Annotated in this window: 59 protein-coding genes (1 of these 59 running past the window's edge); 43 read left to right on the top strand and 16 right to left on the bottom strand. The window is 41.9% G+C overall.

Annotated elements, in window-relative coordinates; translation table 11 throughout:
* Positions 1-339, top strand: the 3' portion of a protein-coding gene (locus tag FTT87_RS04250; RefSeq protein ID WP_180041840.1) for a hypothetical protein. 39 nt of this gene lie to the left of the window's left edge; only the last 339 of its 378 coding nucleotides appear in the window; its start codon lies off the left edge, out of view; its stop codon occupies positions 337-339.
* 110 nt (positions 340-449) lie between these two features.
* On the opposite strand, the gene FTT87_RS04245 is transcribed toward FTT87_RS04250, so the two are convergent.
* Positions 450-1,082: an alpha/beta hydrolase gene (locus tag FTT87_RS04245; protein ID WP_180174464.1), complete on the bottom strand. Its 633-nt coding sequence runs from the start codon at positions 1,080-1,082 to the stop codon at positions 450-452.
* A 124-nt stretch (positions 1,083-1,206) separates the two neighbouring features.
* On the opposite strand from FTT87_RS04245, the gene yaaA reads away from it, so the two are divergent.
* From yaaA to FTT87_RS04220, 5 genes are all read left to right on the top strand, one after another.
* Positions 1,207-1,989, top strand: coding sequence for a peroxide stress protein YaaA (yaaA, locus tag FTT87_RS04240; protein WP_180174463.1), 783 nt, complete (start codon positions 1,207-1,209; stop codon positions 1,987-1,989).
* Between the two features lie 140 nt (positions 1,990-2,129).
* Positions 2,130-2,363, top strand: coding sequence for a hypothetical protein (locus tag FTT87_RS04235; RefSeq protein WP_180174462.1), 234 nt, complete (start codon positions 2,130-2,132; stop codon positions 2,361-2,363).
* 368 nt (positions 2,364-2,731) lie between these two features.
* The gene (locus FTT87_RS04230; protein WP_166166715.1) at positions 2,732-4,054 is read left to right on the top strand and encodes an NCS2 family permease; all 1,323 of its coding nucleotides are present in this window, start codon (positions 2,732-2,734) and stop codon (positions 4,052-4,054) included.
* A 76-nt stretch (positions 4,055-4,130) separates the two neighbouring features.
* Entirely contained in the window at positions 4,131-5,132 is a 1,002-nt protein-coding gene (locus tag FTT87_RS04225; protein WP_180174461.1) for an adenosine deaminase, read from the top strand.
* Positions 5,133-5,207: 75 nt separating this feature from the next.
* A complete protein-coding gene (locus FTT87_RS04220) occupies positions 5,208-5,567 on the top strand; it encodes a hypothetical protein (RefSeq protein ID WP_086195606.1) in 360 nt (119 codons plus the stop codon).
* Between the two features lie 78 nt (positions 5,568-5,645).
* Here FTT87_RS04220 and FTT87_RS04215 read toward each other — a convergent pair whose 3' ends face one another.
* A complete protein-coding gene (locus tag FTT87_RS04215) occupies positions 5,646-6,200 on the bottom strand; it encodes a cytochrome b (RefSeq protein ID WP_086195605.1) in 555 nt (184 codons plus the stop codon).
* 233 nt (positions 6,201-6,433) lie between these two features.
* Between FTT87_RS04215 and FTT87_RS04210 the strand changes: the two genes are divergently transcribed.
* Positions 6,434-6,826: a hypothetical protein gene (locus FTT87_RS04210; protein WP_086195604.1), complete on the top strand. Its 393-nt coding sequence runs from the start codon at positions 6,434-6,436 to the stop codon at positions 6,824-6,826.
* A 72-nt stretch (positions 6,827-6,898) separates the two neighbouring features.
* Complete coding sequence (gene rnhB, locus FTT87_RS04205) at positions 6,899-7,477, top strand: ribonuclease HII (protein ID WP_086195603.1); 579 nt, start codon at positions 6,899-6,901, stop codon at positions 7,475-7,477.
* 60 nt (positions 7,478-7,537) lie between these two features.
* On the opposite strand, the gene csrA is transcribed toward rnhB, so the two are convergent.
* The 3 genes from csrA to alaS all read right to left on the bottom strand — a co-directional run bounded on the left by csrA (position 7,538) and on the right by alaS (position 12,089).
* Positions 7,538-7,801 carry a carbon storage regulator CsrA gene (gene csrA / locus FTT87_RS04200; protein ID WP_067723263.1) on the bottom strand — a complete coding sequence of 88 codons (264 nt, stop codon included), beginning with the start codon at positions 7,799-7,801 and terminating at the stop codon, positions 7,538-7,540.
* 248 nt (positions 7,802-8,049) lie between these two features.
* Positions 8,050-9,330 (bottom strand): aspartate kinase, encoded by a 1,281-nt coding sequence (locus FTT87_RS04195; RefSeq protein WP_180041824.1) that lies wholly within the window; start codon positions 9,328-9,330, stop codon positions 8,050-8,052.
* Positions 9,331-9,395: 65 nt separating this feature from the next.
* Positions 9,396-12,089 carry an alanine--tRNA ligase gene (gene alaS, locus FTT87_RS04190; RefSeq protein WP_180041822.1) on the bottom strand — a complete coding sequence of 898 codons (2,694 nt, stop codon included), beginning with the start codon at positions 12,087-12,089 and terminating at the stop codon, positions 9,396-9,398.
* Between the two features lie 431 nt (positions 12,090-12,520).
* Between alaS and FTT87_RS04185 the strand changes: the two genes are divergently transcribed.
* From FTT87_RS04185 to FTT87_RS04160, 6 genes are all read left to right on the top strand, one after another.
* Positions 12,521-13,549, top strand: coding sequence for a type I glyceraldehyde-3-phosphate dehydrogenase (locus FTT87_RS04185; protein WP_180174460.1), 1,029 nt, complete (start codon positions 12,521-12,523; stop codon positions 13,547-13,549).
* 377 nt (positions 13,550-13,926) lie between these two features.
* A complete protein-coding gene (locus FTT87_RS04180; protein WP_180174501.1) occupies positions 13,927-14,244 on the top strand; it encodes a hypothetical protein in 318 nt (105 codons plus the stop codon).
* 403 nt (positions 14,245-14,647) lie between these two features.
* On the top strand, positions 14,648-15,814 hold the full coding sequence (locus tag FTT87_RS04175) for an ATP phosphoribosyltransferase regulatory subunit (RefSeq protein WP_180174459.1): 1,167 nt from the start codon (positions 14,648-14,650) through the stop codon (positions 15,812-15,814).
* Between the two features lie 69 nt (positions 15,815-15,883).
* Positions 15,884-17,203, top strand: a complete 1,320-nt coding sequence (locus FTT87_RS04170; protein WP_086195597.1) for an adenylosuccinate synthase — start codon at positions 15,884-15,886, stop codon at positions 17,201-17,203.
* Between the two features lie 189 nt (positions 17,204-17,392).
* Positions 17,393-17,701: a hypothetical protein gene (locus FTT87_RS04165; protein ID WP_180174500.1), complete on the top strand. Its 309-nt coding sequence runs from the start codon at positions 17,393-17,395 to the stop codon at positions 17,699-17,701.
* Positions 17,702-17,814: 113 nt separating this feature from the next.
* Positions 17,815-18,591, top strand: a complete 777-nt coding sequence (locus tag FTT87_RS04160) for a M48 family metallopeptidase (RefSeq protein WP_166166685.1) — start codon at positions 17,815-17,817, stop codon at positions 18,589-18,591.
* A gap of 191 nt (positions 18,592-18,782) precedes the next feature.
* On the opposite strand, the gene FTT87_RS04155 is transcribed toward FTT87_RS04160, so the two are convergent.
* The gene (locus FTT87_RS04155; protein WP_180174458.1) at positions 18,783-19,832 is read right to left on the bottom strand and encodes an NADP(H)-dependent aldo-keto reductase; all 1,050 of its coding nucleotides are present in this window, start codon (positions 19,830-19,832) and stop codon (positions 18,783-18,785) included.
* A 185-nt stretch (positions 19,833-20,017) separates the two neighbouring features.
* Positions 20,018-20,725 carry a cAMP-activated global transcriptional regulator CRP gene (gene crp, locus FTT87_RS04150; protein ID WP_180174457.1) on the bottom strand — a complete coding sequence of 236 codons (708 nt, stop codon included), beginning with the start codon at positions 20,723-20,725 and terminating at the stop codon, positions 20,018-20,020.
* A 147-nt stretch (positions 20,726-20,872) separates the two neighbouring features.
* Here crp and FTT87_RS04145 point away from each other — a divergent pair, with 147 nt between their 5' ends.
* From FTT87_RS04145 to FTT87_RS04135, 3 genes are all read left to right on the top strand, one after another.
* Positions 20,873-21,295 (top strand): OsmC family protein, encoded by a 423-nt coding sequence (locus FTT87_RS04145; RefSeq protein WP_166166676.1) that lies wholly within the window; start codon positions 20,873-20,875, stop codon positions 21,293-21,295.
* Positions 21,296-21,749: 454 nt separating this feature from the next.
* Positions 21,750-24,332 (top strand): ATP-dependent chaperone ClpB, encoded by a 2,583-nt coding sequence (clpB, locus tag FTT87_RS04140; protein WP_180174456.1) that lies wholly within the window; start codon positions 21,750-21,752, stop codon positions 24,330-24,332.
* 221 nt (positions 24,333-24,553) lie between these two features.
* Positions 24,554-25,843 (top strand): hypothetical protein, encoded by a 1,290-nt coding sequence (locus tag FTT87_RS04135; protein WP_180174455.1) that lies wholly within the window; start codon positions 24,554-24,556, stop codon positions 25,841-25,843.
* Positions 25,844-25,907: 64 nt separating this feature from the next.
* Here the strand turns inward: FTT87_RS04135 and rlmKL are convergent, their stop codons facing one another.
* On the bottom strand, positions 25,908-28,118 hold the full coding sequence (gene rlmKL / locus FTT87_RS04130; protein WP_180041809.1) for a bifunctional 23S rRNA (guanine(2069)-N(7))-methyltransferase RlmK/23S rRNA (guanine(2445)-N(2))-methyltransferase RlmL: 2,211 nt from the start codon (positions 28,116-28,118) through the stop codon (positions 25,908-25,910).
* A gap of 234 nt (positions 28,119-28,352) precedes the next feature.
* Between rlmKL and FTT87_RS04125 the strand changes: the two genes are divergently transcribed.
* From FTT87_RS04125 to FTT87_RS04095, 7 genes are all read left to right on the top strand, one after another.
* The gene (locus tag FTT87_RS04125; protein ID WP_180174454.1) at positions 28,353-28,673 is read left to right on the top strand and encodes a hypothetical protein; all 321 of its coding nucleotides are present in this window, start codon (positions 28,353-28,355) and stop codon (positions 28,671-28,673) included.
* 156 nt (positions 28,674-28,829) lie between these two features.
* Positions 28,830-29,168, top strand: a complete 339-nt coding sequence (locus tag FTT87_RS04120; protein ID WP_180041805.1) for a hypothetical protein — start codon at positions 28,830-28,832, stop codon at positions 29,166-29,168.
* A 223-nt stretch (positions 29,169-29,391) separates the two neighbouring features.
* Positions 29,392-30,408: an aspartate carbamoyltransferase catalytic subunit gene (locus FTT87_RS04115; protein ID WP_086195586.1), complete on the top strand. Its 1,017-nt coding sequence runs from the start codon at positions 29,392-29,394 to the stop codon at positions 30,406-30,408.
* 9 nt (positions 30,409-30,417) lie between these two features.
* A complete protein-coding gene (locus FTT87_RS04110; RefSeq protein WP_180041803.1) occupies positions 30,418-31,653 on the top strand; it encodes a dihydroorotase in 1,236 nt (411 codons plus the stop codon).
* A gap of 161 nt (positions 31,654-31,814) precedes the next feature.
* Positions 31,815-33,302 carry an OmpA family protein gene (locus tag FTT87_RS04105; RefSeq protein ID WP_180174453.1) on the top strand — a complete coding sequence of 496 codons (1,488 nt, stop codon included), beginning with the start codon at positions 31,815-31,817 and terminating at the stop codon, positions 33,300-33,302.
* 142 nt (positions 33,303-33,444) lie between these two features.
* Complete coding sequence (locus FTT87_RS04100) at positions 33,445-34,242, top strand: Rossmann-like and DUF2520 domain-containing protein (protein ID WP_180174452.1); 798 nt, start codon at positions 33,445-33,447, stop codon at positions 34,240-34,242.
* Positions 34,243-34,274: 32 nt separating this feature from the next.
* Entirely contained in the window at positions 34,275-34,949 is a 675-nt protein-coding gene (locus FTT87_RS04095) for a class I SAM-dependent methyltransferase (protein WP_180174451.1), read from the top strand.
* Positions 34,950-35,008: 59 nt separating this feature from the next.
* On the opposite strand, the gene trmB is transcribed toward FTT87_RS04095, so the two are convergent.
* Together trmB and FTT87_RS04085 are read right to left on the bottom strand one after the other, a co-directional pair.
* The gene (gene trmB / locus FTT87_RS04090; RefSeq protein WP_166166644.1) at positions 35,009-35,725 is read right to left on the bottom strand and encodes a tRNA (guanosine(46)-N7)-methyltransferase TrmB; all 717 of its coding nucleotides are present in this window, start codon (positions 35,723-35,725) and stop codon (positions 35,009-35,011) included.
* 130 nt (positions 35,726-35,855) lie between these two features.
* Positions 35,856-37,304 (bottom strand): SulP family inorganic anion transporter, encoded by a 1,449-nt coding sequence (locus FTT87_RS04085; RefSeq protein ID WP_180174499.1) that lies wholly within the window; start codon positions 37,302-37,304, stop codon positions 35,856-35,858.
* Between the two features lie 219 nt (positions 37,305-37,523).
* Here FTT87_RS04085 and FTT87_RS04080 point away from each other — a divergent pair, with 219 nt between their 5' ends.
* The 3 genes from FTT87_RS04080 (at position 37,524) to FTT87_RS04070 (ending at position 39,251) form a co-directional block, all read left to right on the top strand.
* On the top strand, positions 37,524-38,135 hold the full coding sequence (locus FTT87_RS04080) for a glutathione binding-like protein (protein ID WP_086195571.1): 612 nt from the start codon (positions 37,524-37,526) through the stop codon (positions 38,133-38,135).
* Positions 38,136-38,322: 187 nt separating this feature from the next.
* Positions 38,323-38,904 carry an NAD(P)H-dependent oxidoreductase gene (locus FTT87_RS04075; protein WP_180041795.1) on the top strand — a complete coding sequence of 194 codons (582 nt, stop codon included), beginning with the start codon at positions 38,323-38,325 and terminating at the stop codon, positions 38,902-38,904.
* 26 nt (positions 38,905-38,930) lie between these two features.
* Entirely contained in the window at positions 38,931-39,251 is a 321-nt protein-coding gene (locus FTT87_RS04070; RefSeq protein WP_180041793.1) for a putative quinol monooxygenase, read from the top strand.
* A 59-nt stretch (positions 39,252-39,310) separates the two neighbouring features.
* On the opposite strand, the gene FTT87_RS04065 is transcribed toward FTT87_RS04070, so the two are convergent.
* The 5 genes from FTT87_RS04065 to FTT87_RS04045 form a co-directional block, all read right to left on the bottom strand.
* Positions 39,311-40,096 (bottom strand): thiazole synthase, encoded by a 786-nt coding sequence (locus FTT87_RS04065; RefSeq protein ID WP_086200191.1) that lies wholly within the window; start codon positions 40,094-40,096, stop codon positions 39,311-39,313.
* Between the two features lie 11 nt (positions 40,097-40,107).
* Positions 40,108-40,305: a sulfur carrier protein ThiS gene (gene thiS, locus FTT87_RS04060; RefSeq protein ID WP_180041786.1), complete on the bottom strand. Its 198-nt coding sequence runs from the start codon at positions 40,303-40,305 to the stop codon at positions 40,108-40,110.
* A gap of 16 nt (positions 40,306-40,321) precedes the next feature.
* The gene (locus FTT87_RS04055) at positions 40,322-40,687 is read right to left on the bottom strand and encodes a DUF423 domain-containing protein (RefSeq protein ID WP_086195567.1); all 366 of its coding nucleotides are present in this window, start codon (positions 40,685-40,687) and stop codon (positions 40,322-40,324) included.
* Between the two features lie 147 nt (positions 40,688-40,834).
* Positions 40,835-41,704 (bottom strand): RNA polymerase sigma factor RpoH, encoded by an 870-nt coding sequence (rpoH, locus tag FTT87_RS04050; protein ID WP_086195566.1) that lies wholly within the window; start codon positions 41,702-41,704, stop codon positions 40,835-40,837.
* 140 nt (positions 41,705-41,844) lie between these two features.
* Positions 41,845-42,078, bottom strand: coding sequence for a sulfurtransferase TusA family protein (locus FTT87_RS04045; protein ID WP_180041784.1), 234 nt, complete (start codon positions 42,076-42,078; stop codon positions 41,845-41,847).
* A 382-nt stretch (positions 42,079-42,460) separates the two neighbouring features.
* On the opposite strand from FTT87_RS04045, the gene FTT87_RS04040 reads away from it, so the two are divergent.
* Positions 42,461-42,673, top strand: a complete 213-nt coding sequence (locus tag FTT87_RS04040) for a cold-shock protein (protein ID WP_004648643.1) — start codon at positions 42,461-42,463, stop codon at positions 42,671-42,673.
* Between the two features lie 99 nt (positions 42,674-42,772).
* Positions 42,773-43,924: an ATP-dependent RNA helicase RhlB gene (gene rhlB, locus FTT87_RS04035; RefSeq protein WP_086195564.1), complete on the top strand. Its 1,152-nt coding sequence runs from the start codon at positions 42,773-42,775 to the stop codon at positions 43,922-43,924.
* A gap of 126 nt (positions 43,925-44,050) precedes the next feature.
* Here the strand turns inward: rhlB and FTT87_RS04030 are convergent, their stop codons facing one another.
* On the bottom strand, positions 44,051-44,428 hold the full coding sequence (locus tag FTT87_RS04030; RefSeq protein ID WP_180174450.1) for a hypothetical protein: 378 nt from the start codon (positions 44,426-44,428) through the stop codon (positions 44,051-44,053).
* A 227-nt stretch (positions 44,429-44,655) separates the two neighbouring features.
* Here FTT87_RS04030 and FTT87_RS04025 point away from each other — a divergent pair, with 227 nt between their 5' ends.
* The 14 genes from FTT87_RS04025 to FTT87_RS03960 all read left to right on the top strand — a co-directional run.
* Positions 44,656-45,231, top strand: coding sequence for a nitroreductase family protein (locus FTT87_RS04025; protein ID WP_180174449.1), 576 nt, complete (start codon positions 44,656-44,658; stop codon positions 45,229-45,231).
* A 33-nt stretch (positions 45,232-45,264) separates the two neighbouring features.
* Positions 45,265-46,338 (top strand): NAD(P)H-dependent glycerol-3-phosphate dehydrogenase, encoded by a 1,074-nt coding sequence (locus tag FTT87_RS04020; RefSeq protein WP_180174448.1) that lies wholly within the window; start codon positions 45,265-45,267, stop codon positions 46,336-46,338.
* Positions 46,339-46,409: 71 nt separating this feature from the next.
* Positions 46,410-46,865 (top strand): histidine phosphatase family protein, encoded by a 456-nt coding sequence (locus FTT87_RS04015; protein ID WP_180174447.1) that lies wholly within the window; start codon positions 46,410-46,412, stop codon positions 46,863-46,865.
* A 30-nt stretch (positions 46,866-46,895) separates the two neighbouring features.
* Positions 46,896-48,035: a type II secretion system protein GspL gene (gene gspL / locus FTT87_RS04010; protein WP_180174446.1), complete on the top strand. Its 1,140-nt coding sequence runs from the start codon at positions 46,896-46,898 to the stop codon at positions 48,033-48,035.
* On the top strand, positions 48,035-48,514 hold the full coding sequence (gene gspM, locus FTT87_RS04005; protein WP_086195558.1) for a type II secretion system protein GspM: 480 nt from the start codon (positions 48,035-48,037) through the stop codon (positions 48,512-48,514). Before gspL ends, gspM begins: the two co-directional genes overlap by 1 nt.
* 90 nt (positions 48,515-48,604) lie before the next feature.
* On the top strand, positions 48,605-49,615 hold the full coding sequence (locus FTT87_RS04000) for a quinone-dependent dihydroorotate dehydrogenase (protein ID WP_180174445.1): 1,011 nt from the start codon (positions 48,605-48,607) through the stop codon (positions 49,613-49,615).
* Positions 49,612-50,196: a CvpA family protein gene (locus FTT87_RS03995; protein ID WP_180041771.1), complete on the top strand. Its 585-nt coding sequence runs from the start codon at positions 49,612-49,614 to the stop codon at positions 50,194-50,196. The genes FTT87_RS04000 and FTT87_RS03995 overlap by 4 nt, the downstream gene beginning before the upstream one ends.
* Before the next feature lie 24 nt (positions 50,197-50,220).
* A complete protein-coding gene (gene purF, locus FTT87_RS03990) occupies positions 50,221-51,759 on the top strand; it encodes an amidophosphoribosyltransferase (protein ID WP_086195555.1) in 1,539 nt (512 codons plus the stop codon).
* 129 nt (positions 51,760-51,888) lie between these two features.
* On the top strand, positions 51,889-53,739 hold the full coding sequence (locus tag FTT87_RS03985; RefSeq protein WP_373423497.1) for a M48 family metalloprotease: 1,851 nt from the start codon (positions 51,889-51,891) through the stop codon (positions 53,737-53,739).
* A 97-nt stretch (positions 53,740-53,836) separates the two neighbouring features.
* Positions 53,837-54,502: a hypothetical protein gene (locus tag FTT87_RS03980; RefSeq protein ID WP_180174444.1), complete on the top strand. Its 666-nt coding sequence runs from the start codon at positions 53,837-53,839 to the stop codon at positions 54,500-54,502.
* On the top strand, positions 54,499-55,467 hold the full coding sequence (locus tag FTT87_RS03975) for a D-glycerate dehydrogenase (RefSeq protein ID WP_180174443.1): 969 nt from the start codon (positions 54,499-54,501) through the stop codon (positions 55,465-55,467). Before FTT87_RS03980 ends, FTT87_RS03975 begins: the two co-directional genes overlap by 4 nt.
* 85 nt (positions 55,468-55,552) lie before the next feature.
* Positions 55,553-56,992, top strand: coding sequence for a M48 family metalloprotease (locus FTT87_RS03970; protein WP_180174442.1), 1,440 nt, complete (start codon positions 55,553-55,555; stop codon positions 56,990-56,992).
* 46 nt (positions 56,993-57,038) lie between these two features.
* Positions 57,039-57,407 (top strand): GFA family protein, encoded by a 369-nt coding sequence (locus FTT87_RS03965; protein WP_180174441.1) that lies wholly within the window; start codon positions 57,039-57,041, stop codon positions 57,405-57,407.
* 100 nt (positions 57,408-57,507) lie between these two features.
* The coding region (locus tag FTT87_RS03960; RefSeq protein WP_042781527.1) for a transposase at positions 57,508-57,671 on the top strand (164 nt) is incomplete at its 3' end.

Here is a 57,671-nt window from a genome sequence, read left to right as displayed (position 1 = left end):
AATCATGTGTCACAGCAAACGAATGACTGCCATGTGACTCAGGAATATGTTGCAGATTTATTGTCTAAAGAACTCGGTCAATACGGTTTCCAGACCTTGTCGCAAAGTGGTGATCAGGTTGCGGTAAGTGTAGACAATCAATCTTTGCCATTATCTGTCACCTGCCAGAGTCGTGATGCAGAAGGGCACCTGGTCTGCGAGATTACTTCTTACCCAGCTGAAGATCAGGACTGGCTAGATCGTATTACGGAACAAAGTTTATTGAATCAATTGGCCCAAGCAGTAGAAAATACCTTAAAAGAAGACGAATCTTTTAGTGGTTTTACATGGAAAGGTTAAATATTTATTTTGACCCCATGAGTAAACCAAGAGGAGGGCTTAGCCTCCTCTTTTTATTTGCAGCCATGTATAAACCATATATAAAATAGATGCTCTATACTGCTGTCAGCTTATTCGTCTACAAGAAAGCGGGAGATAGCAACGCGTAATTGCTTTAAATATCCAGTAAAGAAATGATTTGCACCGGGTAAGATGGTGAGTAAATGGCGTTGCGGTTTGGCCCATTCAATTAAGTCGGACAACAAGGTTACTTCGTCAGCTTCACCATGCAGGAACAGAATATCACCTTTAATGTGTGGTGTAACATAATGACGTACACCTGCAACTGTTGCAGTAGGTAGTCCACATAAAATTAATTGTTTGGGTTTAATTTCATCGGGTAATACATGAAAACACTTTGCCATGACATGGGCACCAAAACTAAAGCCTGCTGCATAAAAAGGCAAATTGATATGCTTACAGCGAATCTGTTGAATAATTTCTAGAATATCATCCGTTTCGCCATGGCCTTTATCATGCTCACCCTTACTCTGGCCAGAGCCTCGGAAACTTGGACGATAGACAATACAGCTGCGTTCAATAAACATCTGAGCAAGCAGAACTGGAACTTTATGCTGCGGAGTGCCGCCTTGTAGGGGGTGAGGATGACATACCAGCGCAAATCCTTTCACTTTACCCTGTGGATAATCAACAAAAACTTCCAGTTGACCTGCAGGACCTTGAATGAAAATTTGCTCGGACATGTAATAACCGACTCATGACAGAAGAGAGGGCTATTTTAGCGTTAAGACCCAGTAAAAACACACATTGGCAATAAGACAATGCTACTGTTATAGTCTGTTTAATTGTTTTTTGACCAGGTTATTCATGCTTGCCTTAATTTCTCCAGCCAAGACTTTAGATTACGAATCTGCACTTCCAACCGATGCACATACACTGCCAAGATTGCTAGAACATTCACAAGAACTTGTAAATGTGAGTCGTAAGCTTTCTGCAGCAGATATCGCCAATTTAATGAGCGTGAGTGAAAAAATTGCCAAGTTGAATGTCGAGCGTTTTAATGATTGGCAGCCAGAGCTGAGCTTTTCTAATGCGCGTCAGGCTTTATTTGCCTTTAAGGGGGATGTGTATACCGGACTGGATGCTTATACGCTGAATGATCAGCATATTGCCTATGCACAGCAGCATTTGCGTATGTTGTCTGGACTGTATGGTTTGTTGCGTCCTCTAGATTTAATGATGCCCTATCGCCTGGAAATGGGAACCAAGCTCAAAAATCCACGTGGTCATCATCTTTATGATTTTTGGGATAATATCATTACTGATTTGATTAACCATGATTTAGCCGAGGTGCACTCAGAACTATTGGTGAATCTTGCTTCGGATGAATATTATAAATCGGTCAAACCAGGCAAAATTAAAGCTGAGATCATTAAGCCGGTTTTTCTGGATCAGAAAAATGGCAAATACAAGGTCATTAGCTTCTATGCAAAAAAAGCACGCGGATTAATGGCACGTTTTATCATTGAAAATCAAGCAGAACGTGCTGAGGACTTAAAATCATTTAATCTGGATGGTTACTATTTTGATGCGGATAGTTCGCTACAAGGTGAGCTGGTCTTTAAACGCGACGAGCAGCAAGCTGCTTAAATGAGAGTAACAAGGTAAAAATCCCGATAAATTTCGGGATTTTTATTGCGAAAAAATAAACAGGATTTTGAAATATTTTATCATTATATTTTAATTCATGTTTGTTAACATCATGATGAATTGTTGAACAATAAAATTTTATGATGAAAAGATTATTAGTTCCAACCTTTATTTTTGCAGTGGTTTTACTGGGGTACGGGGTTTATCGCGACAGTCAAATGAAAAAAAGACAGGAAATGGATCAACTGATTCAGGATGCGCATCGATCTTTGAAGGCTGTAGAAGCAAATCCAAATAATAGGGTGGTAGAGCAGAGTGAAACTTCGGATCCCCATTTTGCAGTGCCCTTGCATGTGAAATCCAGCAAGTTTTAATGCCTGGGTTTTTACTATATGTTTTAAATATATTGTTAAGTTATTTAAATTTAATTAAAAATAAATTTTAGAAACAATAAAAAGCATTGTGTTATAATTTGCCAAGATCTGAATTCTTATATTTACATTGTAAGTGTTTGACTTTCTATCTCAGGAGGCTGCATAAAAGTTATGCGGCTTTTTTGTTTATGGTTTTTGTTATCCGGTTGTTTTGTCACCTACGAAACATTGTAGAAGATATTTGTTTTTAATGAAAATATTGGCATATCGATTGCTTGGACATCTATAAACTTAATGGTGATTTGAGAAACGGATCATTAATTTTATAGCGTGCTGACAGCATAAAGTTTACTTACAGGGGTAAAGTCATGACGACTCCTAATCCATCTTCAGAGAATATGCTAGAACGCTTATTTAAGCTTAGTGAAAACAAAACCAGTTTTCGCACAGAAGTTCTTGCAGGTGTAACCACTTTCTTAACCATGTGTTACATCATTATTGTCAATCCAATGATTTTATCCGAAACTGGGATGGATCATGGGGCTGTTTTTGTTGCAACCTGTCTTGCAGCTGCAATTGGCTGTCTGGTGATGGGGCTTGTTGCAAATTATCCGATTGCGCTTGCACCGGGTATGGGGCTGAATGCCTACTTTACCTATTCGGTGTGTATGGGTATGGGCATACCTTGGCAAACGGCACTGGCTGCCGTGTTTGTTTCAGGACTGGTGTTTATTGCCATCAGTATGTTTAAAATCCGTGAAGCGATTGTCAATGCCATTCCTATGTCGCTGAAATTTGCGATTGGCGGCGGCATTGGCTTGTTCCTTGCACTGATTGCATTAAAAAATTCAGGCATTATTGTCGATAATCCGGCCACCCTTGTAGGCTTGGGTGACTTGAAACAACCGACAGTATTGCTGACCTTGCTGGGTTTCCTGATGATTGTAGTAATGCATCACTTTAAAGTCCGTGGTGCCATCATTATCAGTATTCTGGTGATTACCGCGATTGCTACAGCAATGGGGCTGAACGAGTTTAAAGGTGTTGTAGGAGCCATTCCATCGATTGCTCCAACCTTCCTGCAAATGGATTTTGAAGGCCTATTCACTGCCAGTCTGGTTGGGGTCATCTTTGTATTTTTCCTGGTGGATTTATTTGATTCAACGGGTACGCTGGTAGGTGTTTCACATCGTGCAGGCTTGTTAAAAGATGGCAAATTACCACGTTTGAAAAAAGCACTTTTTGCTGACTCGACTGCGATTGTAGCGGGTGCGGCATTGGGTACTTCTTCAACAACCCCTTATATTGAATCTTCTGCGGGGGTTGCTGCAGGTGGTCGTACAGGTTTGACCGCTGTGGTTGTTGCCGTGTTGTTTGTGCTGTGCTTATTCCTGGCTCCTTTGGCGCAATCGGTTCCGGGTTTTGCTACTGCACCTGCATTATTATTTGTAGGTGTGTTAATGATTCAAGGGATCGTCAACATTGAATGGGATGATATCACTGAGGCTGTTCCTGCTTTCTTAACCATCGTATGCATGCCATTTACCTATTCAATTGCCGATGGTATTGCGATGGGCTTTATTAGCTATGCATTAATCAAACTGCTGACTGGGCAAGCGAAAACTGTACCTTATATGGTATGGATTGTTGCGGCTCTTTGGGCGTTGAAATTTGCTGTATTTGGCGGCTAATTCCCCCCATTTAGAATAGGATGTAAACTTGGTTTGCACCCTTTTTTATTTTTGAAAAATTTTATAAGGATAAGATATGAATCAACTTGAGCTTATTCAAGCCATGCCAAAGGCAGAGTTACACGTCCATATTGAAGGAACTTTTGAGCCTGAGCTGATGTTCGAGATTGCTCAACGCAATCATATTGATATTCCGTATAAATCTGTTGAGGAAGTAAAACAGGCTTATAACTTTCATAATTTACAGTCTTTTTTAGATATTTATTATGCAGGTGCGAATGTCCTGATTCATGAGCAGGACTTCTATGATCTGGCTTGGGCATATTTTGAAAAATGCGCTGCAGATAAAGTGGTTCACACCGAAATGTTCTTCGATCCGCAAACCCATACCGATCGTGGCATTGCTTTTGCAACGGTGATTAAGGGTTTAAAACGTGCCTGTGATGATGCACAAAGCAAATTAGGCATTAGCTCGCATTTAATTATGTGTTTCTTGCGTCATTTAAGTGAAGAAGCCGCATTTAAAACTTTAGAGCAAGCTTTACCTTTTAAAGAGCAAATTATTGCGGTGGGGCTGGATTCGAGTGAAGTTGGACATTCACCATCTAAATTTGAACGTGTTTTTGCCAAAGCACGTGAAGCGGGTTTCTTGGTGGTGGCACATGCCGGTGAAGAAGGTCCGGCTGAATATGTATGGGAAGCTCTGGATTTGCTGAAAGTGAACCGTATTGATCACGGTGTGCGTTCTGAAGAAGATCCGAAGCTGATGCAGCATTTAATTGCAGATAAAATGCCTTTAACCGTGTGTCCTTTAAGTAATTTAAAACTCTGTGTGGTTGATGATATGGCACAGCATAATATCCGCCGTTTATTGCAACAGGGTGTACATGTAACGGTCAATTCAGATGATCCATCTTATTTTGGTGGTTATATGAATGACAATTTCATTGCAATTACAAAAGCTTTAGACCTGTCAAATGATGAGCTAAAGCAATTAGCGAAAAATTCGTTTGAAGCTTCATTTATCTCTGATGCTGAAAAGCAAAAATGGTCACAACAGATTGATTCTTTGGTGTAATCCATTCCTTTGAAAAATGCTTTTGGATTGGGCAGATTGATATATTGATCTGTTCAATAACTATTAGGTTCTAATGTGAAAAAGTTTTTTTGCTGGGTATTTGCAGTCGTTTTATTGATTGGCTCTGTATCAGTTTTTGCGACCGATAAAAACTCTACTTTAACCCAGAAAATGTTGAAACCAGTGATTGAACAAGGCTGTAAAAGTGAATTGAATGCTTCAAAAGTGTGGCAATCCGCAGCTTTGTTCATGAGTTCAGAGCGGCAATTAACCGTACAAAAACAAATCTGTGGTTGTGTGGGTGAACATGCCTTGCAGGATATCTCGGCCAAAGAGTTAGCTATGGCATCGATGAGTGAATCTGCAAAAAATAGCCTGATTAAACAAGCGGTGGTGAACAGTGTTAAAGGTTGTGCTCAGGACGCTCTGCAATAACTTATCACTATAAATTGAATTATAAAAAAGCCGCATCAGTGTCACACTAGTGCGGCTTTTTTATGGCGACAAAATTGATTATTTTGCTTGTCGGGTCATGCTGCGCAAGATGTTATCTTTATCGATGAAATGATGTTTTAATGCCGCGGCAATATGACCAATGACAAGTAAGCCTGTAAACCAGGACAAATAAATGTGTACAGGTTTTACGATGGCTAAAAGGTCGGGATTATCCTGGACCAAACGAGGAATTTCGAATAAATACAAAACAGGTGTCGGATGTCCTGCACTCCAGCTAAATAAGCAGCCGGTAATCGGTAAAGCCAGTAACATGAGATATAAAGCTAAATGTCCCAGATGTGCCAAAACTTTCATCAAAGGTGACATACTGTCGGGTAGTGTTGGAACAGGGTGGGTATAGCGCCAAAATATACGAATCAGGACCAGAAAGATAATAGTGGTGGCGATGTTCTTATGTAGCGTAATAACTTGACCTTTAAAGCCTCCATCGACCTCATAACTTAGAAAATTTCCGCTATAAAAACCAATGCACCATGCTGCAATAAAAATAGCAGCCATGAGCCAATGCAGCATTTGTGCTGTACGCGTATAGTATTGTGAGGTACTTTTCATGTTATACCCATGTATCCATATGTCATTTTCAAGTCTGGGTATGCTAATTAAAAAGCCTATATTTAAAAATGATGGATATGGAACGAAGCGTGTGCTTCTTGCAACACTGAAAAGGATGCCGTTTTTTTAAGCAGATTATCCGGATGTGGAAAATTCAACTGAAATATAGATTTCTTCCTTGGGAAAGTTTCGGCAAAATATGCCCAACAGATTTTATAACTCAGGATAATACTGTGAAAAAATTAATCGCTGTGCTTGCACCTTTAACTTTAGCGCTTACTGCATGTGTATCAACTGGCACAACTACAGGTACAACTGGTGCAACAGGTACTCAATCGGCAACTCAACAACTCGGTATGGCTGCAATTAAAATTGCAATTAATGCCAAATGTACCACCGAGCTGAATACTATTCCAGCATGGCAAAATGCAACCAAGTTAATGACTGCAACTCAAAAGCAAAATATTCAGACTGAAATCTGTGGTTGTGTCAGTGAAAAAGCACCACAAAATGTAACTGCAGTTGATTTGGCGACAGCTGCAATTGATCCGGCTGCACGTAATACCATTGTTTCAAATGCAGTGACTAAAACCATTAATGCTTGTGTTGCTGAAGCCATGAACTAATAGAACTTTAATTCATGTTAAAATTAAAGAGGTTGATGTGATTCGGCCTCTTTTTTTGTAGGTACAGTATTAATGAAAATTGCCGGTGTAGATGAAGCGGGGCGTGGCCCCTTGGTGGGTTCGGTGGTAGCGGCAGCAGTTATTTTAGATCCCAATAATCCGATTGAAGGCTTGAATGATTCTAAAAAACTCAGCGAAAAAAAGCGTGAAAAATTATTTGTAGAAATACAAGAGAAAGCCTTGGCTTGGGCCATTGCTGAAGCTAGCCATGAAGAAATAGACCAGATCAATATTCTACAAGCCTCTTTATTGGCTATGCGCCGTGCTGTAGAAGCTTTGCATCTTCAGCCGGAACATGTGCTGGTTGATGGCAATAAAGTTCCGCAAGGCTTAACCATGAGCTGTGATGCGGTGGTCGGCGGGGATGCGCTGCATGCAGAAATTTCAGCAGCCAGTATTCTGGCAAAAGTGACCCGTGACCGGGAGATGGTGGTGCTGGATCGGCAATATCCACATTTTGGCTTTGCCAAACATAAAGGTTACCCAACCAAAGCCCATTTTGAAGCGATTGCTGAGCATGGCGTGATTGATCAACATCGCCGTAGTTATGCACCGGTTAAAAATGCATTGGCCTTGCTGGGACAAAAATAAGCAGCAGATAAATTTAAAGCGGCCATATAGCCGCTTTATATTAGAACAACCTTTAACGGTTTAACGGTTAAAGTCGTTCTGGGTATTTTGTGGGAAATTATCTTCTTCAAAAGAAGGCTGATAATCCTGATCCAGGTGTTGCAGATGTTCATGCATAGCGCGTTCATGTTGAATTCGTTGGTAGATTTCTTCACGATGAACAGATACTTCTTTTGGAGCATTTACGCCAATACGAACCTGATTACCTTTTACGCCAAGCACAGTTACACTGACTTGATCCCCAATCATTAATGTTTCACCGACACGTCGGGTTAGAATCAGCATGTTTATCTCCTTGCAAAACGCTAAACGTGCAATTGATTTTAAAATTTAAAAAGACACAACCTTAATATTATAGAAATATTATCAAAACAATCTGTCAAGAATTTGACTAAAATAATTCTGTTAATATTTTCAAAATCCTCAGTTACAAATATAACAGAGCCACTATAAAAAAAACTATAGTGGCTCTGTTCTTTTTGTAGTATTTCGCAAATTTTGTTCAACAAGGACTAAATTTGTTACTCTACATATTAAGCGCGTGCGCTTGATTCGCCAGATTCACGGTCTAAACCGAAAGCTGTGTGAAGCGTGCGCACGGCAAGCTCTAAATAATTTTCTTCAATGATCACTGAGATTTTAATTTCCGAAGTTGAGATCATTAAAATGTTAATGCCTTCTTCAGCTAGAGCAGTAAACATTTTGCTTGCTACGCCTGCATGAGAGCGCATACCCACACCTACGATAGAAACTTTTACGATGTCTGAACGGGTCGCAACTTCACGAGCACCAATTTCTTTTGCAGTTTGTTCCAGAATTGCTTTTGCTTTATTGAACTCACCACGGTTGACTGTGAACGTGAAGTCAGTGGTACCGTCTTCTTCCACATTCTGAATGATCATGTCAACTTCGATATTCGCTGCACCAATTGGCGCCAGGATTTTGGATGCAATGCCAGGCAGGTCAGGCACGCCCAAGATAGTCAATTTTGCTTCGTCACGGTTAAACGCGATACCAGAGATAATTGGCTGTTCCATGTTGTCTTCCAATTCAGTAGTAATAAGAGTTCCGACGTTGTTTTTGAAGTCTTCGTCAAATGCGCCATCATCGTCGTTATCGAAGCTTGATAATACGCGTAAAGGTACTTGGTATTTGCCAGCAAATTCAACTGAACGGATTTGCAGGACTTTCGAACCAAGTGATGCCATTTCCAGCATTTCTTCAAAAGAAATACGATCAACTTTTTTCGCTTTTGGTGCAACGCGTGGGTCAGTGGTATAAACGCCATCTACGTCTGTATAAATCTGACATTCATCTGCTTTAAGTGCAGCTGCAAGTGCCACGCCAGAGGTATCTGAACCACCACGACCTAAAGTTGTTGTATTGCCCAATTCATCAAAGCCCTGGAAACCGGCAACCACAAGTACGCGGCCTGCATCTAGGTTTTCAGTTAATACATCAGTATCAATAGATTCAATGCGGGCTTTGTTGAATGCGCTGTCGGTTTTAATGCCAACCTGGCGGCCAGTAAGTGATTTTGCTTCTACTCCAATTGAGTTGAGCGCCATCGCTAACATAGAAATCGTAACCTGTTCACCCGTAGACACCATCTGGTCTAATTCGCGTGGATCAGGGGTTTCGGTAATGGCCTTCGCTAAAGCAAGCAGGCGATTGGTTTCGCCACTCATTGCTGATACCACAACCACAACCTTGTGGCCGTGGTCATGCCAGCGCTTTACACGACGAGCAACATTTAAGATGCGCTCGGGAGTACCCATAGAGGTACCGCCATATTTTTGAACGATTAATGCCATAGTTGTTCCATATAAACCATGACCCTGATTTTCCGATCAGGATCAGTTACACAAAATGTGAAGTTTTATTTTGCTTCAAGCCAAGCAGTCAAATCTGCCATCACTGTTGCAAACTTCTCGTTAAGTGGCGCGCCACCTTGTGCCAAGTCAGGTTTACCACCACCTTTACCACCGAGCTCGGTTGCCAGGTGTTTGATGATGTCACCTGCTTTAATAGAAGCAGTAAAGTCTTTTGCTACAGAAGCGAGAAGGCTGACTTTATCACCTTCTACAGCAGCAAGTACAATCACTGCATGATCTAATTTAGATTTTACACCGTCGTGCAGGTTGCGAAGCGATTTCGCATCCATGTTTTGTACAGTAGTAATCAATGTTTGACGACCAGCCACAGTTTGAACTTGGCTTAAAAGTTCAGCTGCCTGGAAGTTCGCCAATTTCTGATTGAGTTGTTCAATCTGCTTTTGCAGACTGGATGCTGTATCTGCCAGCGCTTCAACTTTCTCGATGGTTTGTTCTTTTTGCGCTTTTAACAGACCATTGATGGTGTTGATATCACGGTCGGCTTTTTGAACCACTTCAACCGCTTTTGTGCCAGTCACCGCTTCAATACGACGTACACCTGCCGCTACACCACCTTCAGAGGTGATTTTAAACAGACCGATATCACCGGTACGTTTGACGTGAATACCGCCACACAGTTCGATCGAGAAGTTTTTCTCATCGATAATTGAACCCATGGAAAGTACACGTACTTCGTCACCATATTTTTCACCAAACAGCATCATCGCGCCTTTTTCTTTGGCAGATTCGATGTCAAGAAGTTCAGTTGAAACGGTAGTGTTGGCGATAATTTCACGGTTTACAATGCGTTCAACTTCCTGCAGCTGTTCGAATGAAACAGGTTGGTCATTGGCAAAGTCAAAACGTAAAATGTCAGATGCAACCAATGAACCTTTTTGCTGTACATGTGAACCCAACACTTGGCGAAGGGCAGCATGTAGCAGGTGGGTTGCAGAGTGGTTGCGTGATGTTGCTTCACGGATGTCTGCTTTAACAATCGCTTCAACAGATTGAGCAGCTTTTAAGCTACCCATGGTCACAATACCTTGGTGTACGAATGCACCACCAGATTTTTTGGTATCCTGAACTTCGAAAATACCGGTATCGTTTTTGAAGATACCTGTATCACCAATCTGACCGCCGCTTTCTGCATAGAAAGGGGTTTGGTTTAATACGATGAGCGCTTCGTCGCCTTCTACAACTTCATCAACCTGTTCGCCATCTTTATAGATCGCAACAATTTGGCCTTGAGCTTGAGTGGCTTCATAACCTTCGAACTGGGTTTCACCTTCAACTTTTACAATACTGTTGTAGTCGATGGCGAATTTACCTGCGTCACGCGCACGTTGACGTTGTGCAGCCATCTCTTTTTCAAAGCCGGCTTCATCAATGGTCAAGTCGCGTTCGCGTGCAATATCAGCTGTTAAATCAGTCGGGAAGCCATAAGTATCATAGAGTTTGAATACTGTTGCGCCTGGAATCACAGAACCTTTAAGTTGAGCCAATTCACCTTCAAGCAATTTCAAACCTTGCTCTAAAGTTTTCGCAAATTGTTCTTCTTCTTTCAGCAGTTGCGCTTCGATGCGTGCTTGGTTGGCTGCAAGTTCAGGATATGCAGCACCCATGACTTCGATTAATGGCTGAAGCATTTTGTGGAAGAATGAACCGGTCGCACCCAGTTTGTTACCGTGACGCACAGCACGACGGATAATACGACGCAGTACATAACCACGGCCTTCATTCGAAGGGTTTACACCGTCAGCAATAAGGAAGCAGCATGAACGTGCATGGTCAGCCACCACTTTAAGGGAAGCAGGGTAGTCAACTGGCTTACCTTCAGTTTGTGCTTTGGCTTCAAGTTCGGACGTGTCTAAACCGATAATTTCAGCCGCAGCTTTTAACAAGTGCTGGAACAGGTCGATTTCGTAGTTTGAGTTTACATGTTGTAAAACTGCGGAAATACGTTCCAGGCCCATACCTGTATCTACAGATGGTGCTGGAAGAGGATGCAGTACGCCATCAGCAGTACGGTTGAACTGCATGAATACGTTGTTCCAGATCTCGATGAAACGGTCGCCATCTTCTTCAGGTGTGCCGGGTAAGCCACCCCAGATGTGGTCGCCATGGTCAAAGAAGATTTCAGAACAAGGACCACAAGGACCTGTATCACCCATTGCCCAGAAGTTATCCGATGCGTATTGACCGCCTTTGTTATCGCCAATACGGATGATGCGAGATGCATCTAAGCCAATTTCTTTGTTCCAGATGTCGAAGGCTTCGTCATCGGTATGATAAACAGTGGCATAGAGTTTGTCTTTTGGTAAGCCTAGCCATTGCTCATTAGTCAAAAAATCCCAGGCAAATTTGATCGCATCACGTTTAAAGTAATCACCAAAAGAGAAGTTACCTAGCATTTCAAAGAAGGTGTGGTGACGTGCAGTGTAGCCCACGTTGTCCAAGTCGTTGTGTTTACCACCGGCACGGACACATTTTTGTGAAGATGTTGCGCGAACATAGTCACGTTTTTCAAGACCCAGGAAGCAGTCTTTAAACTGGTTCATCCCAGCGTTGGTGAACAATAATGTTGGGTCGTTGGCAGGAACCAGAGAACTCGACGCGACACGTGTATGCCCTTGCGATTCAAAATAGCTTAAAAAAGCTTCGCGAATTTCAGCTGATGTCATAAAACGAGTACTCACAACCAAGTCACTCCATAAATCTTGTATTTGGCTAATAGCACGTCAAGCAAGTCTTACCTTTATAAAGCTGGCTTGAGATACTGGCTTAAAATTTTAAAACGCTAAAGTATAACGGAAAAAGCGGCATGCACCAATCACTTTAAGGCGAATTAATCACAATTCTATTTAAGCGGTATTAGGTTTCATGCACTGAATTAATCAGCCAAATTCTGCTTTATGCATAAGATATCAAGTAAGTGAAAAGTGAAGTAAATATTTTAAGGCAATCTGGTCTGAATAAAATTTGCGACAAAATAAGCTTAAAAGCAGCAGGCTGAACCCTTTGTTGCGAGATATTTTATAAATACAGCAGCAGAAATGGTATCGGTATCTGGTTAAAATCCATTAACATAGAGCGGTGTTTACATCTACCCAAGAGTTAAGGATATCTGATGCAACGAGTAGCCATTAATGGTTTCGGGCGAATTGGTCGCAATGTATTACGGGCTTGGTTTGAAAATCCTAAGGATTTTCATTTTGATATCGTGGCGATTAACGATGTTGCAGATGTAGAAACACTGGTGCATTTGTTTAAATATGACACCACCCATGGTCGCTTCAAAGGCAAGGTCGAAGTGCTTTTGCAGGATGAACAGATTTTTTTGCATATTTCTGCAGGTCTGGCGCAATTAAAGGTACAGGTTTTTAGCCAGCAACAGCCTGAACGCTTGCCTTGGAATAAGTTAAATATTGATGTGGTGCTGGAATGTACCGGTTTATTCCGTTCACGTGCAGCAGCCACAGGACATGTTACTGCAGGGGCGAAGCGGGTCATTATTGGTGCTGCACCCTTTGACACGGTGGATGCCGCCATTGTGTATGGGGTAAACCATCACGAAGTCAAAGCTACGGACCGGATTATTTCCAGTGTATCCTGCACCACACAAGCCTTGGTACCTTTAGTTAAAATCATAGATGATGCTTTTGGCATTGATACAGCACTGATGACAGAAATCCATGCAGTGACGGCAGATCAGTCAGTACTGGATCATGCTCACCGCGATTTACGCCGTGCCCGTGCTTCAGGACACAATATTATTCCGACCACATCTTCGGCCCTAGGGGCCTTAAAACGGGTCATGCCGAAAATGGCAGAGCGCATAGATGGTTATTCCATACGCGTACCGACCATTAATGTGGCTGCTATTGACCTTACTTTTGTTGCGCAGTCGCATGTCACAGCACATAGAATTAATGAAATCCTGATCAAGTCGGCACGTCAGGATTATGCGGAAATTATGGATGTTACCGATGAGCCTCTGGTTTCATCAGACTTTAACCATTCGCCTTATTCACTCATCGTGGATTTGAGCCAAACCATGGTGGTGGGTCATCAAGCCAAAGTCTTTGCCTGGTATGATAATGAATGGGGCTATGCGAATCGCTTGCTGGACCTGTGTGAATCTTTTACTCATAAATAGCGAACCTTATTTAAAAGATGATGGTGAGATGAGCTATTGAATGATGCGATTTCCGCAAGTGATCGGATTTCGCAGGGCTTAGCTTATTAAGTGTGATCTGTAGCTCAATTATTATTAATTTGTTCGTGTAGTCGGTTAAATCTTGAGTAAATGCATGGTCTTCAGTAGGATGGGTAGACTGCCAGGAAATGCTCTATGGACAGTGGCAGTGGATCATCGACCCAGAAAAATGCTTATAATAAATATTCTCTAGCTAGACAGAGTTAATTTTACAATCACTTTTTAATTGTTATACGAAAATTATAAGTCTTTTTAATTTAATCACCTCGATTCATGATAATAATAAGTCAGGAATCAATAACATGAGCAGCGCACCTATGTTGATATTTATATGGGGATTTATTTTCCTTTTGGCCATAGCAGTGATCTTTTTGATTTGGGCACAATTTACCAACCAAGGTGCTGCACTCAGTGAAATTCAGTTGAATCAACAATTGGAAAAAAAAGTGGTTCATCTGGAAGATAACCTTAGGAAAACGCTGGAAATTATGCAGGACCTGGCGAAGAAAATGCACATTCAGCAAGAAGTGATTGATAAAACCACGACAAAACTGAATCAGGTGGAATCGCAAAATGCCGAATTGGTTGGACTGCTGGCAAAAACGGTTCACTCAACAGACAAGCCTTCAGCTTAATTTTAAGGTGAGCTTATAGTATTCTTAAAGAAGCTGTAGAGAGATCTTTCAGAATATTCCACTAAACCAGCTTTGGAAACGTTGCTATAAAAAGGGCCTGACTCATCGCTGGTTTTTTGGAAGAATGGCTTTATACAAATAGTTTAGATTGGCTTTTGCTATTTTAGCTGATTCCAGTATTTTTTACTTTATAACGGTTGAATTTGCGAGAGTGCTGATCAATCGTGAATGATTCAGCTGATTCAGTTTTTAAACGGCATAAATTAGTTGGTAAAAAACGAACAAATCTGCAAAAAGTCATGTGCACAGCTAAAGTGATCGTGCTAGACTAGGAGAAATCGGGTGTGCTCCCGATTTTTTTATGCGGATTACTTCCGCGCTGACAAGTATTTAGGTTTACAACATGCCCATTTCAGAGACATGGTTATTACCTGATGGTGTAGCTGATGTATTACCAGAACAAGCGCAAGTAATTGAAGCTTTGCGCCGTGAAGCATTGGATTTCCTCGCATCTCGAGGTTATCAGCTGGTGTACACGCCATTTATCGAATACATCGAATCTCTTTCTTCTCTCTCAGAATCGAATCAAGATTTAGACTTGGCCACTTTTAAAGTCATCGATCAGCTCTCTGGTCGTTTACTTGGTGTGCGTGCCGATATGACACCGCAAGTGGCCCGTATCGATGCGCATGTACATCCGGTCGAAGGCGTAGCGCGCTATTGCTACGCTGGCACGGTTTTACACACCAAACCTCAAGGTTTTAATACCACGCGTGCACCGCTGCAACTGGGTGCGGAACTTTTTGGTTCAGACAGTATTGATGCTGACGTCGAAATGATTGACGTGATGCTCAACTTATTAAAAACAGCAAGTTTTGTAGATGGCATCCATCTTGATTTAGGTCATGTCGGCTTATTCCGTAGTCTGGTTAAACACGCCGGTTTAAGCAAGGCGGAAGAAAGTCAGCTTTCAGATCTTTATCAACGTAAAGCATTGCCTGAACTTGCTGAAGTTACACAAGAATTGAAATTTGGTGCAGATTTTTATGCACTGGGTCGTTATTCCAGTGATTTAGATGCTTTAGAAGCCAACCTGAGTGCTGAAATTATTGCAGACCCGGCATTCAAACAGGCATTTGATGCAGTAAAAACCACACGGTCTGAAATTCAGGCACGTTGGCCAGATTTGAATATTGGTATTGATGTTGTAGAGCTTCGTTCATATCACTATCACACTGGTTTAATGTATGCCGTCTATGCACCAAACCGTGCAGCCCCTCTGGCTCAAGGCGGTCGTTATGACGGTATTGGTGAACACTTCGGGCGTGCGCGTCCTGCAACAGGCTTCTCTTGTGACTTATATGCACTCAGTGCAGGTCAGTTCAAGCAAGTTCAAAAAGTGGTTGCACCGAAAGGGACAGACAAAGCATTACTTGATGCAATTGCTGCTCTGCGTGCACAAGGCTTAAGTGTTATTCAGTTATTAGGCAATGACGATTTAAACTCAATTCCGTTTGCGACTCACCAATTGGTGAATGTAGCAGGGGAATGGAAAGTCGAACAGATTTAATGACCTGAATCAGTATTGAGTCACTGATTCAAGTTTTCAATTTTAACAGCATGATGCAATGAGGCTATTATGGGCAAGAATGTTGTGGTACTCGGTACCCAATGGGGCGACGAAGGTAAAGGTAAAATCGTTGACCTGCTCACAGATCAAGCGGCAGCGGTCGTTCGTTATCAAGGCGGACACAACGCAGGCCATACTCTTGTGGTTGGTGGTAAGAAAACTGTATTACACCTCATTCCATCTGGTATTTTACGTGAAAATGTACTGTGCTTAATTGGTAACGGCGTGGTTCTTTCACCCGAAGCGCTTATTAAAGAGATGGATATTCTTGAAAAAGAAGGCGTGCCAGTACGTGAGCGTTTACGTATTTCTCCAAACTGTCCGTTAATCCTTCCAAACCACATTGCACTTGACCAAGCGCGTGAGAAAAAACGTGGCAATGCAAAAATTGGTACAACTGGCCGTGGTATTGGTCCGGCTTACGAAGATAAAGTTGCACGTCGTGCAATTCGTGTTGCTGACCTGGTACGTGGTGGTGAACATCTTAAAGCTCAACTTACCGAGCTCCTTGAATACCACAACTTCCAGTTGACTCAATTCTACGGTGTAGAAGCAGTTAATCTTGAAGATGTACTTGCTCTTTGCGACCAATGGCGTGAAGTTGTTGCTCCATTAGTTGTGGATGTAACAGGTGAACTTCATAAATACCGTAAAAACGGTGATAACATCATGTTTGAAGGCGCGCAAGGTTCACTTCTTGACGTTGACCATGGTACATACCCGTATGTAACTTCTTCAAACACGACTGCTGGTGGCGTAAGTTCTGGTTCTGGTCTTGGTCCATTACACCTTGACTATGTATTGGGTATCACTAAAGCGTACACAACACGTGTAGGTGCTGGTCCATTCCCAACTGAGCTTGTTTACGATGCTGCGAACGATGTGGGTGATGCAATTGGTAAACACTTGGGTACTGTAGGTTCAGAATTTGGTGCGTCTACTGGCCGTCAACGTCGTTGTGGTTGGTTCGATGCTGAAATTCTTCGCCGTTCAGTAGAAGTAAACTCACTTTCAGGTATCTGCTTGACTAAACTTGACGTTCTTGATGGTTTAGAAGAAGTGAAAATCTGTGTCGGTTACGAAGCTGCTGATTCTGGTTGCGTAGGTTCTTCTGATGCGCTTGCATTCGAAACTTTAAAGCCAATCTATGAAACTATGCCAGGCTGGTCTGAGTCTACTTTTGGTGCTAAATCAATTGATCAGTTACCAGAAGCCGCACTTAACTACGTAAAACGTCTTGAGCAATTGATTGAATGTCCAATCGACATCATTTCAACTGGTCCAGACCGTGAAGAAACAATTATTCTTCGCCATCCATTCGAAGCTTAATCTGCCAAGAATTAAGATGTACAAAAAGCCTCGCATTTGCGAGGCTTTTTTGTCCATTTCATTTGGAAAATATATCTACGCCTTGTATGCAGACTGTTTTGCCCGACTAAAGTTGCATCAGAGAATACTGTTTAATTTATTTGCGCTTGCTAGAATGTTAAATATAAAAGAAATACAAGGTTGTGCATGATGCATAAAAATATATCAGCGACGATGTTTTATTCATTACTCTTCGCAATGGGGGGAGCTCCTACTATTGCCATGCTGGTTATTCAGGCACAAACACAAGATCCCGCAATTATTAATGCAGCACTTATTGGATTAAGCGTTATCATTGCCTGTATTCTGGTCCCCATTGTTCTGATTCAAAATGCATTTTTATTTTTTAAGCGCAAAAATGAACAACTGGAACAGAAAATTAAACCCCTTTGCCAGATATACTTGGGGCTAAATGTTTTATGTTTGCTTTATTGGCTTAGTTTTCAATTTCTTAAATGACCTTGTTTACATAAATGATATGATTGTGAAGAGAATATCAATTTAAAGATTATTCACTATTTCATATAATCTCCTGAAAAGAGATATCTAGTTTTAAGGCGGAGATTATTATAATGAACAGCAAGCTGATTTTAAGTTTGTGTGCAGCGAGTGTAATCACTATTTCAGGTTGTACCACTGTAGCGGATATGGCTGGGGCAGATTCATCCACATTAAATGTTACTGCTGCGCAGGGCTTTAATAAAACTGTTCAGGAAGCAAGTGCCAATAAAACCTTAGATACTTCATCTACCACTTATAAGCGAATTAATTCGGTATTTTTACGTCTAAAACCTTATGGTGATCAAATCAACCAGACAGGCCAAAAGTTTGACTGGCAATTGGCTGTGCTGAAATCAGACCAGATTAATGCTTATGTGGCACCAGGGGGTAAAGTGGTGTTTTACACTGGTATTGTGAATAAACTTAATCTGACCGATGCTGAAATTGCAGCTGTGATGGGGCATGAAATGGTGCATGCCCTGGAAGAACATTCCAAACAAAAAATTGGTGCACAAGCTTTAACTGACCTGGCTTTAAACATTGGTTTAGGCTATGCAGGCAATAATGTCGGTCAATTGGGTGCAGCAGCAGCTCAGTTAGGCACACAAGTGGGTGTGGGCTTGCCATATTCACGTAGTCTTGAAAGCCGTGCAGACCAAGGTGGTTTAATGCTAATGGCACGTGCCGGTTATAACCCGCAAGCCGCGATTACCCTTTGGGAAAAAATGAACAAGTTAGAAGGTGCAGGTGGTACATCATTCCTGTCGACTCACCCTTCAAATGGTCAGCGTATCGAAGCAATGCGTAAAAACTTGCCTGCAGCTCAAGCTATTTATAACAGACGCTAATTGTTGTTTTATTCATAAAAAAGGATGCCTATAGCATCCTTTTTTGCTTTTACTCCCTCTTCCTATGGGGGATGAGCATCCTCAGAATATATTCTGAGTGCGCAAGGGAAGATTGTGTCAATAATTTTGAAGTTATCGAATAAAAGCACTAACGTTTCTCATTTTATTTTAAGCACTGCTTTAAAATAAAATTAGGGCGCTGGATTCGGCTGCTTGCGGTGAATATCTTCAATGCCCTGTAAAACTTCTGCTGATAAATCAATGTCAAAAGCCTGAATATTTTCTTTCAGTTGATCCAGGTTGGTTGCGCCAATAATGGTACTGGTGACAAAGAACTGCTGCTTAATAAATGCCAATGCCAGTTGGGTTAGGGTTAAGCCATGTCGCTCTGCAAGCTGAGCATACTGTTCAGTTGCCCATTCACTTTCAGGATTGCTATAGCGGCTAAAACGGGAAAATAGGGTGACCCGTGCATTGGCTGGACGAGCACCATGACGGAATTTACCGGTCAAGTAACCAAAAGCTAAAGGTGAATAGGCAAGTAAGCCGACATTTTCATAATGGGCAATTTCAGACATGCCAATTTCATAAGTCCGGTTCAACAGGCTATACGGATTTTGCACGCTGACAAATTTTTCCAAGCCTAACTTTTCAGCCAGATGTAAAAATTTTAAAGTTCCCCATGGGGTTTCATTGGACAGCCCAATATAACGGATACGGCCTTTTTTAATTTCATCACTTAAGGCGCTTAAGGTTTCTTCTAAGGCAGTGACTTGCTGTTGATTGTGCGCTTCTGTATTGCCATAACCCAATTTTCCGAAGAAATTGGTTGGGCGTTGTGGCCAATGCAATTGATACAGGTCAATATAATCGCTTTGCAGGCGTTTTAACGAGCCATCAATTGCCGAGCTAATCTCAGCTGCAGTAAAGCGTGTTTGGCCATCACGGATATGGCTGCCGCCTTGTGAGGGACCGGCGATTTTTGAGGTAATGAACAGCTGGTCACGCTGACCACGTTGTGCAATCCAGTTGCCCAGGATGGTTTCAGTTGCTCCTTGAGTCTCAGGTTTTGGCGGGACCGGATACATTTCTGCGGTATCCCAAAAAAATAACCCCTGATCCAATGCATATTCAAGCTGTTGAAAAGCCTCTGCCTGGGTATTTTGTTCACCAAAGGTCATGGTGCCTAAACAAATTTCAGGCACAAGAATCCCTGTATTGGCTAAAGGTTTGAGTTGCATAGAGGTTGATCCCTTAATTTTTATCAGGTTTAACATTGTGCATTAGGCTAACTGATTTTTGCATCAGGGGTAAATCATGAATTGTTTTAAAGTTGTCATAAAAATTTAAAAAGAACAGGTTGCAAATTACGGACATAAAAAAAAGCAAATCTTAGGATTTGCTTTTATGGTGAATGGAAGAAAACTTATTCTTCATCATCCTCGTCTTCTAAAGCTGCATTGCTATCTTCAGCAGAAACATCATAAATCAGGATGGCTTTACCATCAGTCAGGATCATGCCTTGTTCTTCCAGTGTTTTGAGGACACGACCGACCATTTCACGGGAACAACCAACAATACGGCCAATTTCCTGACGGGTAATACGGATTTGACGTCCATTCGGTAAAATCATGGCTTCTGGTTGAGAAGACAGGTCAATCAGGCAGCGTGCAATACGGCCAGATACATCAATAAATGCCAGGTCAGTCACTTTACGAGTGGTATTTTTTAAGCGACGTACAAGCTGGGCAAATACGGCATAGCTCAGGTCTGGATACTGTTTGCTTAATTCGTGGAAGTTTTCATAGGTGATTTCGGCAATTTCACATACGTCGCGTGTACGAACTTCTGCAGTACGTTGTGGATTTGCTTCAAAAAGACCCATTTCCCCAAAAAAGTCTCCAGCATTCAAATAGGCAACCACAATTTCACGATCATCATCTTCACGTAAAATAATGGATACCGAACCTTTTAAAATCAAATAAAGCGATTTTGATTCTGAGCCTGCATCTACAATTGCAGTGCGTTTTGGATAACGATTTATATATGCACGTTTTAATAATGCTTTTACTGACTCAGGGAGTTGACCAGGAGACAGCGCATCAGTGCTAAGTTGTGAAAAGTTTGAAGTCATGCTAACGGTTCCGAATATGGATAATTAATAGATCGCACAAGACCTAAAGTGAACTTGTCACACAGAAGAGCTGAAATTCCTTATCAACTCAATTTATGTTAGTGTACAGGTACGTCGTAAATTTATAGTTTTTTTCAGGTAGTTGCAATGCAAACAAGCGTTCATTGGCTAGAGAATGTTGCTTTTGAAGCAAAATCGGAAAGTGGTCACCAAATTGTAATGGATGGGGCCGAGGCATATGGTGGTCAAAACCGTGGACCACGTCCTATGGAGTTGATATTAATGGGACTTGGTGGCTGTGCTTCCTTTGATATTGTGACTATTTTAAAGAAATCTCGCCAAGATGTGACGGATGTTGTATGTCAGCTCAAAGCTGAACGTGCGGATAGCATCCCAGCCGTGTTTACCAAAATCCATTTACATTTTGTGGTAACGGGTAAAGCAGTCAAAGAAAAACAGGTCGCTAAAGCAGTTGAACTTTCAGCTGAAAAATACTGTTCTGCAAGCAAAATGTTATCGGATGGTGGGGTGGAAATTAGCCACGATTTTGAAATTATTGAAGTTGAATAATGAAATCCAGATGGCAATCCATTTTTGGATTGCCATTTTTTATTCTGCATCACAATTAAAAAGGTATAAAGTAAAAACGCATTTCACTCTAAGAGGGATTCAACAGTAACCCATTATACTTTGGGTGAATCCTGTCCTCTAAACATGCATTTCTAGAATATTCATCAAGTTGATTGATGTATTCATAATCACAATAGTTTTTTAAAAGCTTTGATGATTCCATTCCTTATTAAAAGATACAAAATGCCTAGGGAAGAGAATTTCATACATAAATGATCACAATACGCTTGAAAAAATTAGCTTAAACACCCATATTATAACTAACATCCAAGCTTTATATTAATTTGGTTTAGTTGTTGAAAATTAAAAATATTTTTTAAAAATGTTATTGAAAAATATCAAGCCATTCCCATCTATTATCCAAGTACAAAATTTGTTGTGAGGAAAAATAAGAATGCGTTTTGAAAAATTTACAAATCGCTTGCAGCAAGCCTTATCAGATGCTCAGTCTCTGGCCATGGGTAAAGACCATACTGCCATCTCAGGTATTCACATTTTATCGGTGTTACTGGAAGAGCCTGCCAATATCAGCCTGTTTCAGCAAGCCGGAGCAAATCTGCGTGATCTGCAAACCAAAGTGCAGCAAGCGCTTCAAGATGCGCCGACCATCGCTAATCCAACTGGGGACATCAACTTAAATCCTGAAGCGGTACGGGCTTTAAATCTGGCAGACAGCTATGCCCAAAAAGCCGGGGATGAGTTTTTATCTACCGACTGGGTGCTACTCGCTTTAGCGGAAACTGGTGCAACCAAAACTTTATTAAATAATGTCGGCGTAACTACTGAAAGCTTACGCAAAGCGATTGAAAAAATTCGAGGTGACGAAAAAGTCATGAGTAATACCCATGAAGATCAACGTGATTCACTCAATAAATACACCATAGACTTAACTGAACGTGCCATGTCCGGCAAACTTGACCCTGTGATTGGTCGTGATGAAGAAATCCGACGTACCATTCAGGTCTTGTCACGCCGTACCAAAAATAATCCGGTACTGATTGGTGAGCCTGGAGTAGGTAAAACGGCAATTGTCGAAGGCTTGGCACAACGTATTGTCAACGGTGAAGTTCCGGAAGGCCTGAAAGGTAAACGGGTTTTATCTTTGGACTTGGGTTCATTGCTGGCGGGTGCAAAATATCGCGGTGAGTTTGAAGAGCGATTAAAAGCAGTTCTGAAAGATTTGGCCAAACATGAAGGCGAAATCATCCTCTTCATTGATGAATTACATACCCTGGTAGGCGCAGGTAAGGGCGAAGGTGCCATGGATGCAGGCAATATGCTTAAACCTGCATTGGCCCGTGGTGAGCTGCGCTGTGTTGGTGCAACCACATTAGATGAATATCGTCAGTTCATCGAAAAAGATGCTGCACTGGAACGCCGTTTCCAAAAAGTATTGGTCGATGAACCAAGCGTTGAAGATACCATTGCAATTCTGCGTGGCTTAAAAGAGAAATATGCGACCCATCATGGTGTACAGATTCTGGATTCAGCGATTATTGCCGCAGCGAAAATGTCGCACCGCTATATCACTGACCGTCAATTGCCCGATAAAGCCATTGACCTGATTGATGAAGCAGCTTCGCGGATTAAAATGGAAATTGACTCCAAGCCTGAGCCACTCGATCGTTTGGACCGTCGCCTAATTCAGTTGAAAATGCAGCTGGAAGCGGTGAAACAGGATGCAGATTCGGTAAGCAAGGCAGAAGTCAGCCATCTGGAAAAACAGATCGAAGAAGTACAGCGTGAATACAGCGATCTGGAAGAACAGTGGATTGCTGAAAAACGACTGGTTGAAGGCACCAGTCAGGCGCAAGTTGAACTTGATAAAGCGCGTACCGCCTTTGAAAAAGCCCAGCGTGAAGGTGACTTGGCAGAAGCCAGCCGTTTGCAATACGGGGTTATTCCTGAATTACAAAAACGTCTTGCTGCTGAAGAAGTTGCTGAAGAAAATGGTGAGGAACCGAAACTGATCCGTACCAAAGTTACAGAAAATGAAATTGCCGAAGTGGTCAGTGCTGCAACCGGTATTCCTGTAGCGAAAATGCTGCAAGGTGAACGTGAAAAATTGCTGCATATGGAAGAATTCCTGCATAACCGTGTGGTTGGGCAAGATGAAGCCGTAGTAGCAGTCTCTAATGCAGTGCGTCGTTCGCGTGCAGGATTGTCTGATCCGAACCGTCCAAGTGGTTCATTCCTGTTCCTTGGCCCAACCGGGGTGGGTAAAACCGAATTGACCAAAGCCTTGGCCAACTTCCTGTTTGACAGTGATGATGCCATGGTGCGTATCGATATGAGTGAGTTCATGGAGAAACATTCGGTCAGCCGTTTGGTGGGTGCGCCTCCGGGATATGTCGGTTATGAAGAGGGCGGTATCTTGACTGAAGCAGTACGCCGTAAACCTTATAGCGTAGTGTTGTTTGATGAAGTGGAGAAAGCACATCCAGACGTATTTAATATTTTGCTGCAAGTACTGGATGATGGCCGCTTAACTGACTCGCAAGGTCGTGTGGTGGACTTTAAAAATACGGTAATTGTGTTGACTTCAAACCTGGGTTCACAAGATGTACGCGAACTTGGTGACAGTGCAACCGATGATGAAGTTCGTGCAGTGGTGATGGCGGCTGTATCTCAACATTTCCGTCCGGAATTTATTAACCGTATTGATGAGCTGGTCGTGTTCCATTCACTGAAAAAAGCGCAAATTCGTGGTATTGCCGATATTCAGCTGGATCGTTTACGTGCACGTTTAAGCGAAAAAGACATGCGTCTTTCAGTGGATGATACTGCATTTGATCAGTTGATTGATGCCGGTTTTGACCCTGTGTATGGTGCTCGTCCATTGAAGCGTGCTATCCAGCAACAAGTAGAAAATACATTGGCTCAAAAAATCCTGAGTGGTGATTTTCTGCCAGGAGATACCATTTTCGTAAAAGGGGAAAATGGTCATCTTGAATTTGAAAAAATGAAATTAAGTTAATGTGCTGTAAATAGAAAAAACCTGGCTTCGGCTGGGTTTTTTTATGCCTGACAATTTCAGTCGAAAAAGTGAAATTTTAGGTAAAAAATTGACATAATTTTTAAAGTTTTTTTGGTTTTTTATGTGTATAAGTTATTAATTATTAAAAATAATTATCTTTTATTAAAAAAATTACTTATACTTATTATTTAATAAAAACACATAAATCTAGAGCAGATACTATGTCAAAATTAACTTGGGGTCTGGGAAGCATTGTGGTATTGGCAACAGCGGTCATAGGAGGGAATTTATATGCAGACAAAAGTTTAACTTCCTATTATCAGCAGTCTCAAAAATCAAATTTCATGTCGATTCAGTATAAAAATTTTAATATGGGCGTGATGCAGGGTTCTGCCGACTGGACGGCCGAATTCACTCTTAATCCCTGTAAGCCTAAAGATATCCTGATGATCAGCGGGCAAGATCAAATCAAGCGCAGCTGGAATGGCTATCAGATTCAATCAAAAATCTTCCTAAAGCAAGGTGATGCAACCTTCCAACGTTTACTGAAGCAACCGTTAACAGTTCAAACAAAAATTGATTGGTTGGGAAGAATGCACACTTCACTTGTCACCCCAGTGTATGAGAAAAATGAGGCAGATATACAAACCCGCATTGATCCCATGACTTTTACAATGCTTGCCAAATCAAAAGATGACCAATTCGATGTGTTGAATGTAAAATTTCAAATTCCGAATATGATGGTGAATGATAAGTTGGGCCAGATGCAGATGCAGATGCAGATGCGCGATTTAGAGTTTGAAAGCAATCAGGGTTTAAACACGGTTCTGAAGGAGGGGGAAGCTCGTTTAAATATTGCTTCAATTCAGCGTACGGATCGAAATGTACAGCAGTTTGGCAGTGGTGAATTAAAAGGCTTTGCTTTGCGGGTAAATACTCAGCTCGATAAAACCAAGGTTGCTTTTGATACTCAGGTCAAAATTGATGAAATGACCATGTATAAAACTCCTAGTTTTCATGATTTTGAAATGAATTTTAAGCTGACTGATCTTAATCGACAAAAAGTGCAGAATTTTTTTGATTTATTGGAAAAAAGTAGTGCAGCATGTATAGCAAAAGAAGAACTCAATCAGGATATGGTGAGCAGTTTCCTGGCCATTGTAAATGACGGTTTTGCTTTTGAATCGCAGAATAATCAAATTAAGGTGGGTGAGGGTTATGCCAAAGCCAGCCTGACAGGAAAGGTGATGCCGGGGCATCAATCCTCTTTTGAAAGTTTGGTTAAAATGGCACCGAATCTGGTCGAATATCAGGCCAATCTTGAATATGATAAACAGATCATGAAAACCATCATGAAAAACTATCTGCAACAGGGCGGTAAAACCTTATCTGACCAGGAACTTGAGCAAATGCTGGATGGTATGCAGCAGACGCTGCAAGCGAAACGGGAAGGTGATATCTTAAAAATCGGTATTGAATATAAATACGGTGAAAAGAAATTTTTAAATTAACATATGTAAAAACAAAGGCTGCCAGATAGGCAGCCTTTTTAGTTAGTGCAGTATCTAAAATATATTAGCCATTTTGTGGATGTTGAATTTTCCATGCACGGTGGATTTTGGTATTACGTTTAAAGTCTGGTCCAATGGTTTCATTGGTAATTTCCTGAACATCAAAGAACGCCAGAATTTCTTCATCCATCTCGAAACCACGATAGTTATTCGAAAAGTATAAAGTTCCTTCTGTAGTCAGGCGGTTCATGGCACGCTTGATGAGGGATAAATGGTCACGTTGTACATCAAAGGTACCATAAAACTTTTTCGAATTCGAGAAGGTTGGCGGATCGATAAAAATGAGGTCATATTGTTCATGACCTTCTTTTAGCCATTCAAAACAGTCACTGGCAAAGAACTGGTGTTGTTCATCGGCATGATCTACGGTTAAACCGTTCAAGACAAAGTTTTCTTTGGACCAGTTCAGGTAAGTGTTGGATAAATCGACACTGGTGGTACTGGCAGCGCCCCCTAAAGCTGCGTGTAGGCTTGCTGTAGAGGTATAACTATACAGGTTGAGGAAATGCTTTCCTTTCGCTTCTGCTGCAATACGCAAGCGCATTTGACGATGATCCAGAAACAGGCCGGTATCCAGATAATCCGTCAAGTTGACTAAAATTTTGGCTTTGCCTTCCTGTACGATAAAACGTTTAGACGCAGTACTCTGTTTAGTGTACTGGTTTTTACCTTCCTGACGTGCACGGGTTTTAATGAAAATGGCATCACGACCTAAACCGGTCACTGCACGAATGGCTTGTAAAGCAAGATTAAAACGCTTTTTAGCTTTTTCCGGATCGATGGTTTTTGGTGGTGCATATTCTTGCACATGTAAACGGTCACCATATAAATCTACCGCAACATTAAAGTCAGGCAAATCGGCATCATATAAACGCAAACAGTAAATGTTTTCTTTTACTGCCCATTTTTTTAGATTCTGCATGTTTTTTTGCAGACGGTTGGTAAAGTCCTGAGCACCTTCAATCGGCTCGAACTGCTGCGGTTGCCAGTGAGCCAAGAACGGTTCTGATACTGGTGCAGGCTTAATAATGCCGAAACGTACATAAATCGGCAGTTTACCATTCATCAAACGCAGAATTTGCGGTTCATTGAATGCCAGCACGTCGGCTTGTTCAACCTGCGCAGCAATTACCGCAGCATACTGGTTCGGGAAGTTCTTTTGTAGCAGGGCAGATAAACCTAAATATAAGGCACGGTTAGAGGCTTTGTCACCTAAACGCTCACCATAAGGCGGGTTGGTGACAATAAATGAGGTTTTGCCTTCAGCCTTGAAATCAGGCCAATCAGCCAGCGTGCGCTCTTCAATTTTGATATGGTCAAGCAGCTTTTCAAAACCGGCTGCAATGATGTTTTGCTTGGTGGCCTTGACTGCTTCCCAGTCTGCATCATAGGCATAAAACTGCGGTAAAGGCTGTTGTTGCAATGCTGTTTGATGGCGTTCTGCGGCTTCTGCCTTAATTGACATCCACAGTTCATGGTCGTGACCATTCCAGCCATTAAAGCCAAAGCGACGTACCAGGCCAGGAGCACGGTCAGTCAGCATCATCAATGATTCAATGATAAAGGTCCCTGAACCACACATCGGGTCGAGAATAATATCGGGATTACGTTTTTTTAATTGGGCTTTTTGCAGAATGGCTGCCGCAAGATTTTCTTTAATCGGCGCATCGGTCATGTAATGACGATAGCCACGTTTATGTAAGGAATCGCCAGATAAATCCAGACAATAGGTATGCGCAGTTTTACCAGCAAGTACATAGAGGGTAATTTCTGGCTGTTTGATGTCGATACTTGGGCGTTTACCCACAGCTTCCATAAAGGAATCCACCACACCATCTTTTACCCGTAAAGTTGCGAATTGTGTATTGACCTTGATTTCACGTTCTACATGTAAACGAATGGCAAATGTACTTTGTGGTGCGAAAATGAGTGACCAGTCAAAGTTGATTGCACCTTCATAGAGCTCTTCTGCAACATCACGTGCGTCATGGGTAAATTCAAGTTCATGAACATGAATAGGGGTTAAAACACGTGAAGCCAAACGAGACCACATGCAAATACGGTATGCATCTGCCAGTGTGCCTTTGAAAATCAAACGACCCGGTAACTGTTCAATATTTTGAACACCTAAACCTTCAATTTCCTCGCGGAGTAAGGTTTCAAGACCATCTGCACAGGTGACCCAGTAATTGCTTAAACGTGAAGAGGTATTCATAAAATAGAGAGACCGAAAAAATAAAATAAAAACTTGTATAAGTTTAACTTATTTTAGTGCTGAAAACTTTTTATATTTTGAAAACTTCAAGCGACTTAGGTCAGTGTATTAATTATAAAAAGCTCTAAATGTTGGAATAAAAAGCCAATTGAAAATTCAGACGATATGTAAAATTACATTGCGCTTAAAAGTAAGTTTTAAAGTTTAATGAATGGATTTTATTGAGGGAAAAATGTGAATATTACAGCAAAAAAGGATGATATTTTTTCAGTTGCGACATTATTATATGCACGCTTAAGGAAAGTGAATAGCCGGGTTATTGATGTCATGTATTTAATGCAGGATCGTTCCTATGCACATCATGTGGTCACACTTGCACTTGAGACAAAGGATCCAGAGCTTGCCAGCTATGTGGAACGTTTGCGAGTGCTTTTAGACTTACAGGATGATCGTGAACTTACAAATGGAGAAGATCAACAGATTCGTCTTTCGAAGGAAAATAATGCCAATAAAAAAGTTTTTGACGAAGGCCATGTAAGTTTTAGCCTATTCTAAAATATAATAAAAACATCATTTTAAGAGAGCTCATATGTTGAATCATGTGAGCTTTTTTTGATATTGGTACAGATATTGCTGCATAGCCCAGTGAGGCTGCTTGATCAAGAAGAGCACTTGATGCCTCACTTTCTTTTTTAGAGATGGGAATGACAAATGTCAGAAAGTGTAATCATTACAAATGAAGTTTTTTCAGTGGCAACACTTATTTATGCACGGTTAAGACGGGTATCAGGGCGTGTGATTGATGCAAGCTATCTTACAGAGAATGTCGAATATGCCGAACATGTGGTGGCAATGGCGAAACAGACACAAGACCCTGAATTACTTCGCCTAGTTGAACGTTTGACTAAAGTGCTGGGACTAAAAACTGATGAAGAGCCTGAAAATGAAATTCAGTTCACCCAACATGAAGAATTAATTTCGGTTGAACCCACTCAAGAAGATATAGAGCGTGCACAAGGGGCAAACCGCTACATTGGGGCTCTACGTTAGTTGTCTAGGGTAACTCGGAATCAGGCTGAGTTACCTGTTTTTATTTTAAAAATCAGATGGCTAAATCATTGAATGGTTAATTTATCTTATTGAAAAATTAAATGGGAATTATATTTTTTATTCCAAATACCGAGCTGCTTTTTAGACAAGTAAGATCAAGCTGAACTATTTAAATCGCTTAAACTCTGTATAATACGTTGACTTAACGTATAAGGAATCTCTCATGCACTTGGCGGCATTGCATACTCCGAGCCAGATTCAACTCAACCAAGATGGTAACTTAAAACACTTCCTCACCATCGAGGGTCTTTCTAAAGAAACACTCACAAAAATATTGGACACTGCGCAGTCCTTTTTTAATGACCAAAATCAGCTGATTACCAATAATCTTCTCGAAGGTCGTACGGTGATGAACCTGTTTTTCGAGAACTCTACCCGTACCCGTACCACTTTTGAAGCTGCAGCAAAGCGTTTGTCTGCCAATGTGCTCAACATTGATATTGCGCGTTCTAGTACCTCTAAAGGCGAAACCCTGCGTGACACCTTGTGGAATCTGGAAGCCATGGCAACCGACATTTTTGTGGTGCGTCATTCATCTTCAGGTGCGCCGCATTTTATTGCCAAAGATGTCTGCCCGAATGTTGCCATTATTAATGCCGGTGATGGCCGTCATGCACATCCGACACAAGCGATGCTGGACATGCTGACCATTCGCCGTGAAACCAAAAAGAATTTTGAAGATATCAGCATTGCCATTATTGGTGACATCAAGCATTCACGTGTAGCACGTTCAGATGTTGCGGCACTGCAAACTTTAGGCTGTAAAGATATCCGTGTGATTGCGCCAAATACCTTGCTGCCTTATGGTTTTGCTGAATATGGCGAAGGTGTCCGTTTATTTAACAACATGGAAGAAGGCATTAAAGATTGCGACGTGATCATTACCCTGCGTATTCAAAACGAACGTATTGATTCACCCGCTTTATCTTCACAAGCTGAATTTTACAAAATGTACGGTCTGAACAAAGAGCGTCTGGCTATGGCAAAACCGGATTGCATCGTGATGCATCCAGGCCCAATGAACCGTGGTGTGGAAATTGATTCCAGTATTGCCGATGGCACCCAGTCAGTGATTCTGCATCAGGTGACCAACGGTATTGCAGTACGTATGGCGGTATTGGCTCTGGCAATGCAAGGTCAGTTGCAAGAAAAAGGTTTGTTAGAAGCGGTTGCGGGATAAGGGAAAGTCATGAGTATTGTAAAAATTGAAAATGTACGTGTCTTGGACCCCATCAATAAAACCGACAGCGTACAGACTGTATATATTGAAAATGGCAAACGAGTTGCTGAAACTGCTAATGTCACTGAAACGATTAACGGGCAAGGTAAATGGCTGATGCCAACTATGGTGGATCTGTGCGCGCGTTTACGTGAACCGGGTCAGCAGCAGCATGGGACTTTAAAGTCTGAAGGCAAAGCTGCCCGTGAAAACGGTATTCTGCATGTGTTTACCCCACCAGACTCAAAACCGATCGTACAAGACAATGGTGCTTTAATTCATGGTCTGGTGGAAAAAGCCATGCTGGATGGTGGCATTTATTTGCAGGTGATTGGTGCACAAACGCAAGGTTTGAAAGGCAATCAACCTGCCAATATGGCGAGTCTGAAAAAGGGTGGCTGTACTGCAGTTTCCAATGCCAATGCACCGTTTGCCGATGATGATGTAGTGATTCGTACCCTGGAGTATGCTGCTGGGCTGAATATGACCGTCGTGTTCTATGCGGAAGAACCACAAATTGCCAAAGACGGTTGTGTGCATGAAGGCTTTATTGCTTCACGTCAGGGCTTGCCGATGATTCCAGCTTTGGCTGAAACCGTTGCGATTGCAAAATATCTGCTGATGATTGAAGCGACTAAAGTCCGTGCTCACTTCGGCTTATTGTCTTGCGGTGCTTCTGTGGAACTGATTCGTATTGCAAAAGAAAAAGGTTTGCCAGTAACTTGTGATGTGGCTATGCACCAGTTACATCTGACCGATCAGCTGATTGATGGCTTCAATTCACTTGCTCATGTACGTCCGCCTTTACGTTCCGAGCAAGACAAGAACTTGCTGCGTCAGGGTGTGAAAGATGGCATCATTGATGCGATTACGACTCACCATGAACCACTGAGCAGTTCTGCAAAAATGGCGCCATTTGCTGAAACCCAACCAGGTTTTACTGCATTTGATACATTTGTACCTTTTGGTATTCAACTCATCAATGAAGGTTTATTTGAGCCTTTGGAGTGGGTGGAAAAAGTTACCGTTGCACCGGCAAAAGTAGCAAACATGCTAGAACGCTGGACTGAAGAAGCGGGCTGGGCTTTGCTTGATCCTCAACTTGAGTGGACAGTCAGCAAAGAAAGCATCGTGTCTCAAGGTAAAAATACCCCGCTGATTAACCAGAAAGTGGTGGGTAAAGTGATTAAAACTTTTGCGGCTTAAGCGATTAGATTGAATGTAAAATTTAAGAAAGTCAGCTTCGGCTGGCTTTTTTATTATTGAAAAATAATAGTATTCAAATAATACAATTTATTACACTGACTAAAAAATGAACGAATAGACTAAAAAAGGACATGATAAAAAGACAATAAGAGGAATAAGCCATGAATCTTAATTTGATTGATTTATTAAAGCAGAAAGTATCTGCAACGGTTTTGGAGGGTGAAACCGAATACCTGAGTGAGAAAAGTCAGGCCTTAAGCAGTTTTATCCCCATTTTGTTATCTATCTTTAAATCTAAACCAGAGTTTATTATAAATTTACAGAATCAATTAAATCCAAGACTGGGCGATATCTTTATCATCAACCCCTCTTTAAAGCAGGAATTTTTGCAACAGATTTCAGGCACGGCGCCGACTAAAACAATCGAATCAACGCTCAATCGTTCTATAGCACCAACTTTGAGAGTACTGGAAGATGAGGCTGGATCTTCCGAACCTAGTGCCATTACCCATCTTATTGCAAGCCATTGGCCCGCAGTATTCAGTGCTTTGCCACATTGGGCTCCCGCACTCCTCAGCGCTTTAGGGATGGATACTGCATCGGGGCAAACTTTACATCAAGTGCCCCCCGTTGACCCTTATCAGGTCATTGAGGAAAAAAAGAAATCAGGTTTTTTAATTCCCTTGATTGTTTTCCTTATTTTAGCTGCGCTATTGGCATTTATTTTTAAGTCGTGTTCAGATAAAAAAGAAAGTACTCCAGCCAGTGGTATACCTGCTGAAACAGCGAGTAGTGAACCGGCAAAATTGCAACTCAGTACCGGTTCGACAGGAGATTTAATCACATGTCAGCTCTATTCCGGTAATGCAAATTATATTGATATTTTACAACAAGAAATTAAACAGATTTTTAATCACAATATCGGTTGTGGTGTAGAAAACAATAGCCGTTATCATTCAGAATTTATCGATCAGGATGTCATTCCAAGCGTATTGAAACTGGTCAAAGGTGTACCTAATGTCTCATTAACCTGGATGGGAGATCAGCTCTTCATTCAGACTGCTCATCCGGCGGATGCTGAACAGCTTGCAGCTCAAATTCGTCCCCTAGCAAAAAACATGACTGTGCTGACTCCGGCTGGAATGCAGAGTGCATCAGCAGTTGTAGATCCCGATACTGCCATTGCTACCGGCAATAGCAATGCAGAACAAGCATTGGCGGAAATTAATCCAGAGCAGATTCGTGCACTGGATATTGCAACCGCACTGAATATGCAGATTATCAATTTTGCTACCGCAAGTGCCGAGATTCCAGATGCCAATAAATCGATTCTGGATCAGGCTGCTGCCTTGATTAAACGCGCGCCACAGGTCCATTTAACTGTTAAAGGGCATACAGATGCCGTAGGGAGTGCCGAAAAAAATAAGGCATTGTCGCAAAAACGTGCTCAAGCCGTTGTGGATTATCTAGTCAAACAAGGCGTTGATCCGGCCCAGTTGCAGGCGATGGGTTATGGTTCGCAGCAACCTGTAGCGGATAATGCAACGCTTGAAGGACAATTCAAAAATCGCCGTATTGAGTTTGAAGTATTAAATACCGAAACAGGCGTGGTACGTGAAGTGGGTGAGCAGGGTGTAAATAAGCAGTAATAAGTGAAAGGTCAACTTTATCTCGGTTTAAAAAAAGTACACTTATCCATACATATTGAATTGCAATTAAATAAAAGGACGAATTGATTCGTCCTTTTATTATTGGCATGCTTGTACAGAATTGTAAAACGTGAACTTAGGTATGCGAATTAGTTTTATTGGTGCGGGACGCGTGGCGCATCATCTGGCTGCTGTTTTAAGCCAAAATCATCAAATTGTACAGATCTATAGCCGGACTTTAGAACATGCCCAGACTTTGGCAAGTCAGGTCACTGCACAGGCAATAGTCAATATTGCAGAACTTCAAGCAGATGTGGATTTGGTGATTATTGCAGTGAGCGATCAAGTAATTGCTGAGGTCATTCAACAGGTGCATGCACAATTAGCCGATGTCTTGATTGTGCATACCTCAGGCAGTACCGATATTCAAGTTCTGGCAGAGGTTCATGCACGTGCCGGAGTATTTTATCCTTTACAAACTTTTAGCCTGGCCCGAGAAGTAGATTGGCAGGCCACGCCATTGTTTGTGGAAGCAGTCCAGCAGAATGATCTGGCGCAATTGACCAATCTAGCAAATAGCTTAAGTTCACGAGTCTATCAATATTCATCGGCGCAACGTTTAAGCCTGCATTTGGCGGCTGTATTTGCCTGTAATTTCAGCAATTATTGTTATGACATGGCGAAGCAGGTGGTCGATGCACAGCAAGTCGATTTCTCGCTGCTTTACCCGTTAATTTTGGAAACCGCCCATAAAGCTGTACAGCATGACCCTAAGCAGATGCAGACCGGGCCTGCAATGCGGGGAGATCAAAATATCCTGAATATGCATCAACAGATGCTGGATGATGCCAAACGGGAAGATTTGAAAAATATTTACAATCTGATGAGCCAACAGATTTTGCAATCGCATCATCCTGATGAGTCACTTAAACTTAAATAAATTCAGGTCATGCATTGTAAAGGGAGGCACTTATGGCAAAGGATTTTAATAGCCAGTATGTGGTAGACGGTTATGATTTACACATCCGGAAGCTCATTCCTGGTTATGAAGTGGTACATCAGCAAATTACGGCTTTATTAAAAACTTATGTGGATGAGTATGCGCATGTGCTGATTGTCGGTTGTGGTACCGGCTATGAGCTGGGTCATCTGGTCCAGTTGTTTCCTGAATGGACTTTTACCGCAACAGAGTTGTCGCAAAACATGCTGGATAAAGCCAAACATCATATCCACGCCTTAAATGCATTGCATCGGGTGGAGTTTGTATTGGGTGATGTAGACCAGTTAAAAACTGGCCCATCCTATGATGCCGCACTTTCCATTCTGGTGACGCATTTTGTCAATTATGCGGATAAGCCCAAGTTCTTTAAAGGTATTTATTCACGTTTAAAAGCTCAGGGCATATTCATAACTTTTGACTTAACCAAAATAAACTCGGCTCATGAGCTGGAAACATTAAAACAGATTTGTGACGCAAATGGTTTGACCCCAGCACAAGCTGCGGCCATGGTAGAACGCATGGAGGATGATTTTTATCCATTATCGGAGCAGGAAACTTTTGAACAACTGAAAGCGAGTGGTTTCGATGCTGTGCAGCGGTTTACCCAGATTTTATCCTATCAAGGTTATATGGCGATAAAAGCTTAAACTTTGAGTATAAAAAATGGCTCATTGATATGAGCCATTTTTTATTCTGTCGATTAAGGTTATTTGATTTTCTTGAACAGGAAGTCGTTAATTTTATGACCTTCCTCTAAACCGCGACGTTCAAATTTGGTTTGTGGGCGCCAGTCTGGACGTGGATAGCTGTTGCCTTTGCCGGCCATATTTTCAAGGTTTGGACGGTTATCCAAAACGTCCAGCATCCATTCAGCATAAGGTTCCCAATCGGTTGCTGAGTGGAAAGTCCCGCCCATTTCCAGTTTCTGTTCCACCAGCGGCATACGGTCGTGTGATACAAAGCGACGTTTGAAATGACGTTTCTTCTGCCAAGGATCAGGAAAATACAGCTGAATGGCATTAATACTGTTGTCTGGCATTTCACGAAGCACCTGAATGGCATCGGCATCAAGTAAACGCAGGTTGGTTAAGCCTGCCATACCGGCTTCATACACACATTGTGCGATACCCGGAACATGGACTTCAATGCCGACATAGTTGCGTTCAGGATTGGCTTTTGCCATGAGTACCAGTGAACGACCCATACCAAAACCAATTTCCACCGTAAGTGGGCGTTCAGGATGTTCAAAATGCTGACGCAAATCACCCACCGGATATTCCAAAATGAGCTGACCATATTGTTCAAGCGCAGTACGTTGAGAGGTATTCAGCGGAGATGAACGGCGCATAAAAGTGACAATTTCGCGATGTTCATTCAAGTTGTCCAGCTCTACGACTTGCTGGTCTAATTGATCGTTCGACATAACTTTGGCAAATGTAAAAAATTCGAATGCGGTATTTTAAGTCCTGCACCTAACAAGTCAAACTTTTCTCGGTTTTTTCGGTCGCTAAAAGCAGCTTTAAAAATAAAAGAACATGAAAGCTGTTTATCTTTCATGAGGATTGATTGTATTGATCAATCAAGGTACTGCTGGCTTCATTCAGGCCTATCACTTCAACCTCAATATTTTGATCTTTAAATTTTTGCACCACGTTATTCAGCATATTCACTGAAGTAATATCCCAGACATGAGCATGACTCAGATCAATCACGACTTTGAAAACATTTTCTTTAAAGTCAAAAAACTGGAAAAATTTTTCGGAACTGCTAAAGAAAATCTGACCATAAATGGTGTAATGACGCATCTCATCCGTACAGCTGGATACGACTTTCACCGCACTTTCCAGCTTGTTAATAATAAACAGCGCAGACAGCAGCACACCAGTCAACACGCCTAAAGCCAGGTTATGCGTTGCCAGTACCACAATCACCACAGCAATCATCACCACATTAAATGCAGCAGGATGCTGACGGAACTGTTTCACTGAATCCCACTGGAAAGTGGTGAAGGCCACCATCAGCATAATCGCCACCAATGCTGCCATCGGCACATAAGCCAACCAGTCTTTGAAGAAAACGACCAGGCAGAGTAAAAATACCCCAGCCACAAAAGTCGACAGTCGGGTACGTGCACCTGAAGAGACGTTAATAATCGACTGGCCGATCATGGCACAACCCGCCATACCGCCCATAAAACCGCTGATAATATTGGCAATTCCTTGGCCACGACATTCTTGATGGCGGTCAGCCTCCGTTCCGGTGATTTCATTAATCACCGTGGTGGTCATCATGGTTTCAAGTAAACCGACCGTAGCAAGGGTGATGGAATAAGGAAAGATGATCTGTAGGGTTTCAAAGTTCAGCGGAATGTCTGGAATCAGGAAAATTGGCAAAGTCTCGGGGAACTGTCCTAAATCACTGACAGTACGCATGTCGGCACCCAAAAATACTGCTAAAGCACTCAGCACAACAATACAGACTAAAGGAGAGGGAATGGTTTTGCCAATTTTGGGCAGATAAGGAAACAGGTAAATAATGCCTAGTCCCAGCACCATAAATAAATAGCCTAAGCTATCCATTTTATTAATTTCCGGCAGTTGTGCGGCAAAAATCAAAATGGCGAGAGCATTTAAAAAACCATACACCACAGACTGCGAGACAAAGCGCATCAGTTTTGCGACTTTAAAATAGCCTGCAATGACTTGAATGATGCCGGTTAAAATCGTCGCTGCCAGTAAATATTGCAGTCCATAATCTTTCACCAAGGTAATCATTAGCAAGGCCAGGGCACCTGTAGCCGCAGAAATCATGGCAGGACGACCGCCAAAGAAAGCAATCGTTACCGCTATACAGAAAGAGGCATATAAGCCTACTTGCGGGTCAACACCAGCGATAGCCGAAAAAGCAATAGATTCGGGAATTAAGGCTAAACCGACCACCAATCCGGCCAACACATCGCTACGGATATTGGAAAACCATTGTTCTTTTTTAAGGCTAATCACACGAATTGATTTCATCAAATTTTAAAGGTGCGTATGGTAAAACAAGTTCAGTCAAAAAAGCATATGAATTTGACTTGAAAATATGCGAAATTTAGACAATATTCAGAAGGTAAATGATTTTTATATATTTACGCTTTTTTGCAATTTACAGGTTTGATCACTTGAAAGTTTGTTAGAAGCCATTTAAAACAGTGAATAGACATATAACAAGGATCAGGTATGAAGCTTTATTATTCTCCAGGTGCATGCTCTTTAGCGTCTCACATTATTTTGAATGAAATTAATGTAGATTTTGACTTGGAACGCGTTGATTTAAAAACACACAAGACAGAAAAAGGGGCTGATTATTACGAGATTAATCCTAAAGGTTATGTTCCAGCTCTAGAAATTAATCCAGGTTTGATCCTTACTGAAAACGTTGCCATTTTACCTTTCCTTGCTCAGCACGACCCTAAACAAGATTTGATTCCGCCATCCGGGCTAGGACGTGCCAAAGTTCTCGAATGGTTGGGATATTTAAACTCAGAATTACATGATGCTTATGCGGTTTTCTTTGGTGCTCCCTTGGAGAAAGAAGCAAAAGAAAAAGCTTATGCAGAAATCGACCGTTTATTGACTTATATCGATAAAGTGATTGGCGAGTCGGATAATGATTATCTGGTGGATGATAACTTTGGCCCGGCAGATGCGTATCTATTCGTATTAACCAACTGGTCGAATGGTATTGAACATGACTTAATGCCATACAAGAACATTGTTGCCTTGCGTAATAAAGTGGCAGAACGTCAGTCAGTACAGATTGCTATGCGGGATGAAGGTCTCATTCCTTAATTTTTTATATTGATTTAAAAAGCACCTTTAGGTGCTTTTTTCAGGTTTAAAAATTGGTTGGATGTGGGATGATCTATGGTTTTATTGTTGATTTTTTATCAATAGTATTTTGCAAATTCATGAATTTTTATCAATAAGATCTTTGAGTATATTGGCCTTATGAAAATATATGATTCAAGGCGAATAAATGAGTAATATCCTGATTGTGAATGGTGCCAAGCAGTTTGCACACTCGAGTGGCGAGTTAAATGACACCTTGACTGAATTGGCAAATGCTGTGCTTGGTGAACTGGGGCATAGCGTTAAAATTTCCCGTGCCGATAGCGACTATGAAATTCAGCAGGAAATTCAAAAATATGTCTGGGCCGATATCATTATCTATCAAATGCCGGGATGGTGGATGGGTGCGCCGTGGACAGTAAAAAAATATATGGATGATATTTTTACGGCAGGTCATGGCATTTTATATGCCAGCGATGGCCGATCACGTTCGGATGCATCGAAAAAATATGGTTCAGGTGGCCTCATCCACGATAAAAAGTATATGCTATCCTTAACTTGGAATGCACCCATCGAAGCGTTTAATGATCCTGAGCAATTTTTTCATGGTGTTGGGGTCGACGGGGTATATCTACCCTTTCATAAAGCCAATCAATTTTTGGGTATGCAAAGTTTAGAGACTTTCATTGTGAATGATGTGATTAAAATACCCAATGTTGCTCAGTACGAACATGACTATCGTCAACATCTGATGGATATTTTTGCTTAATTGATCGGTTGTTTAAGGAGCAGGTTATGTTGATTGTGATTGCCTATATTCAGATTCGCCCAGGTGACCAGCATCGTGAAAATGTATTAAATGCATTTAGAAAAATAACACCTGTTGTTTTGCAGGAACCGGGCTGTCATGGCTATGAGTTGCTGATGGATCATGAATTGGACGTTGATTATCAGACCAAAATTCCGGATTCAATTACCATGCTAGAACAGTGGCAAAGTCTTGAACATTTAAATGCACATTTACAGACTCCACATATGCAAGCCTATCAGCAACAGGTTAAAGATGACGTGCTAGATGTAAAAATTCGGATTATGCAAAAGGGCTTAGTCAGTTAAGTACATTTTTCTTAACATATAAAAAAGGACTCCTCTGAGTCCTTTTTTAAATTCTAACTTTATTTAAAGAAATAACCGGTTTCAGGTGAACTGGCATTGGCCATACGTTTACGCGGCATACGGCCTGCAAGGAATGCTTCGCGACCCGCTTCAACCGCTTTTTTCATCGCAGAGGCCATTAAGATAGGATTTTGCGCCGCAGCAATAGCAGTATTCATCAGTACGCCGTCACAACCGAGCTCCATTGCAATTGCAGCATCACTGGCAGTACCTACACCAGCATCGACCAGTACAGGAACTTTGGCATTTTCCTTAATAATAGAAATGGTATGCGGATTTAAAATCCCCAAACCTGAACCAATCAGGCTACCTAAGGGCATAATTGCCACACAGCCCATGCTCTCTAATTCCTGAGCAATAATCGGATCATCCGAGGTGTAGACCATAATCTCGAAACCATCATCAATTAAGGTACGCGCTGCTTTTAAGGTTTCGGTAACATTTGGGTAAAGGGTTTTTTCATCGCCCAGTACTTCCAGTTTTACCAGGTTGTGCCCGTCCAGCAGTTCACGCGCCAGCATGCAGGTACGCACGGCACTGTTTGCATCAAAACAGCCTGCGGTATTAGGCAGAATGGTATATTTTTCTGGTGGGACTACAGAAAGCAAATTCGGCTGATCAGGATGCTGGCCGATATTGACCCGACGGATTGCGACCGTGACAATCTCTGCACCGCTGGCCTGAATGGCTAAATCGGTTTCAGTTAAATCTTTATATTTACCTGTACCAACCAATAAGCGTGAATTAAAAGTACGAGAACCAATTATAAGTGGGGTGTCTTCCATGGGAGCTCCGATTAACCGCCACCGACGGCATGAATAATTTCAATATGATCTTCAGAGCAAATTGGGGTCTGTGCCAACTTGCTTTTGGAAATGATCATTTCATTCTGTTCTACAGCAAAACGTTTACCTTCAAGTTCAAGTTCTTGAATTAATTCTAGTAAATTAGTGCATGAGGTATTTTTTTCTTCGCCATTCAAATAAATCTGCATCGTTAATTCCCTTATTCTATTTCACGTATTTAAAGGCATTCCATGCTAGTACCAGCCAGCCTGCAATCATTAAAGCGCCGCCAATTGGGGTAATTGCTCCTAAACCGCGGGGTAGGCCTAAGGCCATGACATAGAGTGAACCACAGAAAAAGAAAATACCGACCTGAATCAGGATAAAACTGGCTTTAATGGGAAGTTGGGGAATGACTCTGGCTAAAATGGCCAGCGCCAAAAGTCCAAGCGCATGATAGAAAAAATAATCAGTTGCGGTATGCCACCACGCCAATTGAGCTTCTGTTGCACGAGTTTTTAAGCCATGGGCACCAAAAGCACCAAGCATGACAGCAAAAGCTAAATTGAGGGCTGAAATTGCAATCCACATAAGCAATGACTACCTGAGTAAATTTGCCCCATAACTTAGCATATTCTGGTACTTGCACGGAAGGCAAAAAGCAACATTACTGCAGCCTGCATATGAAAAAAGAGCACTTGGCCCTTTTTTCGAAATACCTTGCATATGTTCGGTCATCTAGTTGGAAGACATGGCCACTTTAATTTTTTCCATGGCGTTTTTTTCAAGCTGGCGAATACGCTCGGCAGACACATTATATTCCGCGGCCAGTTCATGCAGCGTCGATTTTTCATCATCCAGCCAGCGGCGCTGTAAAATGTTACGCGAACGGTCATCCAGTTGATCCATGGCATCATGCAGGGCAGAAGTACTTTGTTCTTCATAGTCGTCTTCTTCAGCCAGACGTGCCGGGTCATAACGGTTATCTTCCAGATATAAGGCTGGCGCGACGTGGGTTGAACCTTCATCATCATCATCGCCTTGCGCTTCAAAAGCAGCATCGTAGGCGGTCAGGCGGCCTTCCATTTCCAGCACCTGTTCAGGTGTGACATTCAAGTCATTGGCAATGGATTGTGCTTCATCCAGAGTGAGTTTTTTACTGGATTTTTTTAAACTGCGTAGATTAAAGAATAATTTACGTTGAGCTTTGGTCGTAGCAATTTTAACAATACGCCAGTTACGGATCACGTATTCATGAATTTCAGCTTTAATCCAGTGTACGGCAAATGACACCAAGCGCACGCCCATATTTGGGTCAAAACGTTTCACTGCTTTCATTAAGCCCAAGTTGCCTTCCTGAATCAGGTCGCCTTGCGGCAAACCATAACCGGCATAACTGCGGGCAATATGAACTACAAAACGTAAATGAGACATCACGAGCATTTTCGCAGCATCTAAATCTTGGTCGTAAAAGTAGCGTTCGGCCAACTCTTTTTCTTGTTCAGCCGTTAAAATAGGAATCTGATTGACAGTACTTATATAAGCACCGAGATTTACCCCTGGTGCCGATAATGACAGGGGCATCAATTGATTGCTGCTGTCACTCATGTGTTCTCCTTGAGAGTTGGATGACATAACCATCTTAATAAATTTATCTTAATCCAATATTTCAGCGAGTTTAGGAAATTTGGGTAGAGAAATGTAATTTTTTATGCACATTTGAAACGTTCTAGTTTAATTGAAAATAATTAAGATTCAATTAAGTAGTGATATTCAAAATCAGAAATTTTAGTCATATTGCAGTTCATTTGATGCATTGAACAATAACGCGTTACATCTTGCTGACTATGTGGATCTGAAGATTTGAGTAAAAATATGCCGCCCGATTTGTTCTTGATCGCTCGCTTAAGCATCAATAACGGCATGGGGCAAGGCTTGCCCATGGCATCAATGATTATTACCGAATTGGTCAGATCATTCATCGCATTTAATATCTAATTCAATTTCGATAAATATTAGCAAATTTAGTGCCAAAGCCCAATAAAATTATAGAACTTCAACATAAAAGTACTTATCTAAAATAAGGAAATAATTAGTAAAAAAGAAGCTGAATCAAAAAGAAGATTAATCAAAAAAAACAGTATGAATTGTCATAAACCCGTGTTAAGCTCGTTGCGTATTCAAATTTATGACAGCATTTTAAATGTCTTAAAATTGGATATTGCAATGGATGTAACCGGGATTTTGTTAATAGTAATACAGAATGATTACAAGCTTAGAAATAATAATTATTTTTAAACCTTGTTTACTCTGCTGTTTGCAACACCGGGTGGTCCTTTAATTAAATACAATGAGGATTAACTTATGACAGCTCGTGAACAAGGCGTAGTTAAATGGTTCAACGACACTAAAGGCTTCGGCTTTATTCAACGTAACGGCGGCGACGACGTATTCGTTCATTTCCGCGCTATCCAAGGTGACGGCCACCGTTCACTTCGTGACGGCCAACGTGTTGAATTCAGCGTAGTTAAAGGTCAAAAAGGCTTCCAAGCTGAAGAAGTACAACCTTTAGACTAATCGCCTGATTATTCATGAGAACGCCCCAATGTAATTTGGGGCGTTTTTGTTTATAATAGATTCCTATTTTTCCTGATCATTAAGTTAGAGCACATTTATATGTCATCTGGTTTTGAAACCTTAAATTTACATCCGAAACTGAAACAGGCGATTGATGCTTTAGGTTTCAAAGAAATGACACCTATTCAGGAAAAGGTTTTAAAATTCACTCTGGCTGGACATGATGCCATTGGTCGTGCACAAACCGGTACAGGAAAAACGGCGGCTTTCCTGGTGAGTGTGATTAATGATTTGCTCAATAATCCGATTAAAGAGCAACGTTTTCGTGGCGAAGCACGTGCGCTGATTCTTGCGCCTACACGTGAGCTGGCTTTGCAGATTGAAAGTGATGCCAAAGAGCTTACCAAATTTACCGATCTACATCTGGTGACTTTGCTGGGTGGGGTAGATTTTGATAAGCAGAAAGCGCAGCTGGATAAAAATTTTGTCGATATTATTGTGGCGACGCCAGGCCGTTTAATCGATTTTGTTGAGCAAAAAGAAGTCTGGCTGGACCAGATTGAATTTTTGGTGATTGATGAAGCAGACCGTTTGCTGGATATGGGATTCATTCCATCGGTAAAACGGATTGTGCGTTTTTCTCCGCGTAAAGAACAGCGTCAAACCTTAATGTTTTCTGCCACCTTTAGCTATGATGTATTGAATCTGGCGCAACAGTGGTTGTTCGAACCGGTGACTGTGGAAATTGAGCCGGAAAAGAAAACCAATGCCGATGTAGAGCAACGCGTTTATATGGTTGCCAAAACTGATAAATATAAATTGTTGCAAGAAATCTTGCGTGATGAGCCGATTGAAAAAGTCATGATTTTTGCTAACCGTCGTGACCAGGTACGTAAGCTTTATGATCACCTGAAAAAAGACGGCTATAAAGTGGTGATGTTGTCAGGTGAAATTGCACAGGACAAGCGCCTAAAAATGCTGGATCAGTTTAAGAACGGCCAACATAATATTATGATCGCGACCGATGTTGCAGGCCGTGGTATTCATGTGGACGGTGTTTCGCATGTAATCAACTTTACCCTTCCTGAGCAGTCTGACGATTATGTGCATCGTATAGGCCGTACCGGTCGTGCGGGAAGTAGTGGGGTAAGTATCAGTTTCCTGTCTGAAGATGATGCGTTCTATCTTCCGGAAATTGAAAAAGCCATTGGTCAGAAATTGCCTTTAACCCGTCTTGAAGGTTATTGTTAATTTTCAAGATATTTATCTCAGCATTAAATAATGCGATAAACAAAAAAGCCGCTTATTGAAGCGGCTTTTTTTGCCCTAGATAGTTGTATTGAATAAATAAGATGAGGCAGGCTGTGATTTGGTTTCTTAGTTAGCTCGGCAAGTGAAGGTCAGGATGGTTTGATAGTCTTCATCACGTGCCAGACTGCTACTTTTGCCAGCCAAGGTACCCAGTACAGTAGTTGCAGCCTGAATCATTTGTCCGGTTTTTTCATCGACGACACCTTTTAAGGCACCGTTGTATTCAGTTTTTTCATTCACGATAACAGGCGTGGCTTTTTTACCACAGGTATTATTGGCTGCAGTAATTGCATTATTTTTAGAAATTAAACTGCTTTTACCGATACCCGTCACTTCATATTGATTATTTTCTTTTTGAATCGCTAATGAGGTGGTTGGATTGGATGTACAGGCAGTTAAGGCGACAGCAGCGGCAACAGAAGCGAGTGCAAAAACTTGTTTCATCTTTTTCCCCTGAGATTGTTTTAAAAAGAATTTGAATTATTTGAACATGATTTTTTGAATGATTTTTGAAGGACTTGTATGAAATATGCAGCTTTATATGAACTCTCTGTGACTGAAAGTTGGTTAAGTTAGCTATTGTGGAGTAGACATTCACTCAACGCTCTAGAGTATCTAAACAAGATTATGCTAATCTTGATGAAATATTTAGTACACAGATATCAAAGTCAATGACGGATTCAGCGGTAGATACGGTTCATCAAAATATTCATCAACGTCAGTCGATTGGGCATTTGGTTGAGCCTGCGCCGAATGCAGAGCAACTGGAAAAAGCCTTTCAGGCGGCTTTGACTGCACCAGATCATCATCGTTTAAAGCCTACCCGTTTTGTGGTGATTCCGAGTGATCAGCGTGAAGCTTTTGGTGAGTTGCTCTCCAGGGCTTTGGCGGATTTGGGTGAAACTGATTCTGTTCAATTGGATCGGGTAAAAAACCATCCATTTCGTGCACCGCTGCTGGTTTTGGCATTAACCCAATTTCAGCCCCATCCTAAAGTGCCTAATTTTGAACAAACCTTAAGTTCGGGTGCGGCAATAGAAAACTTCTTGTTGTCTTTACAGGTACAAGGCTTTTCAACCATGTGGCGTAGCGGAGCGGTGGTTGAGTCGCCGTTGTTGAAGCGAAGCCTGGGACTATCAGAAGATGATTTAATTTCTGGAATTATTTATATTGGAACGGCAGCGAAAGCGATTCCAGCGCGTACAGCAGTGGATACACAAAACTATGTCAGTTACTGGAATAAGTAACTGTATTGAATCATGAGTTGAGATATAAAAATAATGTCAGAGTTGAAATTTTCAGATCTTGTTGAACCGGTTGTGGTTGATCAAAAAACGGCCTTGCGTGTGACCGTGTTGGGCGGTGGCAGTTTTGGTACGGCAATGGCCAATACTGCTGTACGCAATGGTTGTGATACCATGATCTGGATTCGTGATGAGGCAGCGGCAGCAGAAATTAATCAGATCCATATCAATAAACGCTATTTACCCGATTTTGTTTTGGAGCCGGGTTTAAAAGCGGTATCGGATTTAGAAACAGCTGTCTGTAATCGTGACATTATTTTGGTGGCTATTCCTAGCCATTCTTTTCGCGATGTACTGAAACAAATTAAGCCTTTTATTAGTTCGCAGGCGGTGATTTCCTTAACCAAAGGCATTGAGGCAAAAACTTTTCATTTCATGAGCGATATCATTCGTGAAGAATTGCCTCAGGTTCCCTATGGTGTCCTTTCAGGACCGAATCTGGCCAAGGAAATTATGGCCGGGCAACCTGCGGGAACGGTGATTGCCAGCCAATCGGAACTGGTGCGTTATGCCGTACAGCAAGCGTTGCATAGCGCATTGTTCCGTGTTTTTGGTAGCGATGATGTGCATGGTGTGGAGCTGGGCGGGGCGTTAAAAAATATCTATGCTGTTGCCATGGGTATGGCTGCGGCTTATAAGGTGGGTGAAAACACCAAGAGCATGATTTTAACCCGTGCACTGGCAGAAATGAGCCGTTTTGCGGTGAAACTGGGTGCAAACCCGCTGACTTTCCTGGGATTGTCTGGCGTGGGTGACTTGTTTGCAACCTGTAATAGTCCGCTCAGCCGTAACTATCAGGTGGGTTTTGCCTTAGGTTCAGGCAAGACCCTGGAGCAGGCCACCAGAGAATTGGGCCAAACTGCTGAAGGGATCAATACCATTGTGCAAGTGCGTAGCCGTTCGGAAGAATTAGGTGTCTATATGCCCATTACCAGTGCATTATATGATGTGATTTTTGAAGGTGCACCGCCTTTAAGTATTGCACTTTCACTTATGAAAAATGGTCATCGTAGTGATGTGGAATTTGTTTTACCTCACAATGAAGTGTAATTTTAAATCATATTATTGCGTTCATAAAGCTTGGTTATAATTGATGCATATTTGAAAATAAGGAATTTTTTATGCAACTTACCTTAGTCCGTCATGGTGAAGCCGCTCCAGCGGTGCATGGCAATGATGATAAGCGTCCTTTGACCGAGCGTGGACATGCGCAGGCCCAACTCACTGCAGAATATTTAAAGGATATCATTCGTCCTGATGCTTTTGTGGTGAGTCCTTTATTGCGTGCGCAGGAAACCCTGGCACATTTACAACATTATTTTCGTGATGTACCCGTACTGGTGTGCAATAAGATTAAGCCGGATGATGATGCAAAATTGGCAGTAGACTGGCTGTCTCAGCTTCCTTATGAGTCTATTGTGGTGGTGTGTCATATGAATGTAGTGGCGCATATGGCATCATTGTTGACCGCAGAACCTTTTCATCCGTATGCTCTGGCTGAAGCGCGGATATATGAACAAGCAGTGATTGCAACAGGATTATCAACACAGTTAAAAAGTTTTATTCCAAATGTATAGAATATTAATTAAAACGGCAGAAAAATATTGATGTTGTATTTATGGATGCCTGAAGCCAATGGGGTTTGGCACTGGTCAACTGGAGAGAGTTGGTCTCAGGCCTTTAGTCTTGAACAATTAATTCAAGATATTCAAGGCTATCATGGACAAGAAGCTGTGGTATTTTTTCCCAGTCGTGATGTACAAATGCTGCAACAGAGTCTATCCAGGCCCCAGTACAAGAAATTGGGTACGGATGGGGTTAAATATTTATTAGAAGAATTTGTGCTTTTGCCCATCGATTCCATGAAAATATTGCATCATTTTCAAAATCCCGATCAGTTAATCATTTTGGGTGTGGCAAATAGTACGGTTGAAACCTTGCAACATGCTTTGAACTTAATCCCGGTTAAAGTTGCTTCCTTATTGCCCGATTTTCTCATTTTACCAGCTCCAGAAGTGGGGCAGATCATCATTGCGAACCTGTCCGGGCGCTTGCTGGTGCGTGAAAGTGAATTTATGGGCAATTCGGTGGATGATCTGGCACTGTTTTTAGATTATCAGCCTTCGGGGCAATCTTATAAAATCAGTAATTTTACCGCTGAACAAATGCAAAGCCTTGAAGCCATGGTGACGCAGGAACAGATTGAATCTTTCCATTATGAAATACCGGTATTAAAAAAAGCGCGACTTCATCCTTTTAATATTCTACCTAAAGCTAAAAACAGTCAGGCTATGTCCGGTTATTGGAAAGCCTGTGCTGCTGTCTTGGTTGCTGCTATTGTTGTCCAGTTTGGCTATGATGCAACATGCTGGTATAAATATAAAAAAGTGGCAGACCAGACTGCGTTGCAAGCGATTGATCAGTATAAATACTGGTTTGGACAGAGTAGCCGTGTCACCGAACAGAATTTAAAAAGCCAGTTTGAAAGTCATGTGCGCTTGAATAAAAGCGCCAATACCCAAGCCTTGCAGTTACTTAGTCGTATTGGCCCGGTGCTCATGCAAAATCAGATTGTGGCGAATCGTATCCACTACGAGGCTTCGGCCTTAAACATGGAGCTGAAAGCAAACTCATCGACTGTGCTGCAAAATTTAATCCAGCAGCTGAATCAGCAAGGCTTTAAGGCAGAATTAGGCACTGTTCAGCCCAATGGTGCAGGTGCAATTGGATTGGTGAAAATACAATAATGAATACATCAGAAAAACTGCAAAACTCGATTGATCAATTCATTGAAAGAGTCACGGATTATCTGGATCAGTTATCGCAACGTGAACGTTATATGGTGATCTTTACCACTATTTTTGTTGTGATTGCGGTTATTGGTTCGGCACTCTGGTATATGCATGCCGCTGCGAATAAACAGCAGAATCGGGTCAATGATCTTAAGGATATGATTGTATGGATGCAAAGTAATGCAGTCACCATGAAACCTGCAGATGATGTGCAGTTAACTGCTGCAGAAAAGGTTCAGCGTGTTGCCCAGCAGCAGGGATTATCGGTGGCTTCCCAGCAAACGGGTGAGCAAATCCAGATTGTTGCGGCACATGAAAATTATGCCATCTTGGCAAATTTTTTAACCCAATTAGTACAAATGGGTCTAAGCCTTGAGAAAATAGAACTAATTTCTGATGCTGGTCAGATTAAATTAACAGCGACAGTGCAATAAAGGGTAAAAATAAAGATCTGTGAAGCATGGTGTTTTCTGCGGGCTATGCCTATAATATGCCGACTTAAAAAGCAGTAGACTTTTATAGATATGTTGTATTCTCTTGCCCGCCCTTTGTTGTTTTCTTTAGCACCAGAGCGTGCACATGAGCTCACACTATCGTTATTGAAATCAGCTCATCGCATGGGCATGATGCGTCAAAACGTAGCGTCCAAACCTGTGACCTGTATGGGAATTGAATTTTCCAATCCGGTAGGTTTGGCAGCTGGTCTGGACAAAAATGGCGCTTATATTGATGCTCTGGCTGGGCTGGGCTTTGGTTTTATTGAAATTGGAACCATTACACCACGTCCCCAATCGGGCAATCCACATCCCCGTTTATTCCGTTTGCCTGAAGCCAAGGCCATTATTAACCGTATGGGATTTAATAATGACGGTGTAGACAAGCTGATTGAAAATGTCAAGGCAGCAAAATTCAAAGGTATTTTGGGTATTAATATTGGTAAAAATGCCGATACCCCGGTTGAAAATGCTGTGGATGATTATCTGATCTGTCTGGAAAAAGTCTATAACTACGCTTCCTATATCACGGTTAATATTTCCTCACCAAATACTAAAAACTTGCGCAGCCTGCAAAGCGGCGATGCATTAACAGAATTGCTGCAAACCTTGAAAAAACGTCAGCTTGAACTGGCGGAAGAGTATCAGCATTATGTGCCTTTAGTGCTTAAAGTTGCTCCTGATCTGACCGACGAAGATATCCAGTTCATTGCGAAACAATTGCTCCAGTTTAAAATTGATGGTTTGATTGTGACCAATACCACCTTGTCACGTGAAGGGGTGGAAAACCTGAAATATGGCAACGAAGCGGGTGGTTTGTCCGGTGCGCCTGTATTTGAAAAAAGTACCGCTTGTCTTGCTGCTTTTGCTAAAGTATTAAAAGGTCAGATTCCATTGATCGGGGTAGGCGGAATTTTGTCGGGCGAACAGGCCATTGCGAAACAACAGGCCGGTGCCAGTCTTGTACAAATTTATAGTGGCCTCATATATACAGGTCCAGCCCTGATTAAAGATTGTATTGATGCTTTAAACACACCATGAATACACTGGATATCTTTATACTGATTATCTTGCTCATTGGAGGGCTCAACGGTTTGCGACAAGGATTGGTTTCAGCCTTTGCGAACTTGGTAGGATGGGTTCTTGCGCTGGTCATCGGTGCAAAATACGCAGCCATCCTGGCACCTTCGATGGTCTCGCTCAGTGGAGATCCAGTGGTACAAAAAATAGCAGCTTTTGCATTTATTGTATTGGTCATGGTGGTGTTAACCTGGATTGTCACCGCATTTCTGAACAAAGTATTGAAGAGCCTGAAACTCGGCCCATTGAACCGTTTGGCAGGTGGTGCTTTTGGCTCTTTAAAAGGTTTATTGATTGTACTCATCACCATGCAGGGCCTGGGTCCCTGGGTGGAAAGTTCTCCGCACTGGAAACAGTCTAAATTTGTACAACTCCTTATTCCGTATGCGCCTTGGGCGACCGAACTTTCTAAAGAAGCGGCGCAAGGGGCACTTGCTCATATCAAGTCTGAAGACGCAGCGTCATCTTCCGACTCATCGTCTGAAAAAACGCAGAAGCATGCAGCGCGTACAGGCGAATCAACAAATAATCCTTTTTATTAATCCTAGCTTGTTTGCGAGGTTGCTATGTGTGGAGTAGTTGGTATAGCTGGTAAGTCACCCGTTAACCAAATGTTGTTTGATGCATTAACGATGTTACAGCATCGTGGTCAGGATGCAGCCGGAATAGTAACCTGTCATAAAGGGCGGCTATTCCTGCGTAAAGACAACGGTATGGTACGAGATGTCTTCCATACGCGTCACATGCGTGCACTGCTAGGGAATTACGGTATTGGTCATGTGCGTTATCCGACAGCGGGTTCTTCGAGCAGTGCAGAAGCACAGCCATTTTACGTGAACTCGCCTTACGGAATTACCCTGGCGCATAACGGTAACTTGACTAATGCTGAAGAAATTCATGAAGATTTGTTTAAAACAGATCTTCGTCACATGAATACCGATTCGGATTCTGAAGTACTGTTAAACGTTTTTGCTCATGAAATGCAGAAAAGTGGCGAGTTGAATCCGTCGCCGGAAGATATATTCAATGCGGTGACACGTGTACATGAGCGCTGTAAAGGTGCTTATGGTGTAGTTGCCATGATTACCGGACATGGTCTGGTGGGTTTCCGCGACCCAAATGGCATTCGTCCATTGATTTATGGTTCTCGTGAAACGGAAAAAGGCCTTGAATATATCATTGCTTCCGAGTCTGTAGCGATTACCGCTTTAGGCTTTAAAGTTGAACGTGATATTGAACCGGGCGAAGCCATTTTGATTACTTCAAAGGGTGAGCTGTTTAGTAAGCAATGTGCTGAAAATCCTGAATATCGTCCTTGTATCTTTGAATATGTGTATTTCGCACGTCCAGATGCCATCATTGACGGCATTTCAGTGTATAAAGCACGTTTAAAAATGGGCGAAAAGCTTGCCAGCAAAATTATCCGTGAATGGGGTGATGAGCACGACATCGACGTGGTGATTCCAATTCCGGATACTTCTCGTACTTCTGCTTTGGAACTGGCAAATAGTTTGGGTGTTAAATTCCGTGAAGGTTTTGTGAAAAACCGTTATATCGGACGTACCTTTATTATGCCGGGTCAGCAGCAACGCGAGAAATCGGTACGTCAAAAGCTAAACCCAGTTGAACTGGAGTTTAGAGGCAAAAACGTTTTACTGGTGGATGACTCGATTGTACGTGGTACCACCTGTAACGAAATTATTCAAATGGCACGTGATTCCGGGGCGAAAAAAGTATTCTTTGCTTCGGCTGCACCAATGGTAAAATATCCAAACGTGTACGGTATTGATATGCCAGCAAAAGCGGAACTGATTGCCTCAAACCGCAGTGTTGAAGAAATCCGTGAAATTATTGGTGCAGACCGTTTGATCTTCCAGGACCTGGAAGATCTAAAAGGCGCAGTTCGTACCAACAAGGTACCAGCATTACAGGAATTTGACTGTTCGGTGTTTGATGGTGTGTATGTAGCGGGCGGTATCGATGAAGCTTATCTGGAGGAACTGGAAAGCAAGCGTAATGACTCTGCTAAAAAAGCTCAAGACGGTTATATTGATGTCAATATTGATGCGGCGTCAGTGGACTTGACTGGCGTGAAAGAAGAATAAATTCTTCTTGGATGCGATGAAAAGCGGGAAATTCCCGCTTTTTTAATTTATGATGAGTAAATAAATACAATGTAATAAAGGAACTTTACATTGAAGAGTGCGGGTTATTCTTTTATTCAAAACAAAAATATGATTTGGTCTGCAAGTATCTGTGTACTCGCGGTGTTGCTGACATTATTTATTTTAAATACCATTTTGGGGTTGAATGTTTTTTATTTTGATCAAACTCAATCCATCTTCTGGCATGTGTTAAGTCCCTATTTGATTGCTTTATTACTGAGTGTGATGGCTGTTTCTATAGGGTATGAGTTCTATGTTTTTCGTTCTGGTGGGCATTCACTGGCGAAACAGATGGGAGCTCGTCGTTTAAACTTAATCGAAAGTATTCCTGAAGAAAGTATAGCCCTAAAAATTACCGAACAGCTGGCTGAAACCTTTTTAATTGATACACCTACGGTATATGTGTTGCCTGATGAAGTTGGGGTAAATGCACTGACAGCCGGATTTTATCCACGTGATATTGTGATCATTTTAACTTGGGGTGCTTTGCAGAATCTGGATGAACTGGAACTTTATGGTCTGTTAAGTCATGAATTCAATAAAATTTTATCGGGTGAAACAGCTGAAAATACGCGTCTAAAAATTCTTTACAGCAGCCTGACGACTTTGAGCCAGTGGGGCAGTAAAATTGCCAAATTAGGCTTTACCAAGCATGGTCGGGCATATAGGCATAAACTTGCGACTTTCTTTGTAGCTATGGGTGGGCTGATCTGGTTGGTTGGGAGTTTAGGGGTTTTGATTACCCGTTTTATTAAATATATTTCACTCGGTAGTCGCACTTTTAAGAATGATCAAAAAACCAGGCGTCTGATTCAAAATGATGCCAATGTGCAAACCTTATTGAGAATTCATGTACATCATTCAGGATCACAAATTCATAGTGAATATGCAGAATCCATTTCACATATGTGTTTTGCCAATTCTTTAGGTCCACAGAACTGGATGAATATTCATCCGCGTATCGATCAACGTATTTATGAGTTGAATCCTGGTCTGGTGCAGGATTTACAGCTCGAAAATTTGAAGAAATTGCGCAATCAGCCCTTATTTAGCCTGTTCCGTTCGCTTGAGGAGCTGAACAGTGAAGTTTATATACCCTGGAGTTCCCCGCAACCCTTGCCATTGCTGCGCCTATCACCAATCAGTTTTGCCCTGAAGGATGCCATTAAACCCTTAAATCCAGAAATTCGAAACAATATGCAGCGTCCTGAATTAATCCAGCGTGCATTGCAGACTGCTACGGGTTCGCGAGAAGTGATGGTGGCCATTTTAATGATTCGGCAGTACCGTGAATTTATTCCGGCTGAAGCCGAAGTCAGCCGCGCCATCGTGGATTCATTACTGCATTTAGATGGACGGGTTCATATCTCGATCTTTCGCGAGGCATGTAAAAATATTGGCTCTATGCCGGCGACCATTGCACGCCAGTTTTTGATGAAACTGGCGCGAATTATTCAGGAAGATGGTGAAATTGGTTTATTGGATGCTTTATTGCTTGAATATGTGAAACATGAATTGAATCTTTTACCGATTCATACTCCAACGTCTTTGGATGAGGTGAAACCGCATATTGTGCGTTTGATTGATGCCTTATTGCATGTGCAGCAAATTAATAGCCACAATCAGCTTGATGTGCGTGAAAAAATCCTGAAACGGGTATTAACTGTAAAAGAACTGGAAATTTATGCTGAAATTTCGGACGAGCCGATTGATTTAGCAGAAATTCTGAATGATATTGCGGGTTTACTACTGCGTGACCGTCTGAGTATTTTAGGCATTGCAGAATTATGTTTGTGGAATGATCGTATTATTACCCAAGATGAACTGGATGTTCTGGAGCTGTTGTATTGGCGTTTTGGTTTTGAAACCGATGAAATTGTCGAGTTGATGCAGAAGAAAAACAGTTTGATGATCGTCTAATCCCCATACGACAAAATGCCGGATGATTCAATAAAAGCTCAGCAAAAAATCGCTAATCTCGTTAGAATATCCACTATTCAATTGGTGATGAAAAAAGATGATAGGGCATCAGCGTGACATATTGGCAACTTTAGGAATCGATATCTGGGTTCCTCGGGATGTTGTATGTCAAAAAATGCTATCTTCATCGCTGTGGCGAGATCAGGCAGCAGCTGAATATCAGACTGAAATTGTGCTGGCAAAAGCACCAGCCGTACTACCACTAGCCCTTAAAGCAGACCAAAGGCAAGAGCCTGAACGCACCGAGTCTTTAATCTCTCCAATTGCAGCAGTAGAAGAAAAAATTGACATTGTCGCCGAGGGGATAGCAACACGTCCGGCACAGCAAATTTCCCCTTTTCAGCTGCAAGCATTGGCTTTGTCACACTGTGTAATTGTAGTGGACACAACAGAAATCACCGCTGAGCAGCAGCAACTTTGGCATAATATACAACATGCAGTATCGGGTGAATATAATGAATTGCAGTGGCCATTTCCTTTAATGAATTTTCAGGATGGTCACGGTGCGGAAAGTTATGTACAAGGCTTTTTAGATGCAATCAGTGCAGATAAAAATATTATTTTTCTGGGGCAGAGTGCTTATTTAAAACATTCAAAAAGCATCAATCTGGCGGGTTTGCAGGAAATGCTGACTCAGCCCCTGTTAAAAAAACGCTTGTGGCAGTTTATGCAAAAATCGTCTCAAAACACGGATAGAACATGAACAAGAAAGTCGTGGTTTTTAGCCAGTTAGATCAGGATATCCTTCAGCGCTTGCAACAGCAATATCAGGTGGTCATCATTAACCCGAAACAGGGGGATGTCAACCAACAGATTCTTGAGCAAGTTAAAGATGCCGATGCAATGATTGGTGCAGGGCGGTTATTGAATGAAAATAATCTAGCAACTGCGCAACAGCTTAAAATTATTTCCAGTGTCAGTGTGGGTTATGACAATTACGATCTGTCCTATTTAAACCAGCAAAAAATCTGGTTATCTAATACCCCGCATGTATTAACCGAAAGCACTGCCGATTTGGCGTTTAGTCTGCTGATGAGCGCAGCACGTAAAGTTCCGACTCTGGATCAGTGGACCAAGCAGGGTAAATGGCAACGCACTGTGGGGACGGCGCAATTCGGGCAGGATGTTTTTGGTAAAACTTTGGGGATCATCGGTTTGGGCAATATCGGTGCTGCGATTGCACGCCGTGGCTTTTATGGTTTTAACATGAACATTCTTTACCATAACCGCCGTGAAAAACTTGAACTGGCGCAGCCTTTAAATGCCCGTTATTGTGCTTTGGATGAGTTGTTGCAGCAGTCTGATTTTGTAGTGGTTGCTGTTGATCTCAATGCTGAATCTCAGGCCTTGATTGGGCAGCACGAGTTCGATCAAATGCAGTCGCATGCAGTTTTTGTCAATATTGCCCGTGGTTCTGTGGTGGATGAGCAGGCACTCATTAATACACTTAAAGCCGGCAAAATTTTTGCTGCTGGACTGGATGTTTATGTAAAAGAGCCTTTGCAGGAATCAGAACTTTTTGCTCTGGAAAATGTGGTGACTATGCCGCATGTCGGTTCTGCGACTGCTGAAACGCGTAAAAAAATGGCTGAGCTGGCCTATTGTAACCTGGTGGATGTGCTGGAAGGCCGTACACCGCCTTATCTGGTGAATCCTGCCTTTACTTAAACTTTGATAACACTTCATTGCAAATTGCTCCAATTTTCAATGTTATAGTCAGGTGAATTGAAAAAAGCAGTTTGAGAACATCACATTGAAACGGTTTTTATGGGCGTGTAACCTGACTTTGATTTCAGCAATCACATTAACGCACAGTGCAAATCTCAATTTAACCTCACAATTTAATGTTCCTGAAATTGGTAGTGGTGTTGGTCTGATTGACCAGCAAAAAGAAAAAATGATTGGTGAAAAGGTCTTTCGTGAAGTCCAGCACCAAATGCCTGTCTTGCAAAATCCGTGGCTGGAAGATCAGTTGGGGAGTGTATTTTCACATATTTTAAGCCAGACCCAGCTGGGTCAGCCCATAGGGCTGGTGATTATCGATGATCCTCAAATCAATGCTTTTGCCGTTCCGGGTGGATTATTTGCCATCAATACGGGCTTAATCACTTCTGCCCGAAATATGGATGAAGTGGCTGGGGTGATGGCGCATGAAGTGGCCCATGTGTCACAGCGTCATTACAGTCGCTCACAAGAGGCGTTTAAGGGGCAGGGCCTGTTAACTGTGGCAGGATTACTGGTTGGCGCGCTAATTGCTTCTCAAGCTGATGGGGATGCTGGAACTGCAGTCATGCTGGGTTCTCAGGCGGCATTGATGGATAAACAGCTGAACTATAGCCGTAACCAGGAACGTGAAGCAGACCGGATTGGCATGCAGTATATGTATAGCGCAGGCTATAATCCGCAAAGTATGGCGGACTTTTTTGAAGTCATGGATAGGGCAACCAGCAAGGTCAGTTTCTTGCCTGATTTCTGGCTCACCCATCCACTCAGTACAGAACGGATGAGCGAGGCGCGTTTAAGAGCCAATCAATTCCCTCTGGTAAAATCAAGCTTGCATGATGAAGATTTTGAAATACTGAAGTGGTACAGCAAGGTCATTTCTAACCAGACCACAGAGCAACAACTTCAGGTTTTGGCGAATCGCAATAATTTTTCCGGCCAGCTGGCATTGGCTGCTTTTTATCTAAAACAAGGCGATTATGTTTTAGCTCAGCAAGTTTTAGATCAGGCAAAGGCACAGCAACGCTTAAATAATTTGTTGGTTTTGATTCAAACCGATATTTATTTGGGGCAAAACAAAACCGAGCAAGCCTATCAGGCGATTCAGTCAGCCGCACGAATTATGCCGGAAAACAGGGCTTTGGCTTTTAAACTGGCAGAAGTTTATATCCGTCAAAAAGAGCCTGTACAAGCTTTCAGTCTGATCCAACGCTTTATCAATAAAAATCCGCGTGATATTCAGGCTTGGCGCCTGATGCAGCAAGCGGCCAATATAGACCGGTTGTCACCGTTTAGAACGGTGAATGTGCTGCGTTATCGGGCAGAAGTAGAATACTGGTCGGGTTCGGAAGAAAATGCGATTAAGTCTTTATTACATGCACAGCGCTTGGCTAAAGATAATGCTGTGTTAGCTGCAAAATTAAAAGTACGGATTCAGGAAATGCAAAAAGAGCGACAGCTCAGAATTTAGTTGCATATGATTATGTTGCAGTGATAATAAAAACAAGGAGTAACACATGCTAGAAGGTCAATGCTTATGTGGAAGGGTGAAATATCGTTATCAGGGTGAAATTGAAAAAACCATCATCTGTTACTGTAAGGGTTGTCAAATGGCGCAAGGCTCAATCTTTGCCTGGAACAGTCCGTTACAGCAATCAAAATTTGAAATTACCACTGGACTTAAATTTTTAAAAGAATATTTCCATAGTCCGAATAAAGCACGGGTTTTTTGTCAGGAATGTGGTAGTCCAATTTATTCTTATCGGGTCGATTTGCCTGAAATTATTCGTTTACGTTTGGGAACGGTCACTCAAGGTCATTTACCTGCGCCTTCCGAGCAAGCCTATGCACAATATAAACCTGATTTTCTGTATATAGATGAATAAAATCTACAGCTGAAGTAAGCATCCGGCTAACACAGCCTTACCAAGCGATCCTATAAGCCTTAATTTAGTTCCCACCTAAAAACAAGTGGGGACTTAATCCATGAACATGGATATATATTCAGCAACACCTCCTGTTGCTAAAAAACGCAGAACATACAGCAAAGAATTCAAACTCAGTATTGTCAATGCCTGTAAAAATCCTAATACCTCGATCGCTTCGGTCGCACTGCAACATAGTATTAATGCCAACCTTGTCAGTCGTTG

The sequence above is a fragment of the Acinetobacter sp. YH01022 genome, from assembly GCF_013420235.1.
Taxonomy (GTDB): Bacteria; Pseudomonadota; Gammaproteobacteria; order Pseudomonadales; family Moraxellaceae; genus Acinetobacter.
This window is presented reverse-complemented; position numbering and strand designations above follow the sequence as displayed.

Excerpts from the sequence above, each read along its gene's own strand:
- FTT87_RS04040 (WP_004648643.1), top strand. The coding sequence starts at position 42,461 with ATGACAGCTCGTGAACAAGGCGTAGTTAAATGGTTCAACGACACTAAA.
- FTT87_RS04235 (WP_180174462.1), top strand. The coding sequence starts at position 2,130 with ATGATGAAAAGATTATTAGTTCCAACCTTTATTTTTGCAGTGGTTTTA.
- FTT87_RS03995 (WP_180041771.1), top strand. The coding sequence starts at position 49,612 with ATGAATACACTGGATATCTTTATACTGATTATCTTGCTCATTGGAGGG.
- FTT87_RS04245 (WP_180174464.1), bottom strand. The coding sequence starts at position 1,082 with ATGTCCGAGCAAATTTTCATTCAAGGTCCTGCAGGTCAACTGGAAGTT.
- FTT87_RS04115 (WP_086195586.1), top strand. The coding sequence starts at position 29,392 with ATGCACTTGGCGGCATTGCATACTCCGAGCCAGATTCAACTCAACCAA.
- FTT87_RS03965 (WP_180174441.1), top strand. The coding sequence starts at position 57,039 with ATGCTAGAAGGTCAATGCTTATGTGGAAGGGTGAAATATCGTTATCAG.
- FTT87_RS03975 (WP_180174443.1), top strand. The coding sequence starts at position 54,499 with ATGAACAAGAAAGTCGTGGTTTTTAGCCAGTTAGATCAGGATATCCTT.
- FTT87_RS04185 (WP_180174460.1), top strand. The coding sequence starts at position 12,521 with ATGCAACGAGTAGCCATTAATGGTTTCGGGCGAATTGGTCGCAATGTA.
- FTT87_RS04195 (WP_180041824.1), bottom strand. The coding sequence starts at position 9,330 with ATGGCATTAATCGTTCAAAAATATGGCGGTACCTCTATGGGTACTCCC.
- yaaA (WP_180174463.1), top strand. The coding sequence starts at position 1,207 with ATGCTTGCCTTAATTTCTCCAGCCAAGACTTTAGATTACGAATCTGCA.
- FTT87_RS04155 (WP_180174458.1), bottom strand. The coding sequence starts at position 19,832 with ATGCAACTCAAACCTTTAGCCAATACAGGGATTCTTGTGCCTGAAATT.
- FTT87_RS04180 (WP_180174501.1), top strand. The coding sequence starts at position 13,927 with ATGTTGATATTTATATGGGGATTTATTTTCCTTTTGGCCATAGCAGTG.
- rlmKL (WP_180041809.1), bottom strand. The coding sequence starts at position 28,118 with ATGAATACCTCTTCACGTTTAAGCAATTACTGGGTCACCTGTGCAGAT.
- thiS (WP_180041786.1), bottom strand. The coding sequence starts at position 40,305 with ATGCAGATTTATTTGAATGGCGAAGAAAAAAATACCTCATGCACTAAT.
- FTT87_RS04225 (WP_180174461.1), top strand. The coding sequence starts at position 4,131 with ATGAATCAACTTGAGCTTATTCAAGCCATGCCAAAGGCAGAGTTACAC.
- purF (WP_086195555.1), top strand. The coding sequence starts at position 50,221 with ATGTGTGGAGTAGTTGGTATAGCTGGTAAGTCACCCGTTAACCAAATG.
- FTT87_RS04045 (WP_180041784.1), bottom strand. The coding sequence starts at position 42,078 with ATGAATGATCTGACCAATTCGGTAATAATCATTGATGCCATGGGCAAG.
- rnhB (WP_086195603.1), top strand. The coding sequence starts at position 6,899 with ATGAAAATTGCCGGTGTAGATGAAGCGGGGCGTGGCCCCTTGGTGGGT.
- FTT87_RS04160 (WP_166166685.1), top strand. The coding sequence starts at position 17,815 with ATGAACAGCAAGCTGATTTTAAGTTTGTGTGCAGCGAGTGTAATCACT.
- FTT87_RS04100 (WP_180174452.1), top strand. The coding sequence starts at position 33,445 with ATGCGAATTAGTTTTATTGGTGCGGGACGCGTGGCGCATCATCTGGCT.
- FTT87_RS04000 (WP_180174445.1), top strand. The coding sequence starts at position 48,605 with ATGTTGTATTCTCTTGCCCGCCCTTTGTTGTTTTCTTTAGCACCAGAG.
- FTT87_RS04080 (WP_086195571.1), top strand. The coding sequence starts at position 37,524 with ATGAAGCTTTATTATTCTCCAGGTGCATGCTCTTTAGCGTCTCACATT.
- FTT87_RS04020 (WP_180174448.1), top strand. The coding sequence starts at position 45,265 with ATGTCAGAGTTGAAATTTTCAGATCTTGTTGAACCGGTTGTGGTTGAT.
- FTT87_RS04015 (WP_180174447.1), top strand. The coding sequence starts at position 46,410 with ATGCAACTTACCTTAGTCCGTCATGGTGAAGCCGCTCCAGCGGTGCAT.
- FTT87_RS04095 (WP_180174451.1), top strand. The coding sequence starts at position 34,275 with ATGGCAAAGGATTTTAATAGCCAGTATGTGGTAGACGGTTATGATTTA.
- FTT87_RS03985 (WP_373423497.1), top strand. The coding sequence starts at position 51,889 with ATGATTTGGTCTGCAAGTATCTGTGTACTCGCGGTGTTGCTGACATTA.
- csrA (WP_067723263.1), bottom strand. The coding sequence starts at position 7,801 with ATGCTGATTCTAACCCGACGTGTCGGTGAAACATTAATGATTGGGGAT.
- clpB (WP_180174456.1), top strand. The coding sequence starts at position 21,750 with ATGCGTTTTGAAAAATTTACAAATCGCTTGCAGCAAGCCTTATCAGAT.
- FTT87_RS04105 (WP_180174453.1), top strand. The coding sequence starts at position 31,815 with ATGAATCTTAATTTGATTGATTTATTAAAGCAGAAAGTATCTGCAACG.
- crp (WP_180174457.1), bottom strand. The coding sequence starts at position 20,725 with ATGACTTCAAACTTTTCACAACTTAGCACTGATGCGCTGTCTCCTGGT.
- FTT87_RS04135 (WP_180174455.1), top strand. The coding sequence starts at position 24,554 with ATGTCAAAATTAACTTGGGGTCTGGGAAGCATTGTGGTATTGGCAACA.
- FTT87_RS04065 (WP_086200191.1), bottom strand. The coding sequence starts at position 40,096 with ATGGAAGACACCCCACTTATAATTGGTTCTCGTACTTTTAATTCACGC.
- FTT87_RS04030 (WP_180174450.1), bottom strand. The coding sequence starts at position 44,428 with ATGAAACAAGTTTTTGCACTCGCTTCTGTTGCCGCTGCTGTCGCCTTA.
- FTT87_RS04070 (WP_180041793.1), top strand. The coding sequence starts at position 38,931 with ATGTTGATTGTGATTGCCTATATTCAGATTCGCCCAGGTGACCAGCAT.
- FTT87_RS04145 (WP_166166676.1), top strand. The coding sequence starts at position 20,873 with ATGCAAACAAGCGTTCATTGGCTAGAGAATGTTGCTTTTGAAGCAAAA.
- FTT87_RS04215 (WP_086195605.1), bottom strand. The coding sequence starts at position 6,200 with ATGAAAAGTACCTCACAATACTATACGCGTACAGCACAAATGCTGCAT.
- FTT87_RS04075 (WP_180041795.1), top strand. The coding sequence starts at position 38,323 with ATGAGTAATATCCTGATTGTGAATGGTGCCAAGCAGTTTGCACACTCG.
- gspL (WP_180174446.1), top strand. The coding sequence starts at position 46,896 with ATGTTGTATTTATGGATGCCTGAAGCCAATGGGGTTTGGCACTGGTCA.
- rpoH (WP_086195566.1), bottom strand. The coding sequence starts at position 41,704 with ATGAGTGACAGCAGCAATCAATTGATGCCCCTGTCATTATCGGCACCA.
- FTT87_RS04110 (WP_180041803.1), top strand. The coding sequence starts at position 30,418 with ATGAGTATTGTAAAAATTGAAAATGTACGTGTCTTGGACCCCATCAAT.
- FTT87_RS04170 (WP_086195597.1), top strand. The coding sequence starts at position 15,884 with ATGGGCAAGAATGTTGTGGTACTCGGTACCCAATGGGGCGACGAAGGT.
- trmB (WP_166166644.1), bottom strand. The coding sequence starts at position 35,725 with ATGTCGAACGATCAATTAGACCAGCAAGTCGTAGAGCTGGACAACTTG.
- FTT87_RS04055 (WP_086195567.1), bottom strand. The coding sequence starts at position 40,687 with ATGTGGATTGCAATTTCAGCCCTCAATTTAGCTTTTGCTGTCATGCTT.
- FTT87_RS04175 (WP_180174459.1), top strand. The coding sequence starts at position 14,648 with ATGCCCATTTCAGAGACATGGTTATTACCTGATGGTGTAGCTGATGTA.
- FTT87_RS04025 (WP_180174449.1), top strand. The coding sequence starts at position 44,656 with ATGACGGATTCAGCGGTAGATACGGTTCATCAAAATATTCATCAACGT.
- rhlB (WP_086195564.1), top strand. The coding sequence starts at position 42,773 with ATGTCATCTGGTTTTGAAACCTTAAATTTACATCCGAAACTGAAACAG.
- gspM (WP_086195558.1), top strand. The coding sequence starts at position 48,035 with ATGAATACATCAGAAAAACTGCAAAACTCGATTGATCAATTCATTGAA.
- FTT87_RS04165 (WP_180174500.1), top strand. The coding sequence starts at position 17,393 with ATGCATAAAAATATATCAGCGACGATGTTTTATTCATTACTCTTCGCA.
- FTT87_RS04120 (WP_180041805.1), top strand. The coding sequence starts at position 28,830 with ATGTCAGAAAGTGTAATCATTACAAATGAAGTTTTTTCAGTGGCAACA.
- FTT87_RS03980 (WP_180174444.1), top strand. The coding sequence starts at position 53,837 with ATGATAGGGCATCAGCGTGACATATTGGCAACTTTAGGAATCGATATC.
- FTT87_RS04230 (WP_166166715.1), top strand. The coding sequence starts at position 2,732 with ATGACGACTCCTAATCCATCTTCAGAGAATATGCTAGAACGCTTATTT.